The 57,671-nt window shown below is 52.1% G+C and carries 41 protein-coding genes, 1 tRNA gene, 2 rRNA genes and 9 pseudogenes (2 of these 53 cut by a window edge); 15 read left to right on the top strand and 38 right to left on the bottom strand.

The window, feature by feature from the left end; all coding sequences use genetic code 11:
• The 4 genes from ACPW75_RS21555 to ACPW75_RS21540 form a co-directional block, all read left to right on the top strand.
• Positions 1-325, top strand: partial view of a glycine C-acetyltransferase gene (locus ACPW75_RS21555; RefSeq protein WP_029302358.1) — the final stretch only. The gene continues 866 nt to the left of window position 1, outside the view; the window shows 325 of its 1,191 coding nt (coding positions 867-1,191); its start codon lies beyond the left edge, outside the window; its stop codon occupies positions 323-325.
• Positions 326-381: 56 nt separating this feature from the next.
• Positions 382-1,410 carry an L-threonine 3-dehydrogenase gene (tdh, locus tag ACPW75_RS21550; RefSeq protein ID WP_077096274.1) on the top strand — a complete coding sequence of 343 codons (1,029 nt, stop codon included), beginning with the start codon at positions 382-384 and terminating at the stop codon, positions 1,408-1,410.
• A gap of 200 nt (positions 1,411-1,610) precedes the next feature.
• Positions 1,611-2,066 carry a c-type cytochrome gene (locus tag ACPW75_RS21545; RefSeq protein WP_024945508.1) on the top strand — a complete coding sequence of 152 codons (456 nt, stop codon included), beginning with the start codon at positions 1,611-1,613 and terminating at the stop codon, positions 2,064-2,066.
• Between the two features lie 85 nt (positions 2,067-2,151).
• Entirely contained in the window at positions 2,152-4,437 is a 2,286-nt protein-coding gene (locus ACPW75_RS21540) for a putative bifunctional diguanylate cyclase/phosphodiesterase (RefSeq protein WP_041216899.1), read from the top strand.
• Positions 4,438-4,444: 7 nt separating this feature from the next.
• Here ACPW75_RS21540 and rep read toward each other — a convergent pair whose 3' ends face one another.
• Entirely contained in the window at positions 4,445-6,457 is a 2,013-nt protein-coding gene (gene rep, locus ACPW75_RS21535; RefSeq protein ID WP_077096273.1) for a DNA helicase Rep, read from the bottom strand.
• A 152-nt stretch (positions 6,458-6,609) separates the two neighbouring features.
• Here rep and ACPW75_RS21530 point away from each other — a divergent pair, with 152 nt between their 5' ends.
• Positions 6,610-7,830 carry an aminotransferase class V-fold PLP-dependent enzyme gene (locus ACPW75_RS21530; protein ID WP_077096272.1) on the top strand — a complete coding sequence of 407 codons (1,221 nt, stop codon included), beginning with the start codon at positions 6,610-6,612 and terminating at the stop codon, positions 7,828-7,830.
• Between the two features lie 13 nt (positions 7,831-7,843).
• Positions 7,844-8,278, top strand: coding sequence for a SufE family protein (locus tag ACPW75_RS21525; RefSeq protein WP_016352382.1), 435 nt, complete (start codon positions 7,844-7,846; stop codon positions 8,276-8,278).
• Between the two features lie 21 nt (positions 8,279-8,299).
• Here ACPW75_RS21525 and tcdA read toward each other — a convergent pair whose 3' ends face one another.
• Complete coding sequence (tcdA, locus tag ACPW75_RS21520; RefSeq protein WP_077096270.1) at positions 8,300-9,136, bottom strand: tRNA cyclic N6-threonylcarbamoyladenosine(37) synthase TcdA; 837 nt, start codon at positions 9,134-9,136, stop codon at positions 8,300-8,302.
• Positions 9,137-9,552: 416 nt separating this feature from the next.
• On the opposite strand from tcdA, the gene ACPW75_RS21515 reads away from it, so the two are divergent.
• From ACPW75_RS21515 to ACPW75_RS21505, 3 genes are read left to right on the top strand one after another with little or no spacing between them, the layout of a single operon-like run.
• Complete coding sequence (locus ACPW75_RS21515) at positions 9,553-10,170, top strand: hypothetical protein (RefSeq protein ID WP_223954600.1); 618 nt, start codon at positions 9,553-9,555, stop codon at positions 10,168-10,170.
• On the top strand, positions 10,163-12,397 hold the full coding sequence (locus tag ACPW75_RS21510) for a hypothetical protein (protein WP_201964337.1): 2,235 nt from the start codon (positions 10,163-10,165) through the stop codon (positions 12,395-12,397). Before ACPW75_RS21515 ends, ACPW75_RS21510 begins: the two co-directional genes overlap by 8 nt.
• Positions 12,382-15,744, top strand: coding sequence for a tyrosine-type recombinase/integrase (locus tag ACPW75_RS21505; RefSeq protein WP_425904359.1), 3,363 nt, complete (start codon positions 12,382-12,384; stop codon positions 15,742-15,744). The genes ACPW75_RS21510 and ACPW75_RS21505 overlap by 16 nt, the downstream gene beginning before the upstream one ends.
• A 104-nt stretch (positions 15,745-15,848) precedes the next feature.
• Here the strand turns inward: ACPW75_RS21505 and ACPW75_RS21500 are convergent, their stop codons facing one another.
• The 4 genes from ACPW75_RS21500 to ACPW75_RS21485 form a co-directional block, all read right to left on the bottom strand.
• Positions 15,849-16,004 (bottom strand): hypothetical protein, encoded by a 156-nt coding sequence (locus ACPW75_RS21500; RefSeq protein WP_158657400.1) that lies wholly within the window; start codon positions 16,002-16,004, stop codon positions 15,849-15,851.
• A gap of 171 nt (positions 16,005-16,175) precedes the next feature.
• Positions 16,176-17,042: an HD domain-containing protein gene (locus tag ACPW75_RS21495; protein ID WP_235465841.1), complete on the bottom strand. Its 867-nt coding sequence runs from the start codon at positions 17,040-17,042 to the stop codon at positions 16,176-16,178.
• Positions 17,039-18,217, bottom strand: a complete 1,179-nt coding sequence (locus ACPW75_RS21490; protein WP_270808386.1) for an Arm DNA-binding domain-containing protein — start codon at positions 18,215-18,217, stop codon at positions 17,039-17,041. Before ACPW75_RS21490 ends, ACPW75_RS21495 begins: the two co-directional genes overlap by 4 nt.
• Positions 18,218-18,226: 9 nt before the next feature.
• The gene (locus ACPW75_RS21485; protein WP_041997613.1) at positions 18,227-18,439 is read right to left on the bottom strand and encodes a hypothetical protein; all 213 of its coding nucleotides are present in this window, start codon (positions 18,437-18,439) and stop codon (positions 18,227-18,229) included.
• A gap of 145 nt (positions 18,440-18,584) precedes the next feature.
• Here ACPW75_RS21485 and ACPW75_RS21480 point away from each other — a divergent pair, with 145 nt between their 5' ends.
• A complete protein-coding gene (locus ACPW75_RS21480) occupies positions 18,585-18,827 on the top strand; it encodes a helix-turn-helix domain-containing protein (protein ID WP_041997615.1) in 243 nt (80 codons plus the stop codon).
• Between the two features lie 5 nt (positions 18,828-18,832).
• Positions 18,833-19,086, top strand: a pseudogene (locus ACPW75_RS21475) (IS701 family transposase); the annotation flags it as partial.
• Between the two features lie 181 nt (positions 19,087-19,267).
• Here ACPW75_RS21475 and ACPW75_RS21470 read toward each other — a convergent pair.
• Positions 19,268-19,627 (bottom strand): transposase, encoded by a 360-nt coding sequence (locus tag ACPW75_RS21470; protein WP_425904358.1) that lies wholly within the window; start codon positions 19,625-19,627, stop codon positions 19,268-19,270.
• A 90-nt stretch (positions 19,628-19,717) separates the two neighbouring features.
• A pseudogene (locus tag ACPW75_RS21465) lies at positions 19,718-20,859 on the bottom strand (IS4 family transposase).
• A 350-nt stretch (positions 20,860-21,209) separates the two neighbouring features.
• On the opposite strand from ACPW75_RS21465, the pseudogene ACPW75_RS21460 reads away from it, so the two are divergent.
• Together ACPW75_RS21460 and ACPW75_RS21455 are read left to right on the top strand one after the other, a co-directional pair.
• Positions 21,210-22,819, top strand: a pseudogene (locus ACPW75_RS21460) (IS1634-like element ISAs25 family transposase).
• On the top strand, positions 22,791-23,243 hold the full coding sequence (locus tag ACPW75_RS21455; RefSeq protein WP_425904357.1) for a hypothetical protein: 453 nt from the start codon (positions 22,791-22,793) through the stop codon (positions 23,241-23,243). Before ACPW75_RS21460 ends, ACPW75_RS21455 begins: the two are co-directional and overlap by 29 nt.
• 91 nt (positions 23,244-23,334) lie before the next feature.
• Here ACPW75_RS21455 and ACPW75_RS21450 read toward each other — a convergent pair whose 3' ends face one another.
• From ACPW75_RS21450 to ACPW75_RS21350, 21 genes and pseudogenes are all read right to left on the bottom strand, one after another.
• On the bottom strand, positions 23,335-24,519 hold the full coding sequence (locus tag ACPW75_RS21450) for a capsular biosynthesis protein (RefSeq protein WP_042048227.1): 1,185 nt from the start codon (positions 24,517-24,519) through the stop codon (positions 23,335-23,337).
• 7 nt (positions 24,520-24,526) lie between these two features.
• A complete protein-coding gene (locus ACPW75_RS21445) occupies positions 24,527-26,575 on the bottom strand; it encodes a capsular polysaccharide biosynthesis protein (RefSeq protein WP_042048226.1) in 2,049 nt (682 codons plus the stop codon).
• A gap of 106 nt (positions 26,576-26,681) precedes the next feature.
• Positions 26,682-27,233, bottom strand: coding sequence for a dTDP-4-dehydrorhamnose 3,5-epimerase (gene rfbC, locus ACPW75_RS21440; protein ID WP_042048225.1), 552 nt, complete (start codon positions 27,231-27,233; stop codon positions 26,682-26,684).
• 63 nt (positions 27,234-27,296) lie between these two features.
• On the bottom strand, positions 27,297-28,175 hold the full coding sequence (gene rfbA, locus ACPW75_RS21435) for a glucose-1-phosphate thymidylyltransferase RfbA (protein ID WP_042048224.1): 879 nt from the start codon (positions 28,173-28,175) through the stop codon (positions 27,297-27,299).
• Positions 28,176-28,287: 112 nt separating this feature from the next.
• Complete coding sequence (gene rfbD, locus ACPW75_RS21430) at positions 28,288-29,175, bottom strand: dTDP-4-dehydrorhamnose reductase (protein WP_042048223.1); 888 nt, start codon at positions 29,173-29,175, stop codon at positions 28,288-28,290.
• A pseudogene (locus ACPW75_RS21425) lies at positions 29,175-29,777 on the bottom strand (GDP-mannose 4,6-dehydratase); the annotation flags it as partial. The pseudogene ACPW75_RS21425 and the gene rfbD, both read right to left, overlap by 1 nt.
• 35 nt (positions 29,778-29,812) lie before the next feature.
• Positions 29,813-30,439 (bottom strand): annotated as a pseudogene (locus tag ACPW75_RS21420) (IS3-like element ISAs20 family transposase); the annotation flags it as partial.
• 79 nt (positions 30,440-30,518) lie between these two features.
• Positions 30,519-31,274, bottom strand: coding sequence for an IS21-like element ISAs29 family helper ATPase IstB (gene istB, locus ACPW75_RS21415; RefSeq protein ID WP_000194037.1), 756 nt, complete (start codon positions 31,272-31,274; stop codon positions 30,519-30,521).
• A 14-nt stretch (positions 31,275-31,288) separates the two neighbouring features.
• A complete protein-coding gene (gene istA, locus ACPW75_RS21410) occupies positions 31,289-32,830 on the bottom strand; it encodes an IS21-like element ISAs29 family transposase (protein WP_001274811.1) in 1,542 nt (513 codons plus the stop codon).
• 221 nt (positions 32,831-33,051) lie between these two features.
• A pseudogene (locus tag ACPW75_RS21405) lies at positions 33,052-33,992 on the bottom strand (IS3-like element ISAs20 family transposase); the annotation flags it as partial.
• Between the two features lie 74 nt (positions 33,993-34,066).
• A pseudogene (locus ACPW75_RS21400) lies at positions 34,067-34,555 on the bottom strand (GDP-mannose 4,6-dehydratase); the annotation flags it as partial.
• Position 34,556: 1 nt separating this feature from the next.
• Positions 34,557-35,348: pseudogene (locus ACPW75_RS21395) on the bottom strand (sugar phosphate nucleotidyltransferase); the annotation flags it as partial.
• Positions 35,315-36,019, bottom strand: coding sequence for a glycosyltransferase family 1 protein (locus ACPW75_RS21390; RefSeq protein WP_232300660.1), 705 nt, complete (start codon positions 36,017-36,019; stop codon positions 35,315-35,317). The pseudogene ACPW75_RS21395 and the gene ACPW75_RS21390, both read right to left, overlap by 34 nt.
• Positions 36,020-36,524: 505 nt before the next feature.
• Positions 36,525-39,605: a glycosyltransferase gene (locus tag ACPW75_RS21385; RefSeq protein ID WP_425904356.1), complete on the bottom strand. Its 3,081-nt coding sequence runs from the start codon at positions 39,603-39,605 to the stop codon at positions 36,525-36,527.
• Positions 39,606-39,783: 178 nt separating this feature from the next.
• Complete coding sequence (locus ACPW75_RS21380; RefSeq protein WP_425904355.1) at positions 39,784-40,950, bottom strand: nucleotide sugar dehydrogenase; 1,167 nt, start codon at positions 40,948-40,950, stop codon at positions 39,784-39,786.
• Positions 40,951-41,122: 172 nt separating this feature from the next.
• The gene (locus tag ACPW75_RS21375; RefSeq protein WP_425904354.1) at positions 41,123-41,857 is read right to left on the bottom strand and encodes a glycosyltransferase family 2 protein; all 735 of its coding nucleotides are present in this window, start codon (positions 41,855-41,857) and stop codon (positions 41,123-41,125) included.
• Positions 41,854-43,422: a hypothetical protein gene (locus tag ACPW75_RS21370; protein WP_425904353.1), complete on the bottom strand. Its 1,569-nt coding sequence runs from the start codon at positions 43,420-43,422 to the stop codon at positions 41,854-41,856. Before ACPW75_RS21370 ends, ACPW75_RS21375 begins: the two co-directional genes overlap by 4 nt.
• Positions 43,413-43,793 (bottom strand): HAD hydrolase family protein, encoded by a 381-nt coding sequence (locus ACPW75_RS21365; protein ID WP_425904352.1) that lies wholly within the window; start codon positions 43,791-43,793, stop codon positions 43,413-43,415. The genes ACPW75_RS21370 and ACPW75_RS21365 overlap by 10 nt, the downstream gene beginning before the upstream one ends.
• A 6-nt stretch (positions 43,794-43,799) precedes the next feature.
• Positions 43,800-45,905 carry an acyltransferase gene (locus tag ACPW75_RS21360; protein WP_425904351.1) on the bottom strand — a complete coding sequence of 702 codons (2,106 nt, stop codon included), beginning with the start codon at positions 45,903-45,905 and terminating at the stop codon, positions 43,800-43,802.
• Positions 45,906-45,921: 16 nt separating this feature from the next.
• Positions 45,922-46,968 (bottom strand): glycosyltransferase, encoded by a 1,047-nt coding sequence (locus ACPW75_RS21355; RefSeq protein ID WP_425904350.1) that lies wholly within the window; start codon positions 46,966-46,968, stop codon positions 45,922-45,924.
• A 9-nt stretch (positions 46,969-46,977) separates the two neighbouring features.
• Positions 46,978-49,359: a glycosyltransferase family 2 protein gene (locus ACPW75_RS21350; RefSeq protein WP_425904349.1), complete on the bottom strand. Its 2,382-nt coding sequence runs from the start codon at positions 49,357-49,359 to the stop codon at positions 46,978-46,980.
• Between the two features lie 374 nt (positions 49,360-49,733).
• On the opposite strand from ACPW75_RS21350, the pseudogene ACPW75_RS21345 reads away from it, so the two are divergent.
• Positions 49,734-49,985, top strand: a pseudogene (locus ACPW75_RS21345) (transposase family protein); the annotation flags it as partial.
• Between the two features lie 216 nt (positions 49,986-50,201).
• On the opposite strand, the gene ACPW75_RS21340 reads toward ACPW75_RS21345, so the two are convergent.
• The 6 genes from ACPW75_RS21340 to ACPW75_RS21315 all read right to left on the bottom strand — a co-directional run bounded on the left by ACPW75_RS21340 (position 50,202) and on the right by ACPW75_RS21315 (position 55,355).
• Positions 50,202-50,372 (bottom strand): SIS domain-containing protein, encoded by a 171-nt coding sequence (locus tag ACPW75_RS21340; RefSeq protein WP_156991822.1) that lies wholly within the window; start codon positions 50,370-50,372, stop codon positions 50,202-50,204.
• Between the two features lie 7 nt (positions 50,373-50,379).
• Positions 50,380-51,606 carry a sugar transporter gene (locus tag ACPW75_RS21335; protein ID WP_270807520.1) on the bottom strand — a complete coding sequence of 409 codons (1,227 nt, stop codon included), beginning with the start codon at positions 51,604-51,606 and terminating at the stop codon, positions 50,380-50,382.
• A gap of 15 nt (positions 51,607-51,621) precedes the next feature.
• Positions 51,622-52,272: an ABC transporter ATP-binding protein gene (locus ACPW75_RS21330; protein ID WP_042048214.1), complete on the bottom strand. Its 651-nt coding sequence runs from the start codon at positions 52,270-52,272 to the stop codon at positions 51,622-51,624.
• Positions 52,273-52,298: 26 nt separating this feature from the next.
• On the bottom strand, positions 52,299-53,099 hold the full coding sequence (locus ACPW75_RS21325; RefSeq protein WP_042048213.1) for an ABC transporter permease: 801 nt from the start codon (positions 53,097-53,099) through the stop codon (positions 52,299-52,301).
• Between the two features lie 68 nt (positions 53,100-53,167).
• A complete protein-coding gene (locus ACPW75_RS21320) occupies positions 53,168-54,949 on the bottom strand; it encodes a polysaccharide biosynthesis/export family protein (protein ID WP_270807523.1) in 1,782 nt (593 codons plus the stop codon).
• A 10-nt stretch (positions 54,950-54,959) separates the two neighbouring features.
• The gene (locus ACPW75_RS21315) at positions 54,960-55,355 is read right to left on the bottom strand and encodes a hypothetical protein (protein ID WP_042048212.1); all 396 of its coding nucleotides are present in this window, start codon (positions 55,353-55,355) and stop codon (positions 54,960-54,962) included.
• Positions 55,356-55,952: 597 nt separating this feature from the next.
• Here ACPW75_RS21315 and tnpB point away from each other — a divergent pair.
• A complete protein-coding gene (gene tnpB, locus ACPW75_RS21310; protein ID WP_201964321.1) occupies positions 55,953-56,135 on the top strand; it encodes an IS66 family insertion sequence element accessory protein TnpB in 183 nt (60 codons plus the stop codon).
• Positions 56,136-56,460: 325 nt separating this feature from the next.
• Here tnpB and ACPW75_RS21305 read toward each other — a convergent pair.
• From ACPW75_RS21305 to ACPW75_RS21295, 3 genes are all read right to left on the bottom strand, one after another.
• A tRNA-Asp gene (locus ACPW75_RS21305) sits at positions 56,461-56,537 on the bottom strand.
• Between the two features lie 98 nt (positions 56,538-56,635).
• Positions 56,636-56,750, bottom strand: a 5S ribosomal RNA gene (rrf, locus tag ACPW75_RS21300).
• Positions 56,751-56,831: 81 nt separating this feature from the next.
• Positions 56,832-57,671 (bottom strand): 23S ribosomal RNA (locus ACPW75_RS21295) (it continues 2,049 nt past the right edge of the window).

Raw genomic sequence — 57,671 nt, 5'->3', positions numbered from 1 at the left:
CATGCTGGCCGAAGGGCATGCGCTGCGCTCCAGCCTCAAGGAGAACAGCCAATACTTCCGCGAGCGAATGAGCGCCGCCGGTTTCACCCTGGCCGGGGCCGATCACGCCATCATTCCGGTGATGCTGGGTGACGCCAAACTGGCCGCCGAGATGGCAAGCCGCATGCTGGCTGCCGGCATCTACGTGGTGGGCTTCTCCTTCCCGGTCGTGCCCAAGGGCCAGGCCCGCATCCGCACCCAGATGTCCGCTGCCCACACCCGTGAGCAACTGGACAAGGCCATCGATGCCTTCATTCGCATCGGCCACGAACTCGACATCATCTGATTTGAATCAAGGGGCCTGGCGCCCCTTCTTTCTGCATTCATCGTGAAGGAACAACCATGAAAGCGCTCTCCAAACTGCACAAAGAAGTCGGCATCTGGATGACGGACGTACCGGCCCCCGAACTCGGCCACAACGACCTGCTGATCAAGATCCGCAAGACCGCCATCTGTGGCACCGACATCCATATCTACAACTGGGACGAGTGGTCACAGAAGACCATCCCGGTGCCCATGGTGGTCGGCCACGAATACGTCGGGGAAGTGGTCGCCATCGGCCAGGAAGTGCGCGGCTTCGCGGTCGGAGACCGGGTATCCGGTGAGGGCCACATCACCTGTGGCCACTGCCGCAACTGCCGTGCCGGCCGCACCCACCTGTGCCGCAACACCATAGGCGTCGGCGTCAACCGCCCCGGCGCCTTCGCCGAGTATCTGGTGATCCCGGCCTTCAACGCCTTCAAGCTGCCGGACAACGTCCCCGATGAACTGGCCGCCATCTTCGATCCGTTCGGCAACGCGGTGCACACCGCCCTCTCCTTCGACCTGGTCGGTGAAGACGTGCTGATCACCGGCGCCGGCCCCATCGGCATCATGGCCGCCGCCGTCTGCCGCCACGTGGGTGCCCGCCACGTGGTGATCACCGACGTCAACGAATACCGGCTCGAGCTGGCCCGCAAGATGGGCGCTACTCGCGCCGTCAACGTGGCCAAGGAGCAGCTCAGCGACGTGATGAGTGAACTCGGCATGACCGAAGGGTTCGACGTGGGGCTGGAGATGTCCGGCGTGCCTAGCGCCTTCCAGGACATGATCGACAAGATGAACCACGGCGGCAAAATCGCCATGCTCGGCATCCCCCCCGCTACCATGGCCATCGACTGGGGCAAGGTGATCTTCAAGGGACTGTTTATCAAAGGGATCTACGGTCGAGAGATGTTCGAGACCTGGTACAAGATGGCCAGTCTGATCCAGTCCGGGCTGGATCTCTCCCCCATCATCACCCACCGCTTCCACGTCGACGACTTCCAGCAAGGGTTCGATGCCATGCGCTCAGGCCAGTCCGGCAAGGTAATCCTCAGCTGGGGCAAATAAGCCTTTCGGCCCGCCCATGAGATGAAACCCGGTGAAAACCGGGTTTCTTTTTTTCGGGCCAGCCTCGCCAGTTTGTGATCTGACGAAGAAACTTTGCACGCAGAGTGCTTAACACTTCACACACAAGCGTTTAAATGGCTGTAACTATTCGGTTATAATCCAGTCGTTTTCTAGGGATAATAAAAGCCTGCTGGGAGTACATGAGCGTGTTGAAAAAACTGAGCTATTTGCTGGCGGTCGGGATGACGGCCGCCAGTTTGTCCGGCGTGGTGCTTGCTGCCGATGATATGTCACCGGAGGCAATTGCCGAGCGGATCAAGCCTGTCGGTCAAGTCTATACCGCCAAGGATCTGGAAGGGATTGCGACCGCAGGCGCAGCCCCTGCGGCGGCAGCGGCATCTGGTCCGCGCGACGGCGAAGCCGTGTTCAAGGGCGCCTGCTTCGCCTGCCACGATGCCGGCATCGCCGGTGCCCCCAAGCGTGGCGACAAGGCCGCCTGGGAACCACGTATCGCCCAAGGCATTGAAACACTTAAGAAACACGCCATTGCCGGCTTCGCAGGCAAGACCGGTGTGATGCCGCCACGAGGAACTTGCGCCACCTGTAGCGATGAAGAGATCGAAAACGCCATTCACTACATGATCGACAAGCTCTAAGTGTTTGAAAGGGCCGCATTTGCGGCCCTTTCAATCTGATGACTTCCGGCTACTCTTTGTAGGGTAGGCAAACCGGGAGTTACTCATGTCAGCGCAACCAATAGCACCCCATTACTCGACTCCCTTGCTGGCGTTGGTCTCCGCTATTATGGATTTCCCCGCCCCCTCCGCCGCCACTTCCAAAGATTATGACACCCTGATCCAGCAGCTGAACCAGCTCTGCCCGCTGCAGCATTTCGGCATGCTCGGCTTGTCGGAAGCCGGCCTGCAGTGGGTATGCGAATACCAGATCTCCGACAGTTTCAAGTTGCAGCTGGGGCTGGAGGAGTCGCGCATCACCGATCAACTGACCCAGCTCGATGAAGCCGATGGCTGGTGCTCGCTGCCGGTCGAGCATGGTCAGGTCCAGTGGCTGCTGGCCTGCTGCCAGCCCAAGGAGCTGCCAACCCTGCGCCTGCTGCTGGAGTGCCTGGCCAAGCGGTTGAACGAGACCCAAGCAGGCTCCCAGCTGTCGGAGCTGGCCTCACCGCTGATCCGCAAAGACCCTGACTGGCAGAAGAAGATCGAGAGCATCAACCGCATCATCCGGCTGGCCAATACTCTGCCCAGTCAGGCGCTGTTTTCCCAGCTCGAGGCAGTCCTGCGCCAGATGCTGGCCATTCAGGACATGCTGCTGGTGCGCATCGACAGCCACCGGCTCGAGAAGATCTATCCGGAGCAGCCTCCCCACAGCGACGAGTTCATCACCGGGTTGTGCCACAGCACCAACAACATGGAGCAGCACAAGGAGCAGCTCTACTGGTACAGCCAACCGCTGCGCCTGCAGCAGCAGTACTTCGCCCACTTTCTCATCAGCCTGCAGCATCCGCTGGAAACCGATGACCGACTGTTTCTCGACTTCCTGCGCAGCCAGCTCACCCTGCTGCTGGAGCTGAGGCGGATCCGCCAGCAGCTGCACGACATCAACTCGGAAGATTCCATCAACCAGCGCCTGCAGCAGTTGCGTCAGACCAACCTCCGGCTGCAAAAGCAGCTCAAGCAGCATCAGGAACTGGAACGGCGGCTGCAGTTCGACGCCCTGCACGATCCGCTGACCCAGCTGCCCAACCGGGCCCTGCTGATGAATCACCTCAACCACGCCATGACCCACTTTCACCGCTACAAGTCGCCCGGTTTTTCGCTGATCTTCATCGATGTGGACCACTTCAAGCAGGTCAACGACACCCTGGGTCACAGCGCCGGCGACCAGCTGCTCAAGGAGATGAGCCGCCGCCTGCAGACCTGCATTCGGCAAAACGACATGGTGGCCAGGCTAGGCGGGGATGAATTCGTCATCTATCTGGACAACAGCAAGACCGAGGAGGATATCAGCCCGGTTCTCAACCGCATCATCAGCCGCCTCTCCTACCCTTTTCGACTGATGGGCAACGAGCTGGGCATCACGGTCAGTCTGGGGGTGGCCAGCGTATCGGAACAGACCTCCGACATCAGCCAGCTGCTTCATCAGGCCGACTTGGCCATGTACCAGGCCAAACGCAACGGCCGCAGTCGCATCGTCAGCTATTCGGAAGAGTGCTCGGTCCAGACCTGGGCCTCACCGGAAGAGATGCTGGCAAGAGCGCTGCGTGAAGGGCGCATCGTCCCCTATTTTCAGCCGGTGATCCGGCTCAAGGACAGCCGGCTGACCGGGCTGGAGGTGATGGCCCGCTGGATCACCGAAGAGGGGGTACTCAAGGATGCGTTCGACTTTATCCCGCTTGCGGAGCAGTGTGGTCTCATTCAGGAGCTGGACTACCAGATCCTGAGCCACACCTGCCAACAATTGAAGGAGTGGCTGCCGCTGTCAGGCCAGAGCAAGTTCAAGGTGGCCATCAACTTGTCCGGCAAGCATCTGGTCAGCCATGAGCAGATCATGAAGTTGGTTGAAATCATCGAATCCGAGGGGATAGCCCCCGGTTATCTGATCTTCGAGTTCAACGAGCGGGAGCTGTCACGGCAGGACTCCGATGCCCTCACCTCTTTGCACGAATTGAGAGCCAAGGGTATCCAGATCAGTCTGGATGACTTTGGGACCGGGTTTTCGTCCCTCAACGCCCTGTTCCACTTTCCGGTGGACTACATCAAGGTGGATGACAGCTTCACTCATCGCATGCTGCAGTCACCCAAAGATCTCGCCCTCATCCGTGCCATGCGCGACATCTGCCAGGATCTGGACTTCACCCTAGTGGTGGAAGGCATCGAAAACCAGCAACAGCTACAGAAACTGATCGATCTCGGTTGTCTGATGGGCCAGGGGCGCTATATCTCGCCGCCCATGCCCGGAGCCGATATCACTCCCCTGCTCACCCAGACCAAGAATGAGCGCGGCTAACCACCACTCAATCCTTCTTGAACAGCGCTCTCAGGTTGGCGACCCCGACCTGCCCCTTCTGCTGACGCTCCTCGGCCGTCACCTTCTTCTGGTTTTCCCACTCCAGATCGTCCTGCGGCAACTCCAGCAGGAAGCGGCTCGGCTCCGGCCGCACCGACTCGCCGTACTGGCGCCGCTCCTTGCAGAGGGTAAAAGTCAGCTCGGTCTGGGCCCGGGTGATGCCCACATAGGCGAGGCGCCGCTCCTCCTCCACGTTGTCTTCGTCAATACTGGTCTGGTGCGGCAGCAAGCCCTCCTCCATGCCCACCATGTAGACATAGGGAAACTCCAGCCCCTTGGAGGCGTGCAGGGTCATCAGCTGCACTTGGTCAGCCTCGTCCTCTCCCTCATTGCGCTCCATCATGTCACGCAGGGTGAGCCGGGTAACCACCTGAGCCAGGGTCATCGCCTCCTCCAGCTCATCCCCCTCCAGCATCTCGGTGATCCAGCGGTAAAGGGTGGAGACGTTCTGCATCCGCATCTCTGCTGCCTTCGGGCTGGGAGAGGTCTCGTAGAGCCACTCCTCGTAGTGGATCTCCTTGATCATGTCCCGCACCGCCTCCACCGGATTGCCACGCAGCGCCTGATCGCCGAGCCGCACCAGCCAGTTGGTGAAGGCCTGCAGGGCGGATAGACCGCGCCCAGAGAGGTGTTGCTCCAGCCCCAGCTCGAAGCTGGCGGCAAACAGGCTCTTGCCGCGCTGGTTGGCATACTGGCCCAGTTTTTCGAGGGTAGTGGGGCCTATCTCGCGGCGCGGCAGATTGACCACCCGCAGGAAGGCAGTGTCCTCATCTGGATTCACCAGCAGCTTGAGGTAGGCCATGATGTCCTTGATCTCGGTGCGGGAGAAAAAGGAGGTGCCGCCCGAGATACGGTAGGGAATGCGGTTGGTCATCAGCGCCTTCTCGAAGATGCGCGACTGATGGTTGCCCCGATAGAGGATGGCGTAGTCTTTGAACCGGGTGCGATTCATAAACTTGTGGCCCATCAGCTCGGCGGCGATACGCTCCGCCTCGTGCTCCTCATTCTTGGCAAACAGCACCTTGAGCTTCACCCCTTCATCGAGCTCAGAGAAGAGGGCCTTGTCATAGACGTGGGGGTTGTTGGCGATCAGGATGTTGGCGCACTTGAGGATGCGCTTCTTGGAACGGTAGTTCTGCTCCAGCTTGATGAGCTTGAGGCTGGGAAAATCCTCGTTCAGCAGCACCAGATTCTGCGGCTTGGCACCGCGCCAGGAGTAGATGGACTGGTCATCGTCCCCCACCACGGTAAAACGGGCCCGCTCGCCGACGATCTGCTTCACCAGCTCGTACTGGCTGGTGTTGGTGTCCTGATATTCGTCGACCAACAGATAACGGATCTTGTTTTGCCAGCGGGTGCGCACCTCCTCGTTGCTCTTGAGCAACAGGGTCGGCATCACGATCAGATCGTCAAAATCCAGCGCGTTGTAGGCCACCATCTGGCGGTGATAGCGTTCATAGAGCTGGGCCAGCAAAACTTCTTCCGGGCCGCGGGCGATGCGCATGGCGCGAGCCGGCAGGATGAGGTCATTCTTCCAGTTGGAGATCTGGCTGATGAGGGCCGAGAGCTTGTCCTTGTCGTTGTCGAGCTCCGCCTCGGTCAGCTCTTTCAGCAGCGCCAGCTGGTCGGTGTCGTCGAACAGGGAAAAATTGGCCTTTAGATTCAGGCTCTTGTGCTCGCGGCGGATGATCTCGAGCCCCAGAGTGTGGAAGGTGGAGACCATCAGCCCCCGTGCCTCCTTGCGACCCAGGGTCTGGCCGACCCGCTCCTTCATCTCCCGCGCGGCCTTGTTGGTGAAGGTGACGGCGGCGATGTTGCGCGCGCTGTAGCCGCACTGCTGTACCAGATAGGCAATCTTGTTGGTGATGACGCGGGTCTTGCCCGATCCGGCACCCGCCAGCACCAGGCAAGGGCCGGAGACAAACTTGACCGCTTCGTTCTGATTGGGGTTGAGCTTCATGGGCCGGATCTCTTGGCTTATGATGAGGGGCGGCATTGTAACAGAGATCCCGCAGGCAGCCGAAACCGCAGGCAATATCCCGTCACTGCGCCTTGTGTTTGACCGCCATTTTCCGGATCATGGCCGACTTTTCCAGATGATATGAGGGGAGCATGAACCAGCAACAGCACGCCCGGCTGCGCAGCCAGTTTCCGGCCTTGGCGCAAGAGGTCAACGGCCACCCTCTGATCTATCTGGATAACGCCGCCACTACCCAGAAACCCCAGGTGGTGCTGGACGCCATCGCGCATTACTACAGCACCGACAACGCCAACGTACACCGCGCCGCCCATGCCCTGAGCGGCCGTGCCACTCGTGCCTTCGAGGCCGCCCGCGAGACGGTTGCCCGCTTTATCAATGCGCCTCACAGTCGCGAGGTAATCTGGACCCGTGGCACTACTGAGGCGATCAATCTGGTGGCCCAGAGCTGGGGCATGAGCGAACTTCAGGCGGGAGACGAGATAGTGCTCAGCACCCTGGAGCACCACGCCAACATCGTCCCCTGGCAGCTGATTGCCCAGCGTACCGGTGCCGTGATCCGGGTCATCCCTCTCGATGAGCGGGGCGATCTCGATCTGGCGGCCTATCGCGCCATGCTGGGGCCACGTACCCGGCTGGTGAGCGTGGCCCACGTATCCAATGCCCTTGGCACCGTCAATCCGGTCGCCCGGATGGTAGAGGCCGCCAAAGCGGTTGGCGCCGTGACGCTGATCGACGGTGCCCAGGCAGTGGCCCATCTCGAGGTGGATGTACAAGCCATCGGCTGCGACCTCTACGCCTTCTCCGGTCACAAGCTCTATGGCCCGACCGGGATCGGCGTGCTGTGGGGGCGCACCGAGCAGCTGGAGCGGATGCCACCCTGGCAAGCGGGGGGCGAGATGATCGACAGAGTCAGCTTCGCCGGCACCACCTTCAACACCCTGCCCTTCAAGTTTGAAGCCGGTACCCCTCATATTGCCGGCGCCATCGGCCTCGCCGCTGCCATCGACTTTGTGATGGAGCAGGACAGGGACTCACTGGCCAGCCATGAAGCGGCACTGGCCGACTATCTGGTTGCCGGACTGCAACAGGTGCCGGGTCTGCGTCTGGTCGGCGAACCCGGCCAGCGCGCCGGCGCCGTCTCCTTTCTGCTGGACGAGATCCACCCGCAGGACGCCGCCACCCTGCTCGACATGCAGGGGATCGCGCTGCGGGTCGGCCATCACTGCGCCATGCCGCTGATGGAATCGCTCGGTATCGGCGGTACCCTGCGCGCCTCGCTGGCCTGCTACAACAATCGGGACGATGTCGACGCCCTGCTGGCCGCCCTGCACAAACTCAGTGACTTCTTCTAAGGCAGACAATCCAATGAACAGCCTCGCAACCTATACCCGGATAGGCGTTGAGCCCGACGCAAATAGCATCCGTCAGCAATTTGCCGCAGCCCACGGCTGGGAGAACCAATACCGGCTCATCATCCAGCTCGGCAAGCAGCTGCCTGCCCTGCCCGGCGAATGGCAGCAGGAGGCATTTCGCCTTAAGGGATGTGAAAGCCAGGCCTGGCTGAAGGGGGAGAAAGGCGAGGATGGTAACTGGCACTTTGCCTGCGATTCAGATGCCCGCATCGTGCGGGGCCTTATCGTCATCGTGCTGGCGGCGCTCAACCACCAACCCGCAGCGGCGATCCACTCCTTCAACATGGAGGGCTATTTCAGCGAACTGGGACTCGAGAAACACTTGAGCCCGTCGCGGGGCAACGGGCTCAGAGCTATCGTGTTGGCGATCCGGGAGCAGGCCGTCTAACCCGCCTTGCCCAGTGGTCGATTAGGCTTCGCCAATCGACCCTGCGCCTTCATTCCCGGCCTCTTTATCGGCACGGGCTCCCCGCTCGGCAATCTTCTTCAATACCCGGGAAGCCGCGACCAAGCCAAAGGTAGCCGTCACCGGCGTCACGGCGCCGAAGCCGGAGGCGCAATCCATCTTCATATTGCCGTCGCTGGCCGCCTTGGCCTGACAGGTGCCGCCATTGCCATCCGGATAACTCAGCTGCTCGGTTGAGAAGACACACTCCACCCCGAACTTGCGTGCCGGATTCTTGCTGAAGTTGTGCAACCGACGCAAATCGGAGCGCACCTTGGCGGCCAGCGGATCCTGGATAGTCTTGGCCAGGTCGGCCACGGTGATCTGGGTCGGGTCCATCTGCCCGCCAGCACCGCCGGCCACGATCACCGGGATCTTGTTGCGCTTGCAGAAGGCAATCAGCGCCACCTTGGCCTTGACCGAGTCAATGGCGTCCACCACATAGTCAAACTCCCGCTTGATATACTCGGCCAGGTTGTCGGCGGTGACGAAATCATCCACCTCGATCACTTCGCAATCCGGATTGATGGCGCGAATGCGCTCTGCCATCACCTCCGTCTTGAGACGACCGACCGTCCCCTGCATGGCGTGGATCTGGCGATTGGTGTTGGTGATGCAGATATCGTCCATGTCGATCAGGGTGATCTGGTTGATGCCGGCCCGAGCCAGCGCCTCGGCCGCCCAGGAGCCGACGCCACCTATCCCGACCACACAGACTTTCGCCTGGCTAAAAGAATGCAGCGCACTCTGACCATAAAGACGGGCAATGCCCCCGAATCGCTGTAGATACTCTGCTTTCATACCACCACCTTGCTTGAGGGCGGCCATTATAGCGGCAACCTCTCTCAGGGGCGATGATCGGATGATGGCGGTGTTGATGTGAGGGAAAATGAGTGCGGTGCCGGAAACGAAAAAAAGCCCAGTCGTTAGACTGGGCTTCTTAAGTAGTGGCGGAGCGGACGGGACTCGAACCCGCGACCCCCGGCGTGACAGGCCGTTCAAGCCAGATTATCTCTATTTCACTTATGTGGCATTAAATGTAATTAATTGTTTTTTAATGACAATTACCTTTGACATTCGGTTTTACCATTAAGAACAATTTACGCCACATACGTGGTCACGGTCACAAAATCTCGATATTTTAATGATCAATATTTGATCACGAATTTGCGGGGCGTTAGTCTCAAAATAGGCCAATCACCATTTTGAGGTGTCTGATGAGTGAGCCGATGACCCTATCCCGCGCTGATCCGACTCTCCGTTTCTCTATCCATCCGCTCGCCCACGCAGCGTATCAGTGGATCCTCACCTACCCCCGTCTCGTCTCTTGGAAAAACCTGCCCGGCGGTCTGACCAGCCAACTGCTCAGACAACCGTTACAGGGCGTCATGTTGTACCAGCAGGGTAAAAACAAAAAGATGCGCCCAACGGAATTTCTGCTGTTTTCACCGCTGTGGCCGGCGCTGTACTGGGAGGCTCCCTATCCGCCGGAGGGCACGCTGCTCATTCATAACACCCCATCCCACGTCTCCAACGATGCCGACATTGAACAACAGGCGTGGGCCAGCGCCCTCAGCCTGCTCGTTATGAGCATCGACAGCAGAGAGCTCGCCGCTTTGCGAGAGAGTTTTCAGGCCCAACTGCCCCGGCATATGGCACAGTATTTTTTCGACAAGTCGCAGGTGAGCGATGCCGACCTTTGCCTATGGACGGGGTGTAGCCGGGGCACGCTGGTCCAGCAACGCCGACGAGCGGTCAGCGACACTCCGGTCGCCAACCCCTTCGCTGATCCGATTGCGCAACTCAATACAGACTGGAGTCCGAACCATGGATGAGAGCCCCCCCTTGGATCGGGAACGTTACCACAGACGGCTGTGCCACCTGTCCCATGTGGTATGCCCCAGGCTTCTACCGGCCCCATTGCGCTTGACCACCTTCGCGATGCTCAAGTGGCTGATGGGAAACATGCCAGATGATTACTGGCACCGTTACGGAGATTTGGAACGCTGGGCTAGCCATCCACGCTATCGGGTGAACCCCAGTGCTCTTAACATAAAAACCCCATTTGAGGCTTGTCACTACCTCAGGCGACAGCAATTACTGACCGAGTGCGGATTCGCCGCTGCGATCAATATCACTTCCCCCTTGTCTTGGTCAGATGACGATCACGCTCACTATCGACGTTACCAGCAACTGGTCATCGTGAGTTGTCTACAGTTACACCTCATCGGTGATCATGACTCCGCCATCGAAAACGCGCTGCGGGAGATCCGTCTGATCGCTACCGAAGCACGGCACACACCGGTGCTGCAAGAACTGCCGGATATGGCGGCTCACCCAGATCTGGCGACACTCATCACGACGCTACGTGCCAACCGCCAACACGCGCTATCGCCGCTCATCGAGCGAGGGCTAGGTTTTCTGTGTGTGGTCATCTACGATGCCTATCGCCTAGCAAAAGGCATCACTCGCTATCGCAGATCAAAGAAACTGCCCGTCGCCGAGCACTATGTCCAATTGATTCAGCTAGAAAAAACTGATGACACTGACATCGTGATCGAAGAGCTAGTTATGCGACCAGGGCCTAATGGAGAGCCGATCGATGAGCCGCCTTTCGCTCTTGATACCAAGACCGTGCGCATCCACGACCCCAGCTCTCCGCACCGCTCACCATTTTTACGCGCCGAATTGAACAGGCGAGTCACCGAACAACTGGCAGTGCGTCAGCTGTCACTTCCGTGTAGCTTCGAGCAGGCCAGTGATTGGGATATCGAGCATCTAGTGAGGGATGCAGTCAACGAGGGTGACCCTGCTGGAGGTTGGTTATTGCTAGCTCTCGTATGCGGCGGTATCCCTGGCGGTCTGGCAACAGGCCGTAGTTTGCAGGTCATAAAAGAGCGCCTCTGCCTCGTTATTGAACACAAGGTACCAGCTAGTACACTGGATGAACGACTGCATGCTCTGCTGCCCCCCACCCACTCACGTGTCGTTCTGCCGCTCCCAACGGTGTTACAACATTTGGCTGTCAATGCACCGCCCCCGAGCGAACAGTTGTTGAAAAAGTACCTTGCGCTTATCAACGAACGCCACCAAACCCGGTTAACCCTGGGGCGAGTCACTCGTTATCTGGAGCACTGGTATATCAACCAGGGCTTCGATCTGATGCAGGTGGCGCTCGTCCGGGGTCAGGACTACAAGAAGCGACCGGCTCTGGCGTACAGCAATACCCCCACCGACCAGGTGACCAAGCACCATCGAGCCTATCTACAGTTTTTGTTTAACTTGGCGGGACTGGATGCGGGTCTGCCGCCAGCCCGTAGCATCCCTGCCACGGTTGGCAGTAGTCTGCTCCTGCCGGGCAAGGTGCTGCATAACCTGTTTAACCGGCTGTTAATACCGCCACCGGCCCCCAAGCGTGATGCAGTCCTTGAGGAGGTGGCCAGCTTTCACAATCACTACCTTTGCTACGTGTGGGCACTGCTCACGTTTGTAACTGGTCACCGGGATGTGACTGCTCCACTGGGATCGCTCGCTGACTACAACCCCATCACGCGTACATGGTGGATAAGCGATAAAGAGATCCGTAATGGGCTGGCGGCTCGGACCTTGGTGATCCCTGTCACCGCCGCTCGCCAGGTCGCATTTTACCAAGCCCATCTACATGCCCTGGGTCAACGCTACCGACTCCTGCATCGCGAGCTGGCACAGCGCTGCGATGCCGCACTTGATGGCAGCAAAAATCTGCTGTTTTTCATCCTTCATGACAGTCAGGGTCATCTGCTGCCTCAGGATCCCACACCCAGCAACCTCAATCAGCAACTGGGTAACCGGCTGCCGATCCAACACAACTGGGCTCGCCACCACCTACGCAGCGTCCTGCTGCGCAGCGAACTGGCACCGTCAGTGATCGATGGCTGGATGGGGCACGAGGAGATCGGCGAGTCGATATTCGGTCGCCACAGTTGCCTGTCCATCCAGACTCTGCAACACGTTGCCGACCTCATTGAAGCACATTTGAATTTTCACCAGATTGAGGCAAGGGCAGGATGGCAAATCCTCTGATCCTATCACCGCGGCGCCGTGAGCTGATGGTACAACTTGGCCGAGATAAGCGCCGACAGGACCGTAAAGATGAGGCCGAAGTGGTGATCACCCAGGCCATCAAGATCTTTCGTCATCATCTGCCAGAGATGTTGGAAGAATCTCCCTGTGCCGACCGATTTGAACGGTTGTGGCCAGACATTGATGCCCAGCTGCGGCAAGATCTAAAGACCCTGCACGCCTACCGCTTTGCCTACTCGGTTATCTGCCAGAAACTGGAGATGGGGAACCGGCAGGGAATCTGGTGCATTGCGATCCCCCCTCCTTACTTGACTGTGCGACGCCCTCACCCATTTCGCTCCGAGCATTGGCACCAAGCGACTATCACTATGGCCAACGCAGCTCATACTTGGCGTACCACATTGAGTGAACCGACCCAAGATCCCGACCGGTTATTCGCCCGTTTGCTCGTCTGCGGAATCCTCTATGGCGGGCTCAATCGCCCCTATTTGTGGCTCGCCATGGGGCGTGCATTGCTCGAAATCCAGCCGCTGTCCGGTAATCATGAACTAACTTGGATCACCCTAACCCTCGAGCCTGGCGAGCTTCCCAGTAACAGCTATTACCGTCATGACGAACACGATGGCAATGCAGAACACAACGAGATACACCAGACAGGTATACGGGCCATCACCCAAGTGAATTACATGCCTGACCCAATCAGCCTCGGTATATTGCGGCAGTTGCTCAAACATCGCCCCGCAACTTGGTGCCCTCCAACCAAACAGGCAGAGTGCCTTGGATTGTTGCAAAAGGAATTGGGAGCAGAGATCAGCCAGCAAGCGCTCTGCAGAGGAGCCATCGGCTTAACCGAACATCAGCTTGGTACTGAACTCCCGCAGGTACTGCTGGAATATGCAGCAGGACGAACCCCAAGTGCATCCCTCCCTCTCGCATACTGGCACCGGCTGCTCCAACCTCGCCTGTACCCAGCCAACCAGGACACCTATCAGAAATTTAACTCTCTAGAAAGCGTGGCGAAATGGCCAATGGCAAGCACCAGCCAGCCATCGCAAAAACCCTATCTGCTAGATGAATTAAGAGCGATTTTTCGACAAGACCCAGCCGCGCCCAAGGGCCCGAAAACCATCATCACGGAACTCGATGCTCTTGGGAACACGAGTGCCCTTACGCTCAGCGAACAAGTGCTAGTCAGCTGGTTGCTGTCATTGCTTCTGACACGCCGTTTGGCCCCGTCGACTGCTCAGCGCTACCTCGAAAGCATCGGCAAGGAGTGGTTATCGATGACCGCACAACTACCGCTTGCAAGCTACGATGGCATCGATTTTACCGAACTCTATCACAGCATTCTTAACCGCCCACGCAGCCAATATCAGCGTGACTTCATGGCAGGCCGCCTTCAGGACATGCATGTCTTCGCCGTCGAGGCGTTTGATATGGCAGCGCTACCAGAATCACTTGCAACCGGCGAGAAGAAAATCCCCCATGTCAGCGCAGCCATAGTCGATGAGCCCCTCTTTGCCGGTTTGCTGGCACAGGTCGATTGCTTCATCGATACCGACGTTACTCTGCGGATGATGCTTAAATCCTTTCTTATCATGGCCTATCGCACCGGTTTGCGCCCCGGAGAACTCGCCAAGTTGCGGCTAATGGATGTTGAGCCCTCCCCCATCGGGTGGCTTTTTGTCCGCAACAACCGCCACGGTCATAACAAGACCGATGCGGCACTGCGCAAAGTACCACTTTACCCCATGCTCACCGGCAATGAGCGCGATCTCCTCAAACGCTATATTGGCGAGCGACGGATGCAGGCGGATAGCAACAAGGAGTTGCTGTTCCACGCTGCGGGCAATCCCCACGAGCGGGTCAACCTGCAACAGATATCCCTGATGGTCAGGTCTGTACTCTACCAACTCAGTGGCGGCCTTCATTATCGACTCTACCACCTGCGTCACAGCTGTTTTTCTCGGATGCAGTTGCTGCTGCACCACGATCTGGTGTCCTTGCCAGACATTGTCCAGCGAGCCTTGTTGCCCTACCCCGACACACAACGCGAGGAGATTGTCCGCCTGATCGCAGGCCAGCATCGCCTGCGGGATCGCTATATGGCGCTCGCAGTGATGGCTGGGCACAGCAGTCCCGAGATCACACTGAATCACTACCTGCACTTCACCGACCTGTTACTTGGCTGCCACCTAGCATGCAACCAAACCCCGCTCTCCAGGCAAGAGAGCCAATATCTGTTTGGTATATCGACCCACAAGCAACGCACACTAGACTGCGAACAGGAAAAACCAACGCCCCTGACCCCGGCTAAGCTGATGCCCCACCTACTGAAAAGGCTGGGAGCCTATCAGGCAACACCACCGCGCCAAGTGCGGCAAGGCATCAAGGCGAAAACCCTCGCCGATGCAAACCGAGCCAGTCATTACGTGCAGAGTGAAGCCGTCCTCAAGCATCTTGAAAAAGGAAAGGATCTACGGGAGATAGCCAGCCAATTTGGCTTGAGCGCAGAGTTGCTGGCGACTTGGCATGCGAGCGCAATCGAACTAGGCAATCTGGTGACACAAAAAGCCCGCTCACGGTTGATTCCCCGCAACCGGCAGCGACAACTGCTCCCGGCTGAACTCGGCACAACCGCAGAGAAACATGCACTGGCTGACGTCTTGACAGTCTGCCAAGCCATGAGAAAGAGACCCAAACAGATGGCCGAGTTCAGGTGGGCCATCCGCTATTGCCTGACCAACTCAAACAGCTCCCATGCCGGGATCAAATTCACCTCTCCAAAAATCTTCCGCCGCTTTATGACCTTTGTCAGCAAGTTATATCCCTGGTCTCAGTGGCGACTTGATCTCCACGTGCCCCAAGATAAACCTGCCAAACGCTGGCACCTTCATCCAGCGCTGGCCGTCGAGCGCAGCACGCTGCGCAAAGTGCAGCAGTTTCCCCAAGGCTATGCCTACTTATACCTAAACCACCCCAAGGAGGAATTATGCCAGGCGGGCCATTCATCACCGATGTTGCGCTATCTGTTTCATCGCTTTGCCATAATCCTATTCAAGGCGACCAGCATCCGCCGCTGGCAAATTGGCGATTCACAAAATCTGCAACGCATCGCAAAACTGGCCGACACCAATCCAATGACGTACGAGGTACTGATGGAAATTGACAGGATGAGCCGTGACATGACGCGCTATGAAATGGCGCTATGTGGGTCATTATTCAATGAGGCTCTACAGAGGGCTGATGAGGATGTTTACAGGGATGTCGTAGAGCAACTAAATGAAGAAGGCCGTCAACGCGCCGCCGAATGGTCTGTTGCTCAGGATGAACCCCGATGGGATTAGCCAAGCAAACTCTTTCTGGCGCGGCTCTGAAAAGTGGGGGTCATCCCCGCCCATTGAGCCCACCCCTCTCACGGGCTGAGCTCAAATTCCCTAACCAATTGGTTTCAGGATCCTGCCCCACTCTTTTCATCGAAATTATTGGGTGTCTGGGTTGTCTGTTTTTTCAGCTTTCTGCCCTCAAGGTAGAGATATCCAGCAGCAAAGGCGATCAGCTCCATGGCTAGAAAGAAGATACTGAGAGTGACGATGCTCGAGCTCATACATGCTCCTTGTTGCATAAATCAAACAGGATAGTCTCTGAACCCCAAGGGATGCTGAAAGTATCCTGCCGATATGCAGTCCCTGCAAGTTGCCCAAGGCGCCGCAAACAGTCGGGCGCTGTGGCCCTCTCGGCACATCCTGCTGTCAACGGCAGTCAGAGCTTCGAGATCTCAGTCCAACCGTTTGTAGACCTGATCGCCATAAGGCGATTTGACAAACCAGTAATAGGCCGGGACCTCGGTGAAAGCCCGTCGCCAGTTGTGTACATCCATAGACAATCGATCACAGATATGAACCATCTGGGCTGGCAGATAGGCCTCCGACTGCCGACCAATTTTGATGGAAAGGCAAGAACTGATGGCCTCAAACAGCTTGGGCGCCTCCTGACTGAGGCGGGCCAGCGGCTCGGCCAGCACCATGAAATTGAACGACTCATGTTGCCCCGCGACCCCGTTCCCGCTTGTGTTGTTGTAGAACAGATGGATCTTGCCGATGTCATGCAGAAGACCGCCGATAAAGGCCACGCTGGTGCTAATCGGGCCGACTTGATGCTGCATGCAGAGCGCCGAGGCGGTGATTGCCACCTCATGACTGTGCTCAAGCAGTCCACCGGTATGGTGATGATGGTACTGGTTGCTCGCCTTGCCGGTGAAGAAGGGCCACATGATGCGATCATCAAGCAGCACGGCGAGGTAGAATCGCCGCAGGGCCGCATCCGGTAAATAAGCGAGCATCCCCCAGATATCCGACAAGATGGCATGTTGTTTATCTGCCAGCCATGAAAATTGCTGCTCAATGTCGTCACGACGCACCTCAACAGGCAACGGCATGAAGGTCATCAATCGAGGCACTTCCTCGCCATTCATCTCCAGCAGCAACCACTGCCCAGCCGGCACCACATCCGCCAGCAGCTCACCGCTAACATCGACATGGCGACCCCCTTTCAGGAAAGTCAAACGCCACACACCAGCACTAGGCAAGCCGTGAATCAGCTCGGCCCACACCAGCGTCAAGTTAAACGGGGATGTGAATTTCATACCTCATCCTCCAGATCAAGTTCACCGTCCAGCAGTTGTTCGAAAGCGGCACCATCCCGACCGACCAAATTGGGCACATAGCGCGAATAGACCCGAAACAGCATGCTGGTCGTGGAATGACCCAGCTGGCGGGCAATCCACTCCGGATTTTCGCCGGCGGCCAGCCACAGAGTGGCAGCCGTATGGCGAGTCTGATAAGGGTTGCGCTTTTCAAGCTTCAGATTGGCCAACAATGGGTACCAGACACGCTGAGCCACATTGCGGTGGTTGAGTGGCTCACCGTTGCGAGCACAAAACACGAAGGTACTTTTCTCGCCCGAGAACCCCCACTGTTCACGCAAGGCCTCATAGACTCGCTGGCTCATTGCGATGGTGCGGTGAGATCCACTGGTCTTGGTGGGCCCGACTTTACCCCTGACCAAGGACTGGTGAATATGAATAAGGCGGGCGCCAAAATCCACATTGTCCCAGCAAAGACCATCGATCTCACCCGTGCGCATGCCGGTGAAGAAACGCACCGTGAAATAGGGACGATAGTCCGCCCGTACCTTGGTCAGAATGAGTTGCACCTCCTCCAGGGTAAACGGCAGGACTTGCGCCCTAGGCATCGGCAGGGCCTTGATATTGCGCCACGGGCTATCAAACTCGAACCGCTCGGCCGCCTCGTTCAAGATGAGACGCAGGTAGGTCATGATGTGGTTGATACGGGAAGCCGACAACGCCCGTTCGCTCTGCCCACCCGGCTCACACAAGCGCAACCGAAACGCCAGGATCTCTTGCTTGCTGATGGTAGCTAACCGCTGCTCACCCATAGCCGGAATCAGGTGGCAGCGTAAAATGCCATCCACCGTTTCAATTTGGCTCTCGCGCCACTCGACCCGTTTTTCATCGAGCCATAGCTCGGCAAAGGCGGAGAAAATCATCCGTCCACCAGAGGCCTTCTGCCGACTCAGTCTCTCCATGGCCACATACTTCTCAACCTTGGGACTGTTGGGAAAGTGATGCCCATAGTCAAAGGTACCGATACGGATCTGTTGCTCTATCAAGCAGAGCACCTTATTGAGCTTCTGCCGGTTAGCCTGGGTATCAGCCAACGTGGTCTGCTCCCGACAGCGGACCCCCCTGTAACGAAAGTCCAGATAAAGCTTGCCATCACGGCTATTTATCGAGCCCATCGCACCACCTCACTTCAAGCTAGCAATGAGATCGTGGGCTGCTGCTCCTTGCAGCATGGACTCCTCTACCCGCTCCCAGATGTAGAGAATTTTTCGCCCACCAAACGGACGGATGTAATGCACGCCTTCGAACAGCACAGCGTCTTTCAGACTCTGGCGGATTGTTCGCACGTCGTATTTGATCCGTGATGAGAGCTCTTCGGTTGTCAGATAGGTACTCATACCTCGCCTCCAGGTGAATCACAAATGAGTCATTTTACTCACGTGAGACGAATATAGCTCACAGAATGTGATTGTCAATGCCGCTTTTGCATCATGTATGATTCATTTGGTAGGCTATGTGAAAAATACTCGCTATGGATAAGTCATGATTAGGATCCTGCTCATCAAGCTACTTGACGAAAAATCGTTCCAAGAAAAGCGCCGCATAACTCTCTCTGAAGTGAGCGAAAAAACAGGGATCAGCCGGGCAACCCTGACCCGGATCGCCAACGTGCCTGGTAATGTCACCAATACCGATACAATCAATGCGTTGTGTAAATATTTTGGATGCCAGCCTGGAGAGTTGTTGAGGTATGTCGAGGAGGAGGACAGTCCTGCGGGGGAGTGAGCTGGACGACCTACCAGAAACGGTGGCAAGTCGAAGTGATTCACAAATCATTGAAATCCAATGCTGCCTTTGCCAAATCGCCAGCCCATGGGGTTCGCACGCAAGCCAACCACCTGCTTGCTTTGTAGTGGCGGTGACCAAGCTGGAGGCCCTGAAAATCCGCACCAAGCTCAACCACTTTGCTCTGCGCGCCAATCTCTATCTCAAAGCCACCCGAATAGCGTTTGACGAATTGCGGGTGCTCAGGGCGAATGCGTAACTTCAGTTATTATCTGAATACGCGGTTAGACATTCTTGTCGATCATGATGTGACCACCATCTCGGCCACGCCGCCGATGATGCGGTTGGTGCGAAATGACAACAGAGGCGTCTTGTTGATGATGGAGTCGTATATCGCTGGCTTGATGCCCCGCTTCTTGTGGCGCTGTTCCCGCCACGCGTTAGTGAGTCATTTGACGCCCAGCCTGCAGCCATGAACGGATCGTGTTTGGCTCTTGCTCTACCGTCCTGAACCATGCCAAGTAATTGGCCAGATAGGCCGTCCCGACCCCGTGGAATTTTAACATCCAGCCGCGCCAGCGGTTGACATAGTTGTTCAGTGTCTGGATGCGGAACACATCATCTTCCACACGGTGATGTTCTTTGACTATCAAGCGCTTATGAATAATTCCCGCGCCCATCTCCGCCACCTTGATGTAACTCTGATTGCCATCGCTGCACAGGATGCTCCCTCGCGCTAGCAAGGGTTGTAGCGCTGGCTCTATCTGGTGGGTAACTCTTGTCCAGCAAAACTGTGTCACTGAATCTGGCGGCACAAAAAAAACAACAAGCCGTTAACATTTTCCGCGCTAACTGGTCTAAGGCTTAGAGATCCCCTCATTTTTCGAGACTCAAATAATTCCAAGCGTGCGGGTGTATAAACGGTGTTGCTTCAGTAGGTAGACAAACTTTTCCATCAGCAGGGCCGCATTGGCCTCTTTCATCTTTGGCAGCAGTTGGTAATAGATAACCCCTTGCCGGAAGAACGAATAGGTTCGGGTCTTGCTGGTGTTGACCTTGATGGTTCTTTCCAGCCCGGCGCTGTCCCCGGCCTTACCCAGCAGGGTCAGCAAGACGATGGCCAGCGCGCTGAACAGAAACAGTCGGTCTCGGCGGGCCGGATTGCTGATATGCACTTCCCCCATGCCCATGCCGAATTTGTAGTCCTTGATGTCGCGAAAACTGGTTTCGATGCCCCAGCGTTGGCCGTACAGTTGCAGCGCCTTGGCGGCGCTCACGTCGACCCGGTTGCTGGCCAGAAACCAGGGCTCCTTCATGCCGCTCTTCTGGCAGCAATAGACCCGCTCGACACGCTGTCGTTGCCCGGTCAGCTCCACCTCTTTGAGCGTGCGGGTGCGTCCGGTCGGGGTCAGCCAGTCGCTGGCGGGAACCTGCTCCTCGCCGGGATAACCAACGAGGATATTTCCTTTGAAACGAATGACATAGGCAAAACCAAGCTCTTGCTCAAGTCGTTCAAACAGCTCCATATAACCAAAGCCACGGTCGGCGACGACCGTCACAAAGAGCCCTCTGGCAGCGACTGCTTGAGCTTGGTCAACAGCTCCCTCTCGTGGGCATTGCGTTGCCCCTTGAGCAGGGATTTGCGGTGCGTCTTCCACAGCAACGGGGTGTTGCGTCCGTGGCTGGTTTGCAGGCTGATGACCAGGGTGCTGTGGTCATCGGCATCGAACTCGGTCCAGTCCATGGAGACCACGATTTCGGTGCGTTCACCGACCACATAGGGCACCCAATCGTCGAAGAGACTCCAGACGTTGAGCTTGGTGTTGGTGAGCAGGCGATCTACCTGTTTCACGGCGTGCTTGCGTTCCAGACCGTTGGCCAAGGAGAGGCCATTGCCAATGGCGTGAATGGCCAGTGAGCCCGATTCGATGACCCCGAGGGTGGCATTGGCAAGGGAAAGGACACGCTTGGCGTGCATGTCCTGACCAAAGATGTCATCGATGTGGTTGAGGATCATTTCGTGATTAAGCATGAGGTCCGTCGCAAGCTATTGGCTGGTCAAAAACGGAGATCATACCTCAAAAGCCGCGCGGCGCCTGGCGCTTATGAGGGGATGGTTAAGGGTCTAAGGTTAAGTCGTCATAAAACCAGTGTCTCATGTTTTAGCTGTTTTAATGGGGAAGGCAAAATGCGCAAATTAAAATATTTGATCATCCCTGCAGTTACGATATTAACACCTCCTGCATTTTCACAAGATAATTATGCGTTAATTGTGCACGGCTTATCAATTCATCCGTCATTCCGCACCTGATTTTGCTATTTTCAGTGCTTGACGGCGATCGGCCGTTCTGATCTATTACTCTCTTTTGCAGGTAGATCATCATGGCCGCACCCGCTATCTCGATCCGTAACCTCGATCACCTTGGTTTGGTCGCCGCACTCTGCCAGGAACTGGGCATTGCCCGCATGATCGATGCCTTGCTCCCCAAAACCCCGCCTTTCAAGGTCTCACATGGTGAAGCCTTGGTCGCCATGATAGTGAACGGCCTCGGCTTTCACAGCAGCACCCTGCACATGTTCCCGCAATTCTTCGCTAACAAGCCGGTTGAGCGCCTGATTGGCCCCGGGATCTGTGCTGATGACCTCAATGATGATGTGCTCGGTCGCTGTCTCGATGCCCTCTTTGAGGCCGATGTCAGCGCCTTGTATCAGGTGATGGCGGCGCAAGTTGTCGAGCGGCTGGGGCTCAAAAGCACCGCAGTGCACCTCGATATTACCAGCTTCCACGTCGATGGCGCCTATGACTGTGCCGATGGGGATCTGGTCGCTGCAAACTGGTGCGTGGTTATAGTCGTGATCACCGGCCAGAGCTGAATCAAGTGATCCTTGAGCTCATCTGTGAAAATCAGGCTGGCCTACCTGTCTATATGCAGGCCCTGAGCGGCAATAGTAATGACACCAAAGCCTTTGCCCAGACCGTTCGTCGCCATTTGAGCAGTCTCAAGGCCGCGCAGGAGTGCCGTTATCTGGTCGGCGATGCCGCACTGTACTGCGCCGATACCTTGCAATTACTGGCGCAACAGCAGCAACTATTTGTGACCCGGGTGCCCGTCACTCTCAATGAGGCAAAGCAGGCCGTGGCAACCATAGGTGCACAACCGCTGACCGCTCTGGGCAATGGCTATCATGGCCGTTGGCAACACGCGAATTATGCCGGGGTCGCGCAACGTTGGTTGCTGGTGCGCAGCGAACAAGCCAGCCACCGCGAGCAGCAGACATTGGCCAAAAACCTGCTCAAAGACAGTACCCGCGAGCTCAAAGCCTTCGCCAAATTGTGTGCCCGACGCTTTGCTTGTGAGGCGGATGCCCAAGCTGAGTTGAGCTGTTTTACCGCCAGCTTGATGCTGCTGCAACTGGATGCCGAAGTGGTAGGTGAACCCGTTTATACAGGACGTGGCAGACCCAAGCGTGGCGAAGAGCCAATTGGCCATCAGTTTCAAATCACTGGGTTGGCGGCAACTAGCCTGGCTTGTGTTGAAGAGGCCCGCAACCAGACCGGGGTGTTCATCCTGGCGACCAATGACCACAGCGATACGCTGACCATGGCCGAACTTTTGGCCACCTATAAAGCGCAGCAGAATGTCGAACGGGGCTTTCGTTTTCTCAAGAGCCCGGAGTTTTTAACCTCCTCACTGTACCTGAAAAAGCCGGAGCGGATTGAAGCGTTGCTCATGGTGATGACCTGTAGCCTGATGATTTACGCAGCGTTGGAGCACCGGATCCGGCAGGGATTAGTGGAGCAGAATCGCAGTGTGGCGGATATGAAAAAGAAACCGACCCAGCAGCCGACGGCCCGTTGGATCTTTTTGCGCTTTGGTGGCATCCATGAATATCGACTGGGAGAAGCTCCGCCACAAGTAACGGAGCTAACAGGAGACCAGCAGATCATTTTGGAGGTATTGGGTGAGCGCTATCGGCAAATTTATTCCTAAATCAGGTGCGGAATGTCGGATTCATAGTAATTGCGACGAGGGGAATGGCCCCAAGGCCAAAACCTGCGATTTTGAAAATTACAACCCTGGGCTTGGTTTGGAGTGGTCAGTACTTGGTAATCATGATAGCGGTACTTTATCGCTACGGGGGGGGATTTATCGCGATTCCTATTCAGATACAGCCACCTATGCGGGAGCTAACTACCGGAAGCTGTGGAATGTGTATAGCGATTGGCAAGCGGGACTTGGCCTGATGGCAGGTTATCTCAATGGTTCCGGTGTGGATGGTTTTGCGATGCTGCCATATGGCATCATCGCTTATAATCGTCTTTCTCTCGAGATTGGTTATGCGCCGAAGACAGATATTGTGCCGGGAAAAAAACATAGCACTGTTACCAGCTTTACGCTTCGCAGGCAGTTTTAAATAAATTAGGTAATCCCCCAGCTTTGCCGGGGAATTCTTATTTAAAAAAGCAAACGATTTGCGAGTTTTTATTCAAGAAAAACAGGCTTGATTATATTTTTGTGATGTTGAACGCCACCAATTTAGCACTGTGCTCAAAATGTCGATAATAGCTCGCATTGAGTTGAGTCAAATGTAATAGCGATTGGCGAAAACGCTGAAATCGGTCTTCACAAACGGGGTCTTGCCTGCGCCAAAAGTGATCTAAATCACCCTGTGTCGTGAGCCCTGGCAGATCGTAGAGCGCTCGCCCCATGCAGAAGGTCGGCACCTTGTGCAATAAGGCCGATAATCCCACTGTGCTGTTGATGGTGATCACCCCTTTGAGCAGGGGGTAGAGTGCCGGCAATGGCAGTTCATAGCCATAAAACACCCGTCCTTCCAAACCCAGCAAATTGACCAAGCGATGGATCTGCGCGCGATAGTGCACAAAACCGCGATCCATGGGGTGGTGTTTGAACAACAGCACATCCTGCGGTTTGGCATATTTAGCGAAAGAGTTGATCACCTCCGCCACCATCTCTTCCACTCCGCTTAGATTAGAGTGTTCGCGGATCTGAAAATCCTCTGTTACTTGCAACGGCACAAAAAAGAGATGACCACGATGGGTCGCCAAACTGTTGCTTAACCGCAGATCGGTCATGTGATGCCACTGTTTGACGACCGCTCCTGCTACCCAGCCCCAGAGCTCTTCAAAAAAACTCCAGGGACGATGATGCTGGTAGTGACGGTAACGTCGATGGTGTAGGGCTTTGTTAAGGTAATAGCGCATGGCAAAACGCGCACGGCACCCCATGGTCGGCCCGACGGTGAGCGGCGCCTCAAAAGGGGCTGGCCACTCGCGCTCGGCTAATTCGGCCCGCCGCTCATACCAGGGACTATGAGCATTGACCCCCCCGCACTCGAGAGTGATGAAATCGGGCCTCAGATATCCCTCTTCCATTGCCCAGAAACGAATGCGTCGCTGATTGCACAGTGTCTTGGCCACCTTATGGTAATAACGACAGTCACCATAGCAAACCACGGCGTCGATCTTGCGTTGCTTCAGCAAACGACGCAGAAAGTTGCGCCAGTGTGCGGGGGGGGCGGTAAAACTGAGATTATCACCGGCACAAGACCAACTGGCATCGCCGCCATTGAAATGCACTTTGGTTACCCTGTGGCCTGCCGTCGTTAATTGCCGACTCAATGTCTGAAAAAAGGGGCCAAGCGGGCCTTGCAGTAACAAAATCTTCATTGACGACTTATCTCAAAAACGGGGAGAGAGAGGGGCGCTGCATCAGCGTCTGGAACAAGTAACCGAGCTTGAGCTGCCAGCGTTGCCAGCGGCTCGCTTTGTGGGCCGATGAGTGTCCCTGCTTCGCCAGCTGGTGGATCAACTGCTCCGGACTTATCCAGAGCCCGGTCTGCCAATCGAGATAGAGCGGATAGGCAACCAGCGTCAGATAGACCAGCGCCGCCAGCGGCAGACTACGTTGACGACGAGCAGGGGGATTGGCATCCGTGGTCAACCCCCAGCCACTGTAGAAGGGTTGGCCCCAGGTCGTCACCTTGACCCCCTGCACCAGCGCCTCGAAGCCACTGAGCGAGGTCATGGTATGCAGCTCATCCACATGGGGATAGAGGCTGGTGAGCCCAATATCCAGCACCTGGCTATCGACACACTCCGCCAGACAGGCCGCTGAAATCGCCCCACCACGATTGCCCGCCACCACATCAGGGTGTGGCTTGTAGAGAATATGAGCGTCGGGTTTGGCCGCTCGCACCGCCCACAGCAACTGCTCGTTGCTGCGAATATGGGGGCTCCCGGTCAGGATAGAGGCATCGCCATCCACCTGACCCACCACCAGCACCAGCTCACGACCATCATCGGGCCTGGTGTAGTGCTGCTGCTCGCCCACATTGTATTTGCTGACCCTGTGTTCCCGTAGCAAGGCGAGCAGCGCATCCCCGCGCTTGACCTCCGCCTCTGTCAACTCCTGATAGTTGAGTAACTGTTCCAGCCCGCTGGGAGTGCGACTGTCGAAATAGATCCCGACCGGGTCCAGTGACAAAGAGGAGGGACGACAGAGATTGGAGCCCAGTCCCCTCGAGCGAATAAAGCCATCCTCGACCCGGATTGCAGAGGCGAGATCGGGGTGGCGGCTACCCCACACCAATATCTGCTCGTCACCGGTCAGCCGCTTGGGTGGCTTGCGCACAAAGCGCAGCTCATCGGCCAAATGCTGGCAAAACGCCTGCATAAATGCCCGCTTCCACAAAGAGAACCCCACCAGATAGAGTCGGCGCCAGCGCGGCGCGGGGCGGCGCTGATTGGCAATAATGGCGATCACCTCCTCTACCTCGCAACGCTGGCCCAGCACAGGGTCGAGATAGCGGGGATAGCGGATCAAGGCTGCCGCGACCAGCTGGGCGAGCGACACTTTTACGTTGCGCCGTTCACACTGCTTGCTGTCATGGGTCAGCCCCCAACCGGCATAAAACGGCATACCGAAGCAATAGACCGGCTTGCCAAGCAACAGGCCCTCAAAACCAAGCTGGGATGACACCGTATAGACAGCATCCACCACATTGAGCAGCGCATGGGGATGGCAGTGATCGGCCACCATCTCCACATCATCCAGGTTCAGACGGGCCAACACCCCACGCTTCTTGCCAAGGCGCATATTGTTAAAACGAGTGTCAGGATGGGTGCGCAGCAACAGGCGCGCATCGGGATGATTGCGGCGGGCAGCCTCCACCATCGCCACAAAATCTGCTTCACTGGCCAGGGCGCCCGGAATGGAGAGATCCCCTGCTACCTGATCGACCAGCAGGATCCTGGGTTTGGCGCTCTGCTGCAGACGAGTGGCAAGCCCTGATGGCAAGCCGCCATAGTCCCCGACAGCAGAGAGGGCGGTCACGCTGCCGCTGGCAATCGACTGGCCGGGGGCAGTGGCATAACAGTTATATTTGGTGATCCCGAGGCGTACCAGCTCATCGATCAGTCGCTCGGCCCGTGCCAACATCTGTGGCTCGCACGGGGTGGCAATCAATTGCTCAAGCTGGCTGGGCTGGCGGGCATCGTAATAGATCCCCACCGGATCGGCGATCAACGAGACCGCCTTGCCCCCTCTGGCGGGATGGCCTATATAACCGATAAAGCCATCTTCCAGCTGCCAATAGGGCAATCCTAACGCTTGTGCCTTCTGCTTAATCTGCTTGGTATTGGCTTTTTGGCCCCAACCAACTAAAACATCATTTTCAGAAAAAGAGACAACCCCTTCCATATGACGTAATGGGCAACCAAGCATAGGTTCAATACTGTTTTTTCTAGCAAAAATGCCTTTCGAACCCGTATATAAAGCCATATCATCTCAGCGAACTAAAGACTCCCTGCCGTAGTGCAGGGAGTGTAATTTAGATAAACAGATCTGCGGTCTCTAATGACTTGGCAGTACTATCTTTTACAGAGGTAAGGATGTCCGCGTTTAATTCGGGCCATTTAATACCAATCGAGGCATCATTCCATGCAATACCTCTATCGCTCACTGGTGCATAGTAATTGGTTGTCTTATATAAAAACTCGGCCGTTTCTGTCAGTGTGACAAAACCATGGGCAAACCCTTCCGGGATCCACAACTGTCGCTTGTTTTCACCTGACAAGTGAACCCCAACCCATTGCCCGAAGGTCGGTGAGCTTTTACGAATATCGACGGCGACATCAAACACTTCACCCGCCACACAACGCACCAGCTTGCCCTGGGCATGGGGAGGCAATTGATAATGCAAGCCACGCAATACCCCTTTCGACGATTTGGAGTGATTATCCTGCACAAAGTTAACCTGATATCCGACGGCCTCTTCAAACAACTTGTGGTTGAAACTCTCAAAGAAAAAACCACGCTCATCACCAAATACTTTTGGCTCAAAAATAAGCACGTCAGGAATCGCTGTCTTAATTACATTCATCTGTCTATCCACATTTGATCCAATTTTTATGGGGGAAGCATCTTCCCTCCCCCCTATATCACATCAGGCTTTGCCGACCATCTTTAACAAATATTTACCATAAGCATTCTTTGCCAACGGAGCGGCGAGATCACGAACCTGCTCGGTAGTAATAAACTTCTGGCGATAGGCGATCTCTTCCGGACAGGCCACTTTCAACCCTTGGCGAGTCTCGATGGTCTGAATAAAGTTGCTCGCTTCGATCAGACTTTCATGGGTACCGGTATCCAGCCAGGCATAACCACGGCCCATCATGGCCACCGACAGATTGCCTTGCTCCAGATAGATGCGGTTCACATCAGTAATTTCCAGCTCACCACGGGGCGACGGCTTCAGGCTCTTGGCGATCTCCACCACGCTGTTGTCGTAGAAGTAGAGGCCGGTCACCGCATAGTTGCTCTTGGGCTCCAGTGGCTTCTCTTCCAGAGAGATAACGGTACCCTCTTTATCAAATTCCACTACCCCATAACGCTCGGGGTCATGCACATGGTAGGCAAAGACGGTAGCGCCACTCTCTTTGGCCGCTGCGGCTTCCAACTGTTTCTGCAGGTCGTGGCCGTAGAAAATGTTGTCCCCCAGCACCAGCGCACAGGGGTCTGACCCGATAAACTCTTCACCCAGAATAAAGGCTTGTGCCAACCCGTCCGGACTTGGCTGCACCTTGTACTGCAAATTCAGACCCCACTGGCTGCCATCACCCAGCAATTGCTCAAAACGGGGGGTATCTTGCGGCGTGCTGATGATCAAAATATCGCTAATCCCGGCCAGCATCAGGGTGCTGAGCGGATAGTAGATCATCGGCTTGTCATAGATGGGCAGCAGCTGCTTGCTCACCGCCATGGTCACAGGATAGAGACGGGTGCCAGAGCCACCGGCCAGAATAATGCCTTTACGTTTGGTCATGATGCTTGTTTCTTATTTTTAAATTGCAAAAGAAAAGGATGGCTTGTGGCCACGCCTTTCTGTTTTATCCCTGCCAGCCAGGGAGGCAGTCACTACATCCCTGGCCAGTGATTTACTTACCGAGGATCTCGGTCAACATCCGCTCCACACCGACTGTCCACTCCGGCAGCACCAGATCGAAGGTGCGCTGGAATTTGCCGGTATCTAGGCGGGAGTTATGGGGGCGTTTGGCCGGAGTCGGGAAAGCGCTGGTAGGCACCCCATTAAGTTGCGTCACCGCCAGTTCAACCCCGGCTTCTCTGGCTTTGGCAAACACCAGCTGGGCGTAGTCAAACCAGGTAGTCGTACCGGAGGCAATCAGATGGTAGAGCCCGGCGACCTCGGGTTTGCTCTGCGCCACGCGGATCGCATGAGCGGTACAATCGGCCAGTAACTCGGCTCCGGTCGGGGCGCCGAACTGGTCATTGATGACTGACATCTCGCTACGCTCTTTGCCAAAACGCAGCATGGTCTTGGCAAAGTTGGCGCCGCGGGCGGCGTAAACCCAGCTGGTGCGGAAGATCAGGTGACGGGAACACAGCGCGGCCCCTTGCTCACCCGCCAGCTTGGTTTCGCCGTAGACGTTGAGCGGTGCCGTTGCATCGGTTTCCACCCAGGGGCGCTCACCGCTGCCATCGAACACATAGTCGGTGGAGTAATGCACCAACCAGGCACCCAATACTTCCGCTTCTTTGGCAATCGCTGCCACGCTGGTCGCGTTGAGCAGCTCGGCAAACTCCCGCTCGCTTTCGGCCTTGTCGACTGCGGTGTGGGCTGCGGCGTTGACAATCACGTCCGGCTTGACCAGACGTACCGTTTCGGCCACCCCTGCTGGGTTGCTGAAATCGCCGCAATAATCGGTGGAGTCAAAATCAACGGCAGTGATGCGCCCCAGCGGCGCCAGTGCGCGTTGCAGCTCCCAGCCTACCTGGCCGTTTTTGCCAAACAGCAGAATATGCATCAGGTACGCTCCCCGTAATTCTGTTCAATCCAGGACTGGTAGGCACCGCTCTTGACGTTATTCACCCACTGCTGGTTATCCAGATACCACTGCACAGTTTTGCGAATGCCCGACTCGAAAGTTTCTTGCGGTTGCCAATCCAACTCCGCGCTCATTTTGCTGGCATCGATGGCATAGCGGCGATCGTGACCGGGACGATCCGCTACATAGGTGATTTGATCGCGGTAAGAGCTCGCTTTCGGCACCATCTCGTCCAGCAGATCGCAGATGGTGTGTACCACCTCCAGATTCTGCTTCTCGTTATGACCGCCGATGTTGTAGGTCTCCCCGACCACGCCCGTGGTCACCACCTTGTAAAGCGCGCGCGCGTGGTCTTCCACATAGAGCCAGTCACGGATCTGGTCGCCTTTGCCATAGACAGGTAACGGCTTGCCATCCAACGCGTTAAGAATGACCAGCGGGATCAGCTTCTCGGGGAAGTGGTACGGGCCGTAGTTGTTGGAGCAGTTGGTGACGATGGTCGGCAGGCCGTAAGTACGGCGCCAGGCGCGCACCAGATGGTCGCTGGAAGCCTTGGAGGCGGAATAGGGGCTGCTGGGGGCGGCGTTTTTCAAGATAGTTGTCGCGCAAAGCTGTTTTAAGCAGCCTCTTTTTGCTCCGGCTCGGGTTTCTCGGGCCGCTCCGGATTTAGCATCACGGCACCGATAGGTGTCCAGTCTCGCGTCTTGCCACTCCACCTCGCTGGGTGTTGTGCTCGGGCGGCCTGGTACACAGCATCCCGTTTCGCCAGCAGGGCTTTATCGTCACCCCGATGCCGCTCGTTGGGTGTGACGAAGCGGATACGGCTATGCCGGTGCTCTTCGTTATACCAGGCCATAAAGTCGCGCACCCACTCCCTGGCCGCTTCCAGACTGGCAAAGCCGTCTGATGGCCACTGCGGACAGTACTTCAGCGTCCTGAACAATGACTCCGAGTACGGATTATCGTTGCTGACCCGAGGCCGTCCCCGCGAGGGCGTGACACCCAGGTCATGCATCTTGGTCAGCAGCGTGACTGACTTCATTGGCGCGCCGTTGTCCGAGTGCAAGACCAGCGGCTGCTTCCAGCACTGCTCGCGGATGATGCTCCGTTGCAGCAACGCCGCCGCCCGTTCACCGCACTCTTGCTCATGCACTTCCCAGCCCACCCCTTTGCGGCTGTAGATGTCCTCTATCAGATAGAGGTAGTAATACTGGCCGCGCACGAGTGACGGCAAGTAGGTGATGCGTATTCCGGCGAAGTTGAACAGCCATTCCGGCCAACGTGAACACCCTGATCCTTAACGCGCTCACGTCACCCCGTTTCTAACTCGAGTGTTCAGATTGGGTCAACTCACTTCTCCTCTTTCTCATCGATTCTCCCTTCAGTGACAGCCGGTGAGCGTTGTGCATCAGCCGGTCCAGGATCGCATCTGCCAGAGTGTTGTCCCCCAAGCTCGCGTACCACTCTTCCGTTGGCAGCTGACTGACCACGACCGTCGAGTATTTCCCGTACCGATCATCCATGATCTCCAGCAGGGCGTTGCGCTGCTCGGCATTCACCGCTTCCAGTCCCCAGTCATCCAGGATCAGCAGCTCTATCCTTGCCAGTTGACCCAGCAGTCTGGCGTAACTGCCATCTACCTTGGCCTGGCTCAGCTCAAGTAGCAGACGCGGCAGCCGGTAGTAACGAGTGCTGTGCCCCTGCTGACAGGCTTGGTAGCCCAGCGCACAGGCTAGGTAGGTTTTTCCGCAGCCACAGGGGCCGGTAATGAGCAGGTTCTGGCCCCGGCGCAGCCACTCTCCTTGGGCCAGGTTTGCCACCTGTGACCGCTCCAGGTTGCGTGCAGACTGGTAGTCCACCTCTTGCACCGTGGCCTGGAGTTTGAGCCTCGCCTGCTTGACCAGCCGAGCTTGTTTACGCTGCTCCCGGCTCAGTTGTTCGTGTTCGACCAGCAGGCTTAGCCGCTCGATGAAGGGCAGCCCTTCGTAGGTACTTGCCTGTTCCAGTTGTTGTTGCACGGCATCCGCCATGCCGGTCAGTTTCAGGTGTCTCAAGCGGGTCAGCGTTTGTTGGGTCATGGGACGTATCCTCTTTAGTGGAAGCTCTGGGGGCCACGGATGTTCTCGTGCTCTTGCGGTAACTCTGGGTAGCTCAGCGGGCTTGCGGGCAGTTGGTCGCGGCCACTGGTCAGCACCGACTTGAGCTGTTTGAGTCGCACCAGACCTTCCCGGTTGGCCAACTGGCAACAGGCTTCAACCCGTGATGGCGGATACTCCCGGCTAAGACTCAGCAGCCCCAGGCAGAGTCGGTATGCCTGCTCGGCATGGGCTTTCTCTTCCAACCGTTCGCTAACCCAGCACAAGGTGCTCGGTCCGATGTCAGCAGCCCACTGTTTAAGACGCCCTGGGGTCCAGCGTTGCTGCTTGCTGTGACGTTCCGGCATGTGCTCAGGGAGCGTGCTCATCCCCGGGATGGTTTTACGTGGATGGCTCGCGACCAGCTGTTGCTGGTGATAGACCTGAAGCAGTGTGTCGCCTGCATGGAGCTCCAGTTGCTGACCCACATACTGGTGTGGCACCGAGTAATGGTGCTGCTCATAACTGACGTGATAGTCGATGTTGACCTTGACCGTTTTGATGGCGACATAGCGATAGGGATGCACCGGCAGTGGTCCCAGTGCCGGGCGGTCCAACTGCTCAAATGCGTCACGTCGGTTACCGGGCAGTTGCTTGAACGGACGCTCGTTGAGTTCGTTCAGCAAGGCACGGATGCACTGGTTGAGTTCGGCAAGCGAGAAGAAGGTCTGATGGCGTAGACGGGCCAGGATCCAGCGCTCGACGATCTGCACACCCACCTCCGCCTTGGCCTTGTCCTTGGGCTTGTAAGGACGAGCTGGCATCACCGCCACCTGATAGTGCTCGGCCAACTGCTGGTAGCTGGGGTTGAGCTCGGGATCGTATCGGCAAGCCTTGCTGACACCGCTCTTGAGGTTGTCGGGGATCAGCAGTGCCGGTGTCCCGCCGAAAAACTCAAAGGCACGGACATGGCTTTGCAGCCAGTCCGGCAGTGACTGTGACCAGGTGGCCTCGGCAAAGGTGTAGTTGGACGCACCGAGCACGGCGACAAAGACTTGTGCCTGACGGACCTCACCCGTAGTCGGCGACACGATGGGCACCGTGGGCCCGCAGTAGTCGATAAAGAGCTTTTCCCCCGCCTTGTGGATCTGGCGCATGGAGCGCTTTTGCAACTGACACCAGGACTTGTAACGGTCACAGAACTGGGAGTAGCTGTAACAGCTATTGGGATAGCGCTGGGTGTACTCCTCCCAGAGCAGCTGTTTGGAGACCCCCTTGCGCTTGAGCTCCTGATGGACAGAGGGCCAATCCGGCACAACATGGCGGGCCGAGATGGTGGTATCGGCCTGCGGATAGAACAGGGCAGCCAGTCGGCCATCATCAAGCTCGGTAGGTAAGGGCCAGGTAAGGCCGAGCGCCTGGGCACTTTTGAGGAGTTTCTGGATGGAGCCGACACTGACCTTGGTACAGATACTGATTTGGCGAACAGAGAGGTCAGCTTCCAGCCGCAGTCGCAGTACTTCACGAATTTTACGCATTGCAATCCTCTTGGCAGACATAGGCTCTTCCCTGGCAAAAGGGAGAGCGTATCAAAGGTTGTTAAATCAATGCGTTAAGGATGATTCCGGTGAATGTGAACAGTGATTCCGGGATGTTGAACACTGTTTCCGGAAAGGAGGGGCGAAGTGTTCAGGTTGAACCGGAATGAGCGTTCACATTGGTCCGGAAATGGTGTTCACGTTGAATCGGAATTGGTGTTCATGATCGGCCGGAATATGCAGGTGATATCCCAGGACCACACTTGATTGGGCCCAGTCGCGGTATGGCTGGTTGGTACCGGCACATGACGCGGTGGCTGGCTACGGCCACGCCTGTGCTGCTGGTCAGCCGCCCGCAAGATGCGATAGAAGCTCGACTCACTGGCCAAGTAGCGCCCCTGGTCGGCCAGCCGTGGCACAATTTGACTCGGCGGCAACGAGGCGAACTCCTGGCTATTGCAGACGTCCAGCACGGCCTGCCGCTCCTCTGGGCTCAATGCATGAGCAGGTATGGAACGAACCGCATCCGGTCGCCTATCGGCACTCAGCTCAGGCCCGGCCAACCAGCGCTGGAGCGTGCGCAGACTCAGCCCCAACACCTCGGCCGCAGGATGCTTGCGGGCGCCAGCTTCAAGCGCTTCGCGCCACCATGCAACGTATTGCTGCCGCTCTGGCAACGAGGTCAGTTGTCCTCGTCGACGTTGCTCCAGTAGGCATCGAGCTTTTTTTGCAATATCAGCAGAGCTGCCGCCTCGGCCAGGGCCTTGTCTTTGCGCCGCAGCTCTTGCTCCAGTTGCCGGATACGCTTCTTGTCCGCTTTGGCCTGTGCCTTCTCCGCCTGTTGTAAGGTACGAGCGGATTGCTGGCCCAGAATACAGGCTTGGCGCCATTGCTGGACTTGCTCGGGATAGAGACCCTTACGGCGGCAGTACTCACTGAGTTCAATCTCGGAAAGCGCAGCGGTTTCCAGCACGACGGCGAACTTGGCCTCGGCGGGCCATTCATCGGTCAGTTTGTTGTCCCCGGGCACAGGAGACCCTCCGTCTTTGGCGTGTTTGCGCCAATTATACAGAGTGACCTCGCTGATGTTTTCCTGCCGAGCCAACTCGGCCACCGACATATTGATGGGCGGCAGCAGCTTCTTGAGCAAAGCAGCCTTGCGCTCACTTGAATAACGAGCCATTCGACACTCTTTATCCGCCCCCGGTCTTCACATTTAGATTATTCAGATTAGGCGACAACTATTCTGACACCGGGGGGGGCGTAGGGGGTGGTCTCGGTAAAGAGCGGCAATGGTTCACCGACCGCTACTTCATCAGGATGGGGCAGATCACCATATACCTCGTCTGTGGAGATGTGGTGGAAGCGGAAGGCCGCCTTGCGTACCTCGTCCAGACCGTTCCAGTAAGCGCGAGCCGCTTCCAGCAACATATAGGTGCCGACGATATTGGTCTCGATAAAGTCAGCCGGCCCTGTGATGGAGCGGTCAACATGGCTCTCGGCAGCCAGATGCATCATGGCATCCGGCTGGTGCAGGGCAAACACCCGATCCAGCTCGGCACGGTTGCAAATATCCACCTGCTCAAACACATAACGCTCGCTTGTCGATACATCGGCTAGGGATTCCAGATTGCCGGCATAGGTAAGTTTATCGAGATTGATGACTGCATCCTGAGTATCACGGATGATATGGCGCACCACGGCAGAGCCGATAAAGCCGGCACCGCCGGTCACGAGGATTTTCATATTAAACACTAGCCTTTTCGGTTTTTTGTGAGGTCAGGGAGTTGATATAGTCAGTCACAAACTGGCCAATTTCATGATGCCTCATACCATAGGCAATATTGGCCTTCATATAACCAGCCTTATTGCCACAGTCGTGGGACAGCCCTGTCATATGGAATGCATCAACAGTTTCTTGCTCAATCAACATGGCTATCGCGTCGATCAACTGGATCTCATTACCAGCTCCAGGAGGCGTCTTTTTGAGCAAGGGCCAGATATTATTGCTCAACACATAACGACCAACAACGGCCAGGTTGCTGGGGGCTTCATCAATATCCGGTTTTTCAACCAACCCGGTAATGGGTGCGGACTGACCTAGCTGCAACTTGACCTGATTGCAATCAGCTATCCCATATTTATCGGTATCAGCTCTTGGCACAGGCTCAACCATTACCTGGCTTTGTCCAGTCAACTTGTAACGCACCAACATGGCAGCCAAATTTTCGGTGTGTTGATCGGCAGTATATTCATCCAGAATGACATCGGGTAAAACAACTGCGAACGGTTCGTCACCGATGACCGGATAGGCACACAAAATGGCATGGCCCAATCCTTTGGCTTCTCCTTGACGCACATGCATGATGGTCACATTTTTCGGACAAATATTCTGTATCTCGTCGAGCAGCTTTCGTTTAACGCGAGATTCGAGTGTCGCCTCCAGTTCAAACGAAGTATCGAAATGGTTTTCGATAGCATTTTTTGAAGAGTGGGTTATAGTGATCAGTTTGCTAAAGAATATGCATATATTTTCGCGTTATTGGCTAGCTCAGTTCGTTTCTTTTCTTTATTAATCAATAATGTTATTGCATCAACCCAACGCTGGGGAACATTCTCCAACAGAATACCGTTGATATTTTGTTCGATAAAATCCTTATAGGGAGCACGATTACTATATACACCCACAGCACCCATTCTGACAAAGTCATAAAATTTTACAGGGCCGCGAGCAAAATTAAAATCTGAGTCAAGCAGCGGTGCCAATCCGATATCCAACTGATGGGTCTTGGTATATGCAAGATAATTTTGCCAACTCATGGGATGCAACACTGAAACTCTTGGCAGGTCTCGATAATATTTATAGATATCATGTTCGCCAAAAATTTCAAAGCTGGCACTAGGGCAGGCTTCCAATACCCCCTCGACGATTTGCCGCAGCCAGTACTTCTCTTCCCGATGAGAGCTTGAACCATGATAAGCGATTCTTACTGGTTTTCTTTTTTCAAGAAGTAATGGCGATGGTTTTGCGGAAACCATTTCCGGGTTAAGGTGGGAATACTTTTTAGCCAAAAAAGCAGTTGAAACCCAAATGTCATCGCAATACTGTGTGATCCATCGATGTTGAGCCGCCGACCGCCTTATTATCTTGGTACGATACTCTTTCGGTAACGTAGATAGAGCCGTCGGATCAAACAGATCATCATCCATGAAATAAACTATCCGAGAGCATCTGTCGATATATCTTTCTATGTGCTGTTGCCACTTCGGAGAGATAAATCGAATAATGACAAGGGCAGATCCTTCCGGAATAGATATTTCAGGGGAAACAAGAATGTCAACGCATTGACATCTTGCATCAGGAAACCGCCCGGTTATAGCCGATTCAAAATAGGCCAATGTCGGGGAATTCCCTTCATGCAAGATAAACAACTTATGACAATCTAGCGTAACAGCCCTCTGGTTTCCATAACTCTGCTTGTTAAGCTTTAAATATGGTTTAAACAATTTTTTTCTAATTATCTCATCCATATAAAGATTACTCAGATAGGATGGCTAAATATGATTGGCATTCCAACCTCATAAAAAATCAAAATCGATAAGAAAAATTTTCATGTGTTAAAAAATTAACATTATAACATGTGTCATTATTCAAATGATGCCCCATTTTATTTTTCATATAATAAACATCTCGTTGGAGTCTAGCTTGTTTCTCTCATGCATTCGTACGCCATGAAAAGTCTTCATGGGTGAGGGTCAGATTGGGGTTATAATAAGGGTCACTCAGCAACAGTTCACCCCATCGATTTTGCATCCATCTCACTTCGCTGCTAAATCTCTGCTGTTTTTCTGGTGTATCTTCAAAACCTCTGCTCACCGACTCGTGATGGATCATTTCAGCAAAAGGGGTCCAAAGATTACGGTATCCGGCTTCACGCACTTTCAGGCAAAAATCCACATCATTGAATGCAACTTTAAGCTCAGTATTCAGCCCACCAACTTGCTCAAATACCGCTTTACGCACAACCAAGGCAGCCGCGGTTACCGCAGAATAGTTCTGCACCAGACTCAACCGGGAGTGATATCCGTGGTGATGCTTGCCAAAATATTTATGGCTGTGGCCAGCAATACCACCAATACCCAATATGACCCCCCCATGCTGAATGCGCCCATCAGGGTAATACAGCTTGGCGCCAACACAACCAATATCAGGGCGGCTGACCTGACTGACCATCTCGTCCAGCCAACCGCCATCCAAAATCTCGATGTCATTGTTAAGTAATGCAACAATGCTGCCTTTGGCCGCGGCGACCCCAGCGTTGTTGATTGCCGAGAAGTTAAACTCATCATCGAAGTCAATAATCCGGGCCTGATTATGATTCCGCAACGTTTTAAAGTAGCTCAGCGTTTTTTGGCATTGGCTTTGGTTATTCATCACCAACAGTTCGAAATTCGAATAATCCGTGAACTTGTAGATACTATCAATACATTGTTTCAGCAGTTCATAGCCATCACGGGTAGGTATGATAATGCTTACCAATGGTCTGGGCTCCGGCATCGGCCATTGCACACGAAAACAGTTATTTAAGGCATGCTTACTGACCCGAATGTCCTGCTCTGAGGGCGCAAAGTAATGAGTTAACGCGGCAAGCCCGGCTTCCTGGGTATAGTTTTTTTCGCTGCCACTTAACGCGGTTGAGCCTTCTATTGCACGCCAGTGATACAAAATGGCTGGGACATGCACAATGTCCTCATCCTTTACCTTGGCAATGCAGCGCAACAACAGGTCATAATCTTGGCTGCCTTCCACACCTTCTCGGAAGCCACCGGCAGAGCGAGCCAGGGTGGTATCCAATACTGTAAAGTGACAAATATAATTGTGGGAATAAAAGAGATCGCGATTCCAAGCAGATTTAAAATGAGGGTTAAAACGCTGCCCTGCCTCATCTATTTTGTCTTCATCGCTGTAGAGCACCTTTGCATGCGGCTTGGCATTTAACGCCTGCACTACTGATAACAAAGCATCTGGCGCCAAACAGTCATCATGATCCAGTAGCCCGATATAAGCTCCGCTGACAAGCTCAAGGGCACTGTTACTGGCGGCGGAAATATGACCATTTCTCGTCCGATAACAAACGTTGATGCGGCTATCCTGCATGCTGTACTGCTCAAGCAACGGCCGAATATGTGCCTGAGTAGACGCATCATCGGCAATGCACAGTTCCCAATGAGGATACGACTGACAAATGACCGACTCAATAGCTGACCGCAAAAAGTCCTCATTGATATTATATGTCGCCATCACTAACGAAATCAGTGGTTTAACCGTCAGTGATGCCAGGGCTGTGGTCACTTGCTTGGGTTGTAAGGGGGGCGGCTCATAGAGCGCCAACCACTGACTGTAAGGTATACCTCGCTGTGCTGACTCAAAACACTTGCCGTAAAGGGCCAACAACTCAGTGTCAGATTGCTGCTTGCAATCAGTCATGCCCCTTCCAGACAGTTTTTTTACCATCAGCTTACGGGCATACCCCGCAGTCAAGCGACTTAAGGAAACTTGGTTAACCGTTAAAAAACAGGCTTGTTCCAGCGGGTCAAAACGCATTCGCAGCGGCTTGCTGGCAAAATAGACGGCCCGCTTGCTCAATTTCCCCGATTGCAATGGCAGCACTATGGCCTCTTGTTCAACAAAGCCATTGCCATAGTCTACATAGAGCTTGGCCTCCATCCGCGTCACTGTGCTGCTAAGCTGCACCGAAAACATAAACCAACCGGCGCGAAATCCCCCAAGCGGCTTTACTCTGAAGCTCGGGTCGTCGCCGACCGAACGCCACTGATACAGCCCCGCAGCACGATACAGTTCACGGACTGGTTGCAGCTCAAAAACCGGAGATGGGTAAAGCTTGCTGCACCACTTTTGCCAGCCACGTTGCAGGCGGCTAAGGCCCATCGCCTTGCGCTCCCGAGTGGCCAATAGATCAAGAACTTTGCCTATTTCTTCATTCAGTGAGGGCAACCAAGGCTCAAGCCAGTCGCAGCGCTCATCATTAAGGTCATGTTGTTTAAAAAATCTGTCGAGGCGCTGGCTGCTCGTGGTGGCACGCCCCCGGGGCTGCTTACGAGTTTTGAACTCTTCATAGGATTTAATCACATAGTGATTAACCCTTAAGCCCTCCCAGCAAACTTGCTGACTCATGCCCTCTGGATGCTTACGATCAAAGGCCATTTGTTTGCCATTAGGGTAGGCATATCCCCCCGCACTCAGGTCTGCTTTGTGGGGATTGCTCATCCGCAGGCAACTGCGCGGCCTCACTATGGTTTTAATATGCCGGTTAACCCCCTGATGCTGAAATGCTCTGTGGCTAAAGCGCTCTGTCACCAAATCGGGCCCTGCCTTGTGCTGGCCGGATGAGCCAAACACCGCCCAGTTCATGCCAATGGCACCAATCCTGGCATCGTCACTCAGGGCTAAGAGTCTCTCCCGCACCGTCTCTCCCGGCGTCGGTACAATAAATTCATCGGCATCGATAAAGGCCAGCCAATCAACCTGATTTCCGAATTTTGCCAGCAGCAGGTTATAGGCTGGCAATTGCGGCGCCCCACCTGCTGGGGTAGTAAAGCGCACTCGGGTAATCAGCCCTGCTGCATGCAACGCAGTTAACAGCTCAGAAGAACCATCTTCACTGTCATTATCGGCAATGTAAAAGCGCTCAAACCCCATCAGGCGATGGAAGGCCAACCACTCAATAATATAGGGGTGTTCATTTTTAAAAATGGCCGCTATGCCTAAAATCATTCTGTATACCTGAAAAAGCCGGATGTATTGAGCCGTGCAACTAACGCGCTAATAACGCGCTAAAAAGGTGGGATATATTACTGCTTATGATTCAGAAAGGTCGTTATGTCGTGGTCAACTAAATGCAGCCCCGGCAGGCGAGGCCGCAACGTATCACATTGCTTAAAAATCGTTCGCACTAGTCAGCACCAAACAAATCACGGCTATAGACCTTGTCCTTTACATCCAACAATTCATCTACTAGACGGTTGGCCACAATCACATCGCAATCCGCTTTAAAGGCAGCAAGGTCTTTGTACACCTTGGAGTGGAAAAATTCGTTTTCCTTCATTACAGGTTCATACACCACTACCTCAATGCCCTTGGCCTTAATACGCTTCATAATGCCCTGAATGGCCGAGGCACGAAAATTATCCGAACCCGCCTTCATAATCAGCCGATGAATACCTACACGCTTAGGATTGCGCTTCATAATAGAGTCGGCGATAAAGTCCTTGCGGGTGTTATTGGCATCCACAATGGCACGGATCAGGTTATTGGGCACATCCTCGTAGTTGGCGAGCAACTGCTTAGTGTCTTTTGGCAAACAATAGCCACCATAGCCGAATGAGGGGTTGTGATAATGGTTGCCGATACGTGGGTCGAGGCCTACCCCTTCAATAATCTGACGGCTGTCTAAACCGTGGGTTTCAGCATAGGTGTCCAGCTCATTAAAGTAAGCAACCCGCATCGCCAGATAGGTATTGGAAAACAGCTTAACGGCCTCTGCTTCTGTGCTGTCGGTAAACAGTATAGGGATGTCTTGCTTCACTGCGCCTTCGGCCAACAACTTGGCAAAAACTTCCGCGCGTTCACTGCGCTCGCCGATAATAATGCGGGAGGGGTACAGGTTGTCATAAAGCGCTTTGCCCTCACGTAAAAACTCAGGTGAGAAGATGATGTTGTCGGTGCCAAACTGTTCTTTAATCGCTTTGGTGTAACCCACAGGTACAGTTGACTTAATCACTATCACCGCGTTGGGGTTAACCGCCAGCACATTTTCAATCACAGCTTCGACTGAACGGGTATTAAAGTAGTTGGTGGCCACGTCATAATCTGTTGGCGTGGCGATAACCACAAAATCTGCGTCTTTATAGGCGCGTTGCCAATCGAGGGTTGCTGTCAGGTTTAACGATTTTTTTTTCAGGAGCAATTCAATCTCAGTGTCCTGAATGGGTGAGATACCGTCATTAATCATGGCCACTTTCTCTGGCACAATATCAACGGCAATAACTTCATGGAGCTGTGCCAGCAGCACCGCATTGGACAATCCAACGTATCCGGTTCCGGCGATGGTAATTTTCATGTTCTAAATCTCACAACTGAGAAATTAAAAAACGTGGACTATAAGAGTTAGGTGGTTACGGAAAATTTGATATGGCTACATATCATATGGAACAGATGCCTCGTGTCGTATGATTTTGGATCCTAGCAGCACAGGTGGAGTTACATCTATAAGCCTTTATGACTGAGCATAGTTAATCTAAAGAGCACTCAACTTGCAACGCTTCATACTCAGTTGGTGTGCCACAAAAAATGACTTCACTTCTTTCTATTATGTGATATTTGATAGTTCGACCTTTCTCGATAAGATAATTGTATAATGGTGCTACGTACAATTCGCCGGCATCCCAGATGTCTTTTGGTAAGGTGAGGTAATGTTCGTATGCATCACGGAACTCACTGATACTGGAAAAATGATAAAGGCCAGTACAGCATAAATCTGAAATAGGATTTTTCTCAGTAGTCTTAATAACATCCAGATCACTGTTACATGATGGCATGACGAATGACCAGTTTTCACCTTCGCCTTTAAAAACCTCTAAATAAGAGCTGGTACCAATGACATCTGAAGGATATGAAAAATTTGGCCTGATGGTATCAATGTTAAAAATTGTAATGGCTGACTGACTATTCAGATCTTTATTTAATGCCAAGTATACGGTTTCCGCCTGCCCTCGGGTTTCTTGCTCTAAAACATGGATATGGTAGTTTTTTACACCCAAGTGAGCGAGTCGGTCGTTCACAAAGTCCAACGTATCGTAAACATCACGTACAATAAATACAAAGTGTTCGGATTCGAAATAGCTAGAGAAACTTTTTACACAAATGTCAAAAAGAGGCTCGCCGTGAAGTTCTAACATATATTTTGGCTTGGTATAACCCGCTTTGAAAAAGCGGGAGCTAAGTCCAGCCATTGGAATAATTATCATGCTTCAATACTCTTGATTACATTGTAAAGTCTAAAGGCATTAGCAAAGAGTGCTTGTTGCCTTTGTTTATTGTCGCTATGAAGTGGCAACATCGACAGGAATAAATGAATCTGCATTGCATATAAAGACAGTTTATCAATCTCATAGCGGTCAGATATTATCTCAACGAAGGCATCTTGCAATTCAAAATATTCTGGATTTATATCCAATTTGAAATCAATGTTTTTGTTATCGCCATCAAAGTAAATATTGAAGTAACCGGCAATAATCCAGTCATAAAGTCCAATCACAGAGTGAGACAATTTTGCTATGTCATATCTATAATCGCCAAAGATAGTCAACTCTCCAGTTGGTGTGACTCCTCTTGGGTCAATAACCTTCACCCTTTCAGTCCTGAAGTCATAGATAATATTACTGAAGCAAAGGTCACCGTGCATTATAGTTTGCGCGGATAAATCTGTTGGCAAATATATCTCGATTTCCTGCAAGATCTTATGAACCGAAACAGGTTCGGAATCATTAAAAGACCATTTGTCATGAGCACTAAACCCAAAGTCAGAGCAGAATTGCTGAAACCTCTCTTTGGTCTTATGGCCGAATAATTCCGAGATAGTACCTTGAGATGAACTATCTCTCACACTGTTTTTGCAGTAGTCTACAAAAGTAAGACAGTTTGATAAAATATTGAGGAGTTTACTCTGTGGTAAAGCTGAGAAAACAAAAAGTTCATTCAAGGCTGTGTTATATAGATATTCAAGTTTATAAGATTTTGAGTTATCAGAATACTCTTTTAGCAACTGAGGTGTGTATAGCTTCAGCTCTTGTGGAATATTTGAGAACCATTGTGACTCAGCTTCAATCTTACTATGTTTGACACTCGACTTTTCAACTGATTCGCCTGTTATGGTTAACTCGTTAAATGATCTCTGAGTAGTATACTGTACTTTTGATTTATAAAATGTGTTGATATGTCCAAAGTCTAGCCAGTCATCAACAGTCAAAGTCGTCAGACCATAATTCACACGATACTTATCGAGTGCACAAATGAAATCAAACTTATTAAGCACCAACTCCTTAATAAAGAGATTTGCACTTGAAAAGGCAAAATACCCACAAACCACGTCTCGGGATCTCAAAGATGTGTCAGCATTAAATCCATTGCTGCCAAAATGTGCCCAGTGATAAAAATCCTGTGACTGACTTACCGACACAATATCATAGTCATATGGAAGTGATTTAAATAAGGTATCTCCTAACAAAATCCTTATAGACTGAGTTGGCTTGTCTTCTATAAGATTAAATGCAGTGACAATGGCATTACCGAGAGATAGCCCGGAGTCTACTCTGATAATATTGACGCAATTATCGATTAACCACTTTTGGTCTGATTCAGTGACAATATAACACTCGGGCAAAACTAAAAAGACAGGCAGACCTTCCTGATTCAGCGCTACTTGATGTTGAAAAAGCCGTTTGTTTGCAAGAGGCAAAAAACTTGGAGGGATATGACCAAATTCAGCGCCAAGTTCTTGTTGAACGTATGCGCCAGACATAATCAGGAGCATGGTTTCTCCTTGGCCAACATATCGGTGATTTCGTCGAATGACATACTGACAAACTCTGAAGGACGAACTGCTTTGTCATCGATATAAAAGCCATCATGCCCACACCAAGGCTTTCCGACAATTATTTCGTCATATGGTACATTATGTTCATCTAGCCACTTAATAATGACTGGTAATGTGTGAATATTTATTTTGCCTACATTACCTTCGTAGGATCTCATATTGCGTGCTGTTGCTACTACTATAATGAACTCATTTTTTTTATATTCATGTAGCTGTCTTATTAATTCATGATTGGGTAAAACATTACTATAATCTGAAGTGTTACCAAGTGTTATAGTTCCATCAAGGTCTACTATTAGCTTTTTCATTAATTACTATTCCTGATCTAAAAAAATGGCTTCTTTAAGCTTGACATACAAATCAGATTCTTTTGAAATATCATTAAGAATAAGAGACTCTAGTGTGTTAATGCATATTGACTCTCCGTCAAAATAGCTACCAAAGCTTATATCTTCTTTAGCGTCGTATACCATGATATTACTTGTTAGAAGATTTGCATAGCAACTTGCATGTGGCTCCAAATTTTTGAAACCTTCAACTTCGAACAGTGAGGAACATTTCTGTAAATAATTTGAATAAAGCTCGCTATAGACTTTCATAACCTTGGGAGTACCCATAGCAAACTGGTCCCCCATATAAATGTTATCTGTATGAATATTAGCTGGAGTATCCGCTATAATTACATTAGAGAAATCATCGAATTTAAATTTACGCAGGTCAAATGAAAATTTAGTTAATTCTCTATCTGGTCTTATTCTAATAATAAGATCATATTTACCAGGTTCTGGTATCATATCCCAGCACTTGTTAATCATCATATACATCTTTTCTATATTGGAAAGCTGCATGTGATCTTCATCATTTACTATAATAACATTCTTAGTATTGTATGCAGATTGTAAATCTAAGTCGTTTATTAACTCCGTTCTATTTAAATGACTAATGAGTGTAGGGAATTGTTTTTCGAACTTCGGAAAACCAAAGCTTGATATAAAGTCTTTGAATACTTGCGAAACATTTGGAGTTATAACCCTATCGAGATGAGACGGATGTAATTTTTTCCTTCCAATTTGTTCCCAAACACAGACATATGAGTCTACATCATGTGCATTAAAGCCAAAAGCACTCCAGGTAGACAAGGCTTGTTTGTAACCTCGTAATTGGCCAGAAATACAAACAGCAATTTTAAGCTTCTCATTAGTTTTGATACTAAGTTCGGATGAACGTGAGTATGGTTTAGTTAAAATATCATTGTAAGCTAATTTTAGAATTGGGTTACTAAGTTTATTCAGTGCTTTATATTCTATAACACTTTTAATGTTTTTCTCATGAATAGGCAAAAACGACATTGCGCGAAGGATAAGCTTTTTATTATTGGTTTCTAGTAACTGTTCGACAAATTTTATATCTAGTTTTTCCAATAAACCAAAACATGCTTTTGTATAGTAGTCTAATTCATTAATAGACTCTAGTTCCCTTCTGTAGAATTCATATTTAGTGCGATTAGTACGGTAAAGAACATAGACATAATCACATAAACTAGTAGGTGTAATGAAATTAAATTTTTCTCTTGAGAGCTCTATTAGTACCGCTTTAAATATTTTGTCATTTTCAATGTAATGTAGATTGGCGCATATGGTTTTACTATTTACCGACTTTATGTCATGCAGCCAATTCTTAAATGCCAGATTATAATTTTTATTTTCAATTTCGTGTAGAAACGCACTCTCACCTAAATCTAATACCGAATCAGTATCCCTGTTATAATCAGCAGGCTTACGCCGATCCCATCTAACATTGTCTTTTACTATTTTTGCTGGAAAGCCCGCAATAATAACATTCTCGCGATTAAAAGGTTTTGTAACTACGGCTCTTGATGCGACAGTGCTATCATTTGATATCTTGCTACCCTTATTAAAGTAGACGGCTTCACCTACCCACACTCGACTACCTATCCAGATGTCCCTAGGAATATTTGTTGCTCTTCCTGTAGTAATATCAACAATGGAATGCCCATCAGATGTCCGAGCCTTAATATCCCATGAGAAAAGACAGTTGTCTCCTATGTAACATGCTTCGTTCCCATCATTCATTTGTAGCTCAAATCCGCCACAGCTGAAGTTATCGCCTATCCGAAGCTGTTGTCCATCCCCCCTTATAGATATGACTTTCAAACATCGAATATTCATATCGGATTTTCCTATGAAAATGTTTTTACCTTCGCCTTTAAGATTTATTGACAGCTTGTGATAGAGGTTGCACGATCCAAGAGTAATCACATTGTCGTCACCTGAGATAAATATTTGGCTTAACTCGAATGTTGCGCCTTCCTCAATTAAGACCTTATTGTTTTTTCCGTCTGTTTTTACAACAAGACCAGGTATGCTATTCAAATCTTCAGTGGCATAGAAAGTGGTCATATGTTTACTCTATAAATCATAAGCTTGAAAAAAATCTAATTTCTGTAAGAGCAGCTTTTCGCACACTAAATTCCTGCGATTTATCTATAGCGGCATCAACTATTCGCTGCCTCTCGAAGCTTGGCATTTGAAAAAATTTGACTATATCGGTAACAATTTCGCTTTCATTCTGCATATCATGCACAAAGGAGTTTATGCCATGTTCTGCATATTCGTAGCCACCACCAACAGCAGGAATTACCGGGACACAACCACATGCCATCGCTTCCAGGCTGGTTCTGCCAAATGCCTGAAAATCTGAGGCATCCAAAAACATGCCACTGCCGCGAAGCAAGCTGGCGACTTGTACCCGTTTCAATACACCATGATTGGTAAACTCAAAATCGCGTACGACATTGGAGGATTCCAACTCGTCATTAGTACAACCGAAGATATCAACCGAAAGCTGTGGCAGTGTTTTTTTAACGGCTCTGAGGATCCGCATAGTGCGATATGGTGCCCGTCTGGGAGACTTGGGTCTAACCATGGCCGACAGTCTGAGCTTGTTGTAATCTAAATTGGGAAAATAGACTGAGTGGTCTATGCTGGGCTCTACTTTAGCCACTTTTACACCATGGTTTTTATAGACAATATTTTGTTGCCACTGGGTTTTTGTAAATATGTTTAAGCCAGGTATTGCTGTATAACTGTCATAAGCTTCCTGCCACAGTGGGCTGCCCTTCTCCGAGAAGAGTGGTTCATAGTCCTGCACATAATAAGCAGGAATAACACTGGGTTTAAGCTTTTTGATAGCCTTTAGTATTTTTACTGAGGTAAAAATGGTTGCAACAACAATTGAACCTTCTGCAATGTTGGCGGCCAAATCTGTTTCGTTTTTGAATTCAATAAAACGACCGACAACCAATGGCATATCTGCATAGTTGACTTTCATGGACATCATGTTTCCGCTGTTTATCGCAACGTGAACATCTATGCCCATAGATATCATTTCGTTTGCCTCTTGAATGACGGAGTGCGCGCCACCACCACCGCCACCTACAGGGAGAATAAATACAACTTTCATTTACATTCCTTAAACTTCATAAAGAGGAGCGATCGTTTGACGTGCCTTTACTAAAACGTCATGATTGTAAAGTTTTTTAGAGACAAGTCCCCAGTTGTAGTCTGGGTGTTTTTTCTTCAAAGCAACGCTGCCTTTCTCGGAAAGTTCCGTTCTGGTGTCGTGCCCAAAACTTTTTGACTTATGATGGTATACATAACTATTCGGGCATACTAATAGACGATATCCATTCGCAATTAATCGCGCACAAAGGTCGTTCTCTTCTCCATAGCCCTTTGGAAAAGCAATTTCGTCTAGCTTTCCGACCTCAAAAAATAACTCTCTTTTGATTAACTGACAAAAGCCATTTAATACCCCGGCGTCGGCAAATTCATATTGCCGATTTAAGTTAAGCTGGAAGGCAATATCATTTGGTGTCAGACCGGCTGGTATCAGGTTGAAGTCCCATCCACCATTCTTTGAGAGAACATTAGGTACAGACTGCCAACTTGCAGCGTTCCCAAGAGGGCCAATAATGGCAACCTTGTCTTCAGTTGTCCCTTCCAGAAGATTCTCAAGCCAAAATGGTGTTACCACAGTATCGCTATTTAACAACAAGACCCACTCTGACACTGCTAGTTCAAAGCCTTTATTAACGTTAGCGGTGTAACCTACATTCTGTTCTTGATGGTGCACAGAGATAAAATCGTATTTATCGGCATATTCATCAAGCACATCGGATATTCCATCGGTAGAGCAATCGTCAACTAGTAAGATTCTATATGCTATATTAGTGTGTTTGATTATTGATTCTAAACACTCAATCACAAACTCTTTTGCATTATATACAGGAATCACGATGTCAACTGGTGAGTACTTTGACTTTTTCACATTAACGGTATCGGTCTTCACCTCTGTTGGATTTCTTTTTAATACATCGTAGTATCCGGCTATGATATCAAGTTGAGAGGCGATGACCGGGTCTTCAATAGCAGAGAATATTTCTTCTTTTTTGAACGACGTTTGTTGATGTAATGACACGCTAAAGTCAGCTGCTTGATTGTTCGCATTAAACTCTACTGCTAGTCGATATTCATGATAATCAGAAGTCGTGTTGATTAAATCGCAAATAGAGTTGTAATCCAAAATGAATATCCATTCATATCTATCATTTTCTAGCTTTTGACATGATAGACGCAATTTGTTTAGTATTTTGTCTTGTGCTCCTTTCGCATAAATATATACTGATTTAATTAGCTTGTTGCAGTCACCCGTTGCAGTAATTTTTCCCTGCATAGGCATGCTTTTGATATTTTTCAGATCAAGAGAGTATACGATCCTGGAGTACCCTAACAGTTTGCCTATATTGATGCTGATTCCTGAGTCACTCTTGGCTGCGATAAACTCCGATTTATTACCGTTCTTAGCCTCATATATAACACCAGGAGCAATCAAATTTTTTCTTCGTAGTTTTATGAATTCTCGAGGTAATTTACAGTTGGATAGACTACTGTTAATTATAGAAATACTCTCTTGATTGGTTTTTAATTTTTCGAACTTTGGTTTCAAAACTAGAATTTTTTCATTCGAATTTTTAACTAACAAACCACCCAAGTCTATATATGATGAACTGTCAATATATAGAGTCAATACAATAGATGATGCACCTTCGATTAAATCAAAATTGAAACATGATAAGGGTGTAGTGTAAGTGTTCCACCCTGGAGATATCTCCAATCTGGAACTTGCTGTTACTATTTGTTCGTTATCCAGTAGCTCAACCAGAACTTGTGCTGCCTTGTTGGTATTGAGTATCAACTCGATAATATCATTAGAATAAATCCCTTGGACAAGGCTCTGCCCGATAGCAATAGTTTTTTGCTTGCTTGTTTTGGCATTCGATATTCGATAGAAAAATTCCGAACAAATTGATTTTTCATATTCGCTCGACGGCACTAATTGGATGTTAAGCCCATCATCCAATCTTGAACTTTGATTTTTACTGATAGATTTGTTATAGAAATTAATGAAATATGGGTCTTTGTTTTTTATATTATCATTACCTAACAGAGCTCTGCTAAAAAGCACTTTATCCTGACCAACGTAAACTGCAACATCTAATTTTTCGTAGTCGCTAGATTCAAATTCTACGTCGAATGCAGCAATCCCGTTAGCAATTCCGTGTGCTTGCAAGTCATCTCTGAAGGATAGCTCAGGGAGTTCTAATGACAATTCATTTACCTTCAAGGTAATAGGTGTCACTATAGGCATCTTATTAGATAAAGCAACCCACCCTCTGACTTTGTTTTTTGTGACCTCATCAATAGAACCTATATAACCGAGAGGTGTTTCTTCTCGAGCCTTATCGTCTAGTTTAGACTTTAATTTATTTACGAGACTTTTAATTCTTTTCATTAGCTTAATTGTCCGATGATGATTTTCGATGTGTGTTTTTTATAGTGAATACGAATTGATGGCGCTGTTCCCGTTACGTATTGATGAGTCGATTGACACCACAAAACAACCATGAACGGGCTGTGTTTGGCTCCTGACAGACAACACGGATGATGTAAAATCTCAGTTCGAGTTCGTCTCTGTTGAACGGCTTGCCACCCACTTCCCTAATCGCTGCGACTATAAACGACCTCTTTCACAGCCCTTAAAAATCGCGGGGTTTCGTAATCTTGCCCTGACCACAGAGCAGGGCGGGATCGCACTTTGTTAACAAATTTTGAACTGGCAGATCGTCTGTGATCTAATCGCTCCCCTAGTCCAGAGGAGCTCAAGTCATGACACTCATTGAACATCTCACTCTCGTTGAAGAAACCCGTTCTGATATCAACCGCAAGCATGATTTGGTGGACGTGATGTTCCTCGTCATCAGCGCCATCATGGCCGGTGCTGAGGGCTGGCGTGATATCCAGACCTTCGGCGACTCGAAAGCGGATTGGTTGCGCTTATATCGACCCTTTACTCATGGCATTCCGCGTCGTCATACCATCGCTCGCATCCTACGGACCATCGTCGTCGAGTCCTTGCTGTGGCGCGCCAAGCCAGCGAAACAAGTTGAAAAGAGCGGGCTGGGACGATGATTATCGGGCACAGTTATTCTTTGGTTGAAAATCAAGCAAAGTGCGCTCCCGCCCTGGACCACAGAGCGCTTCGCTTCAGAAGGTTAAAAGCCAAGATTTTTTGCTTTTGCTGTTCTTCTGCTTTTCTTCGTGGACCTTCGTGTCCTTCGTGGTCGATAGTTTTTTTCAAGAGCATTCTCCACGAAGCGCTCGTTGCACTCGCTTCACGGCGTGTTTGGCCAGGGGCGATTGCAGGCCGCCGGTGATGGAGATAATGCGATCGCCAATATTTTGCAGTGACCGGATCAGTTTTAATATCTCATCGGTTTCACCACTGTTGGAGATCATATCTTGCATCACCCTATCAATCCTGATGCTCACGCAATGTAGCCAATCCCATCACCACCAAGCCATAAAACAGGCAAAGCAATACGCCAACCGTGGTCAGATTATAGAGACGACGTGGATATTCAGCCTCTTCCGCCAATGTCGGGCGCGTGACAACTAATAAGTGTTTAAGTTTGCGATAGGCTTCTACGCGGGTTTGCTCCAGACTGATAAGGCCCGTTTTGTAGAGATCGGCAGCCAGAGTGGCCTGAGTTTGCAGATCCATATATTGGGCGGTGATTTCGTTCATCGCCTCAGGCGCCACTTGATTGTCAGCACCGGCATCATGAGTGGTCAATTTCGCCTTTTCCTGTTTCAGTTGCTTGCTTAACGCACCAACACGACTTTGCACCGATACCACCGCAGGTGCGCTCTCTTTCATATAACTGCGCAATTGCTTAAGTTCTGCCTGCTGGCGCACCAGTTCAGCTTCAATTTCACTGACCACACCAAGGCGGGCAGTGCTGGTTGATTCAGGGCTGATCAGCTGATAACTATTTTGAAACGCCAGCACCTTGGCTTTCTCTGCCTGCAAAAGTTGATGAGAACGGTTAACCTCTTGTTCGACAAACGCGAGCTGATCCATGGCGACCTGATGGCCCAGTTTGTTGATAAATCCTTCCGCTTCTTTCAGCATTAAGCTGACTACCTGCTGGCCATATATAGGATCAAAAGCCTGAAGTTCGATACTTAATACCCCGGAGAGTTCATCAAGACGCAAGATCAGATGATCACGGTAATATTCCAGAAACTCTTCGCGGGTGGCCTCCCCCGATAAACGCGAGAAGAAGTCGGCATCATGGCTTTGGTAGTGCGCTTTAAGCGCCAATTCGCGGTCGAGCTTGGCCAGCAGATCCCAGGAACGCAGGTACTCTTGTACCAGCAATACGTCCTGATGATTGCTACCACCCAGCCCCAACATAGACAGGGCATCTGGCAACATTTTAATCTGGTCGGCCTGCTTGATAATGATGTCGCTTCGGCTGACATAACGGTCTGTAGCAACGCCGCCAAAATAGATCGATGCCACGACAAAACAGGCGACCACCCATAAAAAGCTACCCAGTTTCAGACTCTGTTGCCATGAACGATGAGCGATTTTATAACCGCTGGAATCAATAAAGAAACGCTTCGGCTCTTTGCCAAGCTTGCGTATTTTGCGTACAAAGCGTGATGACTTTTCTGTTCTGATAGGTTGTGTCATGTTTGATTGTGCTTATTATAGATTTTGATAAATACGGATCGCATCGTCGATATTGTCGAATATTTCCAGTTGACCGTTGCGCAACAATATCCCCATATCACACTGCTGACGCAGGTTCTTCATATCGTGCGACACCATAATCAGGCTGGCGGTTTCACGTTTTTGGTTAAAGACGTCGATGCACTTCTGCTTAAAGCGAGCATCGCCCACCGAGGTGATCTCATCGGTGAGGTAGATATCAAAGTCAAAGGCCATACTGACGGCGAATGAAAACTTCGATCTCATACCACTGGAATAACTCTTGATGGGCAGCTCGAAGTGTTGGCCTATTTCGGCAAACTCCTTGACCCACTCTTCGATGGCACGGGTATCGCGCACGCCGTGAATGCGGCAGACAAAACGGGTATTTTCACGCCCCGTCATGCTGCCCTGAAAGCCTCCCCCCAGCGCCAGCGGCCAGGAGACCCGACATTGACGGGTGACTTTGCCTCTGCTTGGCGTATCCATGCCGCCCAGCAGCCTGAGCAGGGTGGATTTGCCCGCGCCATTGGCGCCGAGAATGCCGATGTTGCGCTGGCGCGGCAGGGTGATATTGACATCGCGCAGCACATAGTTGCGACCAAACCTGGTCGGATAATATTTCGAAACGTTTTCCAGAATAAGCATAATATCAGTGCTCAACATCAGGCCGGTTAACTGGCAATCAGGCGCCGGTGGGTCAATCGATAACAGCTCATGGCAAAGGTGAGCAATACCAGTGTGATAGCGGCAAAATAAGTCCAGCTGGCAGTGGGGCTGCTGTAGCCAGCAAGCCAGCCGCTGCGGATCAGCTCGATGGCATGCACCAGCGGATTCCACAAAAACCAGTGTTGATATTGTTGGGGAATGCTCGCTAGGGGGTACATGACACAGGAGATAAACATCAACGGCATCATCAGCAGACCGAGAAACTTTTTTGCCTCTTCCACCAGGGTGCCTACCACGCAAAAGATGATGCCAAGGGCAAATGAAAAGACCATCAGGAGCTGATAGCCCAAGATCACCTGCAAGGGGTCGGCAGGAATGGCATCAAAACCAAACCACAGCAGTCCCAGTATCAGAATGCTGCCGACCAGCAAACCGATGGTGACCTCCAGCAGAAAGCGGGCAATGAAGGTAGCAAAGGGTGTGACCTGCCGGTAACAGAACAGCCCCATATTGGCGCTGACAGCCGATTGCAACTTGCCGACCACATTTTTAAAGAAGATAAAGGGCAGATAGCTGGCCGTGATAAACAACGGAGCCGGCGCCCCGCCAAATCCGCTGTGGCCCCGCAATCCGAAAATCAGGCTGAATGCACCTATCATGAGCAAGGGGTCGAGCAACGCCCAGACATAACCCAGCCGATAACTGCCAAAACGGGTCTTCAGCTCACGGATCAGCAGGCCAAAGGTGACATCGCGTAATACCTGAAAGGCACTGCGCGGGGCGGGGCGGTGTAACGTTGTTTGCATAGTGTCGTCTATTACCGGGAGACCGGTGAATGACGCCATTCACCGGCCTTGCTCGAGATGGAAAGGGATCAATCGATAGCAACGTTGGCCGCCACGGCGATCTGATAGATGATTTGGGTAATATCCTTGACCGATTGCATGGTTTTGCTGTCAACCTTGGGCAACACTAGGATTTGATCACCGGGCTGGACACTCCCCTTATCTTTAAACTCCACCAATCCGTTGGCATGCACCACGGCAATCCGCTGGTCATTCGCACGCTCGGTGAATCCGCCCGCCCAAGCCACGTAGTCATCGAGCGTCGCATTGGCGTTATAGACCACGGCCTGTGGCATCAAGACTTCCCCACCGACTTGAATCAGGTCCGTTCTGTTCGGGATAACAATCTGGTCACCCTGTTCCAGCTGAATGTTCGCAACAATCCCTTTGTCTGCGACCACCACCTTGCCAAGAGGCTGGATTTTTCTGGCCTTCTCGACAAAGCGCATCACCAGTTCTGCCTCTTTGGCACGGATGGCCGCTTCACCATCCGAGCTGGCGGGCGCAGTAAACACACTGCGCTCCAACCGGTTGAGCGACTCTTCCAACATCTCTTTTTGCCGCGCAGCGACACTCTTGCGCATCAGGTAGATGGATTGGTAATCGGCAAGCTGTGGGTCAATGGGAATATGGTTGAGCAGCTCATGCAGCTTGGTCTGCTTGCGCACTGTGAAATAGGAAGGCCCCATATAGCTACCAGCGACCTGCACATCATAAACCTGAGCATGCATGTCATCGTTGAACAAAACTTTGTCACCATCCTTAAGCTGGAGGCTGGCAAAATCCTTGTAAGGTAAATAGATGGAGAATGGACCACTTGGACGGTCACCTATCACCCCGACATGGCTCACCTTGGCAAGCGGCAGTGCATAGTTGACCAGCTCCGAGCCTAGCGTATTGCGCTGAGTCAACTCGAAACGGAATGGATTACGCACCTTGCCCGCGACATTTATCATCGGGCCCTGTGGCTCTACCAGGATGACATCCTGATCTTTAAAAGAGAGCTTGGGCATTTTGCCGTGCTGCATGAATTCATACAGATCGATTTTTTGGATGACCTGGTTCTGGCGTAATACCTTGATTTGACGATAGCTGCCGCGCTCCGAGTCGATCCCCCCTGCCCGCTTTAAAAAATAGAGCACACTGTCAGAGGATTGACCCGCATACTGGCCTGGCCGTATTACCGGGCCAGTGACAAACACACTCACGGGAGTTGTTGTCAGCAGGTTGACGTAGATATTGACATTATTTGTAAAAACATCGCCAATCCTGCTGGTCACCAGATTATTGACTTGGCTGGCAGGTACATTCTTGACATTTATCGGGCCCACATCAGGAATGAAAATATTGCCTTGATTATCTACCGTCACTACATTTGAAAAATTGACGGCCCCCCAGATCCAGATATTCAGCTTGTCGCCTGGTGCAATCAGATAATTGTCATTCAAGCCATCGCTGCGTTCGGTTTCATAGCCACCGGCGAACAGGTTGGCGCCATAAGGCGGCGGCAATCCGGCCTCGGCTTGGGGCAGCAGTTGGCGCACATCGCTTTCACCGGGCAATAGCATCCCCTGACGATTTTGCTGGGTGAAACTGCCGGTGGTGGCGTTGCGATTGGCTTCGCCACTCAACGATGGTGCGCCACCGAGCTGGGGTCCGGCACCAATAGCCGGAGGTGCCGACAGGTTATAGCCAAACGACTGTCCACCCGCTTGCGCCGGATCGGATTTATTATTCGCCGCAAGGGTCAATGGAGCCATCCCGAGCAGGGCCAGGGTCACCACCAGTTGGCGGGGAAGGGAGCTTTTCAATGCGGGATCCTCAATTCGATTCGACAACTTGCAAACTGTTAACCGGAAGCTGTTCCAGTTGCGGGATCAGATACCACTGATCCGCCCGCTGGCAGGCTATGCGCTTTTCGCTGCGGCTGGACGCGCCGTTAGAGAGCGAGCGCTGAAACAGCAATTCCCGACAGGCATGGCCGAGGGCCGACGTATAGACAGGCCCCGGCGTGAAGGTTCCGTTCGTAACGGCAACGCTATTGCCCTGTTGCAGGGAATTAAGCACCTGCTGTTGCTCGGCGGGAAGAGCAATGAGTCCATCGGTAGCGGTCTGATTAACCAGCGGGATTGATGCTGCGACCTGCTTGGGTTCACTGGCGCAGCCGCCAAGCAAAATGGCCAGCGAGAGGGCCAGGCACTGAGTTGCATGGTTCATGGTTGAGTGATTTCCGTGTGTATAACGAGCACAAAATTGAACCTGTCAGGAGAAGTCTCGCGCTGAGTGTGACCCGACAGGATTGAATGATAATTCGTTGGAGAGTTGGCAAGCGATGTAACTGTTTATTTTTTATGATTTTTTGTAGCATAGCTATTTTACACCATAGCTACCGCACAGCGCTGCACAGGACAGTTCTGCAATCATCAATAATTGTCGATGCTTAAGATCGATAGAATACTAGGGATGCACATCGAATTGTTCCGGCGCAATTCAGTTAACCTGAAACAAATCAGTTGTTTATCCAAATGTACGTCGTCCTTGAGCACCAATATGCTGACCATTTATCTGATAAGAAAGGGTATGTTCAGAAGAGAATGGTGCATGGATTCGTGTCGCCAATGGTAAACCGCCTAAGCTGAATACAACCTGTTAGGCTGTTCATGATTTGAACATTTTCCTCTTGAATTCGGAACGTGTCAATCTCACTTGAGTGTATGAGCAATTAGTGCTTAACCTGCCCACCGGCAACCAACTGGCCTTTCCTGCAACCTTATCTCCCGCTCGCTTGCAGCAATTCCTGATGGCGCTGTCGGCATGACGCCGCGGGGGGATATCTATCTGGTGACCGGCGTGACTGACATGCGCAAGTCGATCGATGGTCTGGCTATGATCGTCAGTGACGTGCTGGCGCTGGATCCGATGAGTCAGGCCTGGTTTATCTTCTGCAATCGACCCCGGGGCAAACTCAAGATCCCACGCATGGCGATCGCTCAATAACATTCATGCCAATCGCCCAATAACATCCCAAGCCGATCACTTTTTTCCTCTATGGGAAACCATGATCGGCATGAATGTGAGCGTAATAGATCAGAATGGCCGAACGCCATCAAGTACTAAAAAACCAAAATCAGGTGCGAAATCACTTATTAAGAGATAGTAACCGATTGAACCCAACAATGTCCAGAATGACCTCCGGTCAAATCAGGGGGTTGGTCACGAAATGGTCACGGTTTGGTCACGGTCACGAACATCAAGCGGGCGTTTCAAATTGCAGATATGAAAAAAAGCCCAACCTGTTCAACAGGTTGGGCTTTCTATTTAGTGGCGGAGCGGACGGGACTCGAACCCGCGACCCCCGGCGTGACAGGCCGGTATTCTAACCGACTGAACTACCGCTCCGCTGTCTGGTTAGCTTTTTGCTAAATTGTCTGCCGCTTCATTGAGGTGTCATCCTCGCAGCCAGTAATGTGATTCTTCACATCACCGTTTAATTGGGTGCCTGGCAGTGTCCTACTCTCGCATGGCGAATGCCACACTACCATCGGCGCTACCGCGTTTCACTTCTGAGTTCGGCATGGGTTCAGGTGGTTCCACGGCGCTATGGCCGCCAGGCAAATTCTTCAATCTGAGAAAGCTGATGTAAGTAATTCGTTCGTATTTGCTACAAGCCTTAGAACACTTCTTGGGTGTTGTATGGTTAAGCCTCACGGGTAATTAGTATGGGTTAGCTCAACACGTCGCCGCGCTTACACACCCCACCTATCAACGTTGTGGTCTCCAACGGCCCTTTAGGACCCTCAAGGGGTCAGGGATGACTCATCTCAGGGCTCGCTTCCCGCTTAGATGCTTTCAGCGGTTATCGATTCCGAACTTAGCTACCGGGCAGTGCCACTGGCGTGACAACCCGAACACCAGAGGTTCGTTCACTCCGGTCCTCTCGTACTAGGAGCAACTCCCTTCAATCATCCAACGCCCACGGCAGATAGGGACCGAACTGTCTCACGACGTTCTGAACCCAGCTCGCGTACCACTTTAAATGGCGAACAGCCATACCCTTGGGACCGACTTCAGCCCCAGGATGTGATGAGCCGACATCGAGGTGCCAAACACCGCCGTCGATATGAACTCTTGGGCGGTATCAGCCTGTTATCCCCGGAGTACCTTTTATCCGTTGAGCGATGGCCCTTCCATTCAGAACCACCGGATCACTATGACCTACTTTCGTACCTGCTCGACCTGTCCGTCTCGCAGTTAAGCTGGCTTATGCCATTGCACTAACCTCCTGATGTCCGACCAGGATTAGCCAACCTTCGTGCTCCTCCGTTACTCTTTGGGAGGAGACCGCCCCAGTCAAACTACCCACCAGGCACTGTCCGCGACCCAGATTCATGGGCCTGCGTTAGAACATCAAACATACAAGGGTGGTATTTCAAGGACGGCTCCAGCGCAACTGGCGTCACGCCTTCAAAGCCTCCCACCTATCCTACACATGTAGGTTCAATGTTCAGTGCCAAGCTGTAGTAAAGGTTCACG

The sequence above is a fragment of the Aeromonas sp. FL131 genome (genome assembly GCF_049860615.1).
GTDB lineage: Bacteria > Pseudomonadota > Gammaproteobacteria > Enterobacterales > Aeromonadaceae > Aeromonas > Aeromonas hydrophila.
The sequence above is the reverse complement of the archived record's forward strand: the minus strand, read 5'-3'. Positions and strand labels throughout refer to the sequence as shown.

What these genes read in the sequence shown, in the direction of transcription:
- ACPW75_RS21505 (WP_425904359.1), top strand. Translation starts at nt 12,382, where the DNA reads ATGGCAAATCCTCTGATCCTATCACCGCGGCGCCGTGAGCTGATGGTA.
- rfbA (WP_042048224.1), bottom strand. Translation starts at nt 28,175, where the DNA reads ATGACCAAACGTAAAGGCATTATTCTGGCCGGTGGCTCTGGCACCCGT.
- ACPW75_RS21540 (WP_041216899.1), top strand. Translation starts at nt 2,152, where the DNA reads ATGTCAGCGCAACCAATAGCACCCCATTACTCGACTCCCTTGCTGGCG.
- ACPW75_RS21315 (WP_042048212.1), bottom strand. Translation starts at nt 55,355, where the DNA reads ATGAACCATGCAACTCAGTGCCTGGCCCTCTCGCTGGCCATTTTGCTT.
- rfbC (WP_042048225.1), bottom strand. Translation starts at nt 27,233, where the DNA reads ATGAATGTAATTAAGACAGCGATTCCTGACGTGCTTATTTTTGAGCCA.
- ACPW75_RS21390 (WP_232300660.1), bottom strand. Translation starts at nt 36,019, where the DNA reads ATGGATGATGATCTGTTTGATCCGACGGCTCTATCTACGTTACCGAAA.
- ACPW75_RS21545 (WP_024945508.1), top strand. Translation starts at nt 1,611, where the DNA reads ATGAGCGTGTTGAAAAAACTGAGCTATTTGCTGGCGGTCGGGATGACG.
- ACPW75_RS21330 (WP_042048214.1), bottom strand. Translation starts at nt 52,272, where the DNA reads ATGCTTATTCTGGAAAACGTTTCGAAATATTATCCGACCAGGTTTGGT.
- ACPW75_RS21335 (WP_270807520.1), bottom strand. Translation starts at nt 51,606, where the DNA reads ATGACACAACCTATCAGAACAGAAAAGTCATCACGCTTTGTACGCAAA.
- ACPW75_RS21360 (WP_425904351.1), bottom strand. Translation starts at nt 45,905, where the DNA reads ATGACCACTTTCTATGCCACTGAAGATTTGAATAGCATACCTGGTCTT.
- ACPW75_RS21350 (WP_425904349.1), bottom strand. Translation starts at nt 49,359, where the DNA reads ATGAAAAGAATTAAAAGTCTCGTAAATAAATTAAAGTCTAAACTAGAC.
- ACPW75_RS21490 (WP_270808386.1), bottom strand. Translation starts at nt 18,217, where the DNA reads ATGGGCTCGATAAATAGCCGTGATGGCAAGCTTTATCTGGACTTTCGT.
- ACPW75_RS21450 (WP_042048227.1), bottom strand. Translation starts at nt 24,519, where the DNA reads ATGAAGATTTTGTTACTGCAAGGCCCGCTTGGCCCCTTTTTTCAGACA.
- rep (WP_077096273.1), bottom strand. Translation starts at nt 6,457, where the DNA reads ATGAAGCTCAACCCCAATCAGAACGAAGCGGTCAAGTTTGTCTCCGGC.
- ACPW75_RS21530 (WP_077096272.1), top strand. Translation starts at nt 6,610, where the DNA reads ATGAACCAGCAACAGCACGCCCGGCTGCGCAGCCAGTTTCCGGCCTTG.
- ACPW75_RS21380 (WP_425904355.1), bottom strand. Translation starts at nt 40,950, where the DNA reads ATGAAAATTACCATCGCCGGAACCGGATACGTTGGATTGTCCAATGCG.
- rfbD (WP_042048223.1), bottom strand. Translation starts at nt 29,175, where the DNA reads ATGCATATTCTGCTGTTTGGCAAAAACGGCCAGGTAGGCTGGGAGCTG.
- ACPW75_RS21365 (WP_425904352.1), bottom strand. Translation starts at nt 43,793, where the DNA reads ATGAAAAAGCTAATAGTAGACCTTGATGGAACTATAACACTTGGTAAC.
- ACPW75_RS21325 (WP_042048213.1), bottom strand. Translation starts at nt 53,099, where the DNA reads ATGCAAACAACGTTACACCGCCCCGCCCCGCGCAGTGCCTTTCAGGTA.
- ACPW75_RS21500 (WP_158657400.1), bottom strand. Translation starts at nt 16,004, where the DNA reads ATGAGCTCGAGCATCGTCACTCTCAGTATCTTCTTTCTAGCCATGGAG.
- ACPW75_RS21510 (WP_201964337.1), top strand. Translation starts at nt 10,163, where the DNA reads ATGGATGAGAGCCCCCCCTTGGATCGGGAACGTTACCACAGACGGCTG.
- ACPW75_RS21495 (WP_235465841.1), bottom strand. Translation starts at nt 17,042, where the DNA reads ATGAAATTCACATCCCCGTTTAACTTGACGCTGGTGTGGGCCGAGCTG.
- ACPW75_RS21385 (WP_425904356.1), bottom strand. Translation starts at nt 39,605, where the DNA reads ATGATTTTAGGCATAGCGGCCATTTTTAAAAATGAACACCCCTATATT.
- tcdA (WP_077096270.1), bottom strand. Translation starts at nt 9,136, where the DNA reads ATGAAAGCAGAGTATCTACAGCGATTCGGGGGCATTGCCCGTCTTTAT.
- tnpB (WP_201964321.1), top strand. Translation starts at nt 55,953, where the DNA reads ATGACGCCGCGGGGGGATATCTATCTGGTGACCGGCGTGACTGACATG.
- ACPW75_RS21340 (WP_156991822.1), bottom strand. Translation starts at nt 50,372, where the DNA reads ATGCAAGATATGATCTCCAACAGTGGTGAAACCGATGAGATATTAAAA.
- ACPW75_RS21445 (WP_042048226.1), bottom strand. Translation starts at nt 26,575, where the DNA reads ATGCTTGGTTGCCCATTACGTCATATGGAAGGGGTTGTCTCTTTTTCT.
- tdh (WP_077096274.1), top strand. Translation starts at nt 382, where the DNA reads ATGAAAGCGCTCTCCAAACTGCACAAAGAAGTCGGCATCTGGATGACG.
- ACPW75_RS21485 (WP_041997613.1), bottom strand. Translation starts at nt 18,439, where the DNA reads ATGAGTACCTATCTGACAACCGAAGAGCTCTCATCACGGATCAAATAC.
- ACPW75_RS21525 (WP_016352382.1), top strand. Translation starts at nt 7,844, where the DNA reads ATGAACAGCCTCGCAACCTATACCCGGATAGGCGTTGAGCCCGACGCA.
- istB (WP_000194037.1), bottom strand. Translation starts at nt 31,274, where the DNA reads ATGACCCAACAAACGCTGACCCGCTTGAGACACCTGAAACTGACCGGC.
- ACPW75_RS21375 (WP_425904354.1), bottom strand. Translation starts at nt 41,857, where the DNA reads ATGATAATTATTCCAATGGCTGGACTTAGCTCCCGCTTTTTCAAAGCG.
- ACPW75_RS21480 (WP_041997615.1), top strand. Translation starts at nt 18,585, where the DNA reads ATGATTAGGATCCTGCTCATCAAGCTACTTGACGAAAAATCGTTCCAA.
- istA (WP_001274811.1), bottom strand. Translation starts at nt 32,830, where the DNA reads ATGTCTGCCAAGAGGATTGCAATGCGTAAAATTCGTGAAGTACTGCGA.
- ACPW75_RS21355 (WP_425904350.1), bottom strand. Translation starts at nt 46,968, where the DNA reads ATGAAAGTTGTATTTATTCTCCCTGTAGGTGGCGGTGGTGGTGGCGCG.
- ACPW75_RS21370 (WP_425904353.1), bottom strand. Translation starts at nt 43,422, where the DNA reads ATGCTCCTGATTATGTCTGGCGCATACGTTCAACAAGAACTTGGCGCT.
- ACPW75_RS21515 (WP_223954600.1), top strand. Translation starts at nt 9,553, where the DNA reads ATGAGTGAGCCGATGACCCTATCCCGCGCTGATCCGACTCTCCGTTTC.